Genomic DNA, 55,816 nt, shown 5'->3' on the forward strand with positions numbered 1-55,816 from the left:
GCGCCGATGGTAGTTGGGGGCTCTCCCCCTGCAAGAGTAGGACGTCGCTAGGCAAATGAGAAGTCAGAGCATTGAGCTCTGGCTTTTTTGTATGGTTTTGGTTTGTATCGTTGGACCGTAAGGTGAGTACCTTCATTGAGAAGACAAACAAGAACATCTTCGAAAGCTTCGTAGGGGTGGGAGAAGCAAGAAATTCGAGGAAGCAAGTGAGGCTGGACCGGAGTAGATATTCGGAGATCTATGAGGATCCAGCATCGCGCAGCTGACGAAGAAGTTCGCCGCTTATCGCGCCCCGTATGAGAACACGGAAGTTAAGCTCGCGCGCCGATGGTAGTTGGGGGCTCTCCCCCTGCAAGAGTAGGACGTCGCTAGGCAAGTGAGAAGTCAGAGCATAGAGCTCTGGCTTTTTTTGTTTTGTCTAAATGTGGAGTTGAGTCATCAGGGGTTCCTGAAAAGGGGTTTCGCGGATATATTCTCAGAATCGCGGATAAATGGCTAGATTTCGCGGATATGAATTGAAAAGCGCGGATATATCAGGATTATCGCGGATAAAATGAAAATTTCGCGAATATCCCCCGGATTCCCGCCCTAAGAAGGTCTTATCTGAATGTGCTTTTACCAAATCAATCGTTACAAACAACGCTTCGCTAATAAAACCAAACGACAGAGAAAAAATGAATTTTCCGCTGATATCCTTCCCAAAAGCGCAAATAATCCACTCCAGCATTCTACCCTAAAACAAACCCATTGCATCCTTTCTAATCTCTCCCAGTTCGAAGCAACAATCAATACATTCCACGTTAAACTTCATTAATAGAAGGGTAAAATACATCAAAAGAAAACAGAGAAAGGGATCTATCATGGAAGTATTCGACATTACACTAGCAGACAATTTCGATACGATATCGATACGGATTTTGATCGCAGCAGTATTAAGTGGAGTTATAGGTATCGAGAGAGAGTTTAAAAGGCACCCAGCAGGTTTTCGGACTCACATTCTTGTTGGGGTTGGAGCGTGTTTGATGATGCTATTATCTCTATATGGTTTTGAAGAATATAATGAGACTCACGCTAATATTAACTTTGACCCTTCTCGTATACCCTCATATGTCATAAGTGGTATAGGGTTTTTAGGTGCTGGAACTATATTAGCAAACGGTTGGACGGTGAGAGGGCTAACAACTGCAGCATCGATTTGGGTAGTTGCTGGGATAGGGTTAGTCGTCGGAGTAGGAATGATCTATGAGGCGATATTGACTACATCAATCGTTGTTTTGAGCCTTGTTTTCTTAAGCAAGATTGAGAAGCTCTACCTTTCTAAGTCACAGCATTGGGTGAATCTCTTTGTTGAGGAGGGGTTTTCGCTAAAATCTGTTATAGAAAAGATAGAGGAAATGGATATAAGTGTTCTAGAAATGAAAACGGATGATCCAAAAAAAGCGCAGTATGAGGGAGATAAGAAAATCTATACGTATTCAATCCTAGTGAATACAAATAATGCAACGAAACTCTCAACACTAGTCGATCACCTTAAAGAAATCGAGGAGATAAAAAGGATAAATTGCAAGGAATGAATGCCATATATTTGGGAATGATGGTAAGGTTCAAGCAAAGAATTGAAGAGACATGTTACTTTCCAATCCATTTGAAAAGCGTTATAATATACTTAACGTCAAATATAGTCAAAGTCAGTTTGGGGACGGAAGGGAGGCAGCGATGTGCGGAATGTTTCCGATGTAATTGAAGCATACATTAAGAAAATCTTAATGGTAGAAGGTAGAGATGCTGTTGAGATAAAAAGAAGTGAAATTGCTGATAAGTTTCAATGTGTTCCTTCTCAAATTAATTATGTAATCAACACCCGCTTTACGATTGAAAAAGGATATATTGTGGAAAGTAAAAGGGGTGGAGGCGGTTATATAAGAATATTAAAAGTGAAGCCTGAGACGCATGCAGATTTAATAGATGACATGCTGAATATGATTAAGACCCAAGTGCCACAGGCGGTATCTGAAAATATTATTCTAAGGCTGTTAGAAGAAGAGGTTATTTCAGCACGAGAAGCGAAGTTAATGCTAAGTGTTCTCGATCGAACAGTCATTACGATAGAGTTGCCGCTGAGAGATCACCTTAGAGCTAATATGCTGCGTGCAATGCTTACATCACTAAAATATAAGCAATAGCATTTGTGTACAAATAGGAGGGTTGCCCTATGACGTGCCAGGAATGTGGTGAGCGTCCTGCTACGCTCCACTTCACTAAGATAGTCAATGGACAAAAAACAGAGTTCCATATTTGTGAAGTGTGTGCCAAAGAAAAAGGTGAGGTTGAGCCAGGCACTAACCATTTTTCTATCCATAACTTATTATCGGGGTTATTAAATTTTGAAACACCGTTAAGCGAAAGTTCTTCACACCCTATTTACAATAGAGAACGGCAAAGTTGCCCGAAATGTGGATTAACGTATCAGCAATTCACACAAATCGGTCGATTTGGTTGTTCAGAATGCTACACTACGTTCTCAGAGAATCTTGATCCAATACTTAGAAAGGTACATGGTGGTAATACCGTTCATTCTGGCAAATTACCAAAACGTGCTGGAGCAGCGATTGAGATTGAACGTAAGGTACAAAATCTTCGCAGTAAAATGCAAGAATACATTCAGCAGGAGGAATTTGAAAAAGCTGCTGAAACGAGAGATTTAATTCGATCCCTCGAACATAAAGCGTCGGAAGGGGGAGAATGATGTCACTTCAGCGTTTTATCAGTGAAGCTGTTAGTCCATGGATGCAAGATGAAGGACCAGATTCAGATATTGTCATGAGTAGTAGAATAAGATTTGCACGAAATTTGAAGAATTATGTTTTTCCGGTTCTTTCTAACGGGCAGCAAAATTTAGAGGTTCTAGAAAGCATTAAGGAGAAATTTAATGAAGCTCCGAACGAAGAAATTGGGAAGCTTGAACTGATCGAGATTGAATCGCTTAGGCCTACACAGAAAAGAGTTCTTGTAGAAAAACATTTGGTTAGCCCAAATCTTGTAGAACAATCAAAAAATGGAGCAGTCTTACTTAGCGAGAATGAAACGATCAGCATAATGATAAATGAAGAAGATCATTTTCGTATTCAGTGCCTTGAAGCAGGGTTTAGATTGAAAGAAGCCTTAAACCTCGCGAATGCTTTGGATGACTGGATTGAGAGTAAGGTAGATTATGCGTTTGATAAGCGAAAAGGATATTTAACGAGCTGTCCAACGAATGTTGGCACTGGAATGAGGGCATCTGTTATGATGCATCTACCTGCTTTAGTGTTAACACAGCAGCTAAATCACATCATACCTGCAATCAACCAGCTAGGTCTTGTTGTTAGAGGGAGCTACGGTGAAGGAAGTGAAGCTCAAGGGAACATTTTTCAAATATCAAACCAGATTACATTAGGTAAGACCGAGAATGATATTATTGAGGACCTCCAGGGCGTAGTGATGCAAGTCATTGAAAAAGAACGATCAGCAAGAAGGATGTTGCTAGATAATTCAAGAATTGAATTGGAAGACAGAATCTATCGTTCTCTTGGAACTCTTGAGAATAGCAGAATCATTCAATCGAAGGAAGCTGCGAAGTGTCTTTCAAATGTTCGGTTAGGAATCGATATCGGTCTTGTAGCTGGTATCTCTAAATCAATTCTTAACGAGCTAGTAATTCTAACTCAACCAGGTTTTCTTCAGCAATATGCAGGTGCAAGCCTTAATCCTGCAGAACGTGATATTAAACGAGCCACATTAATTAGAGAGAGACTTGAACTAGAAAAACAAACGAAGAAATCGGAGGGTGATGAACGATGATGTTTGGACGATTTACAGAGCGTGCTCAAAAAGTGCTCGCATTAGCACAGGAAGAAGCGATTCGTCTTGGTCATAACAATGTCGGGACTGAACATATCCTATTAGGCTTGATTCGTGAAGGCGAAGGAATTGCTGCTAAGGCATTGACTGCTCTTGGTCTTGGCTCAGAAAAGATTCAGAAAGAAGTAGAAAAGCTGATTGGTAGAGGGCAAGATTCTGTCCAGTCTATTCACTACACACCTCGTGCTAAGAAAGTAATCGAACTATCGATGGATGAAGCACGTAAGCTAAGCCATTCTTATGTTGGCACAGAGCATATCCTATTAGGTTTAATTCGCGAAGGTGAGGGCGTAGCAGCAAGAGTGCTCAACAACCTTGGTGTTAGCTTGAATAAAGCTCGTCAGCAAGTTCTTCAACTTTTAGGAAGCAATGAAAGTTCTTCATCTAGTCATCAGGGGGCAGGAGCTAGTGCTAATACCCCAACTCTAGATGGTCTTGCTAGAGATCTAACAGTCATTGCACGTGACGGTGGACTGGATCCCGTAATCGGTCGTAGTAAAGAAATCGAACGTGTTATTGAGGTATTGAGCCGTAGAACGAAGAATAACCCAGTTCTTATCGGTGAACCAGGTGTTGGTAAAACGGCCATTGCAGAAGGTCTAGCACAGCAGATCATCAATAACGAAGTTCCTGAGACACTTCGTGATAAGCGCGTCATGACACTCGATATGGGTACAGTAGTAGCTGGTACAAAATATCGTGGTGAATTTGAAGATCGTCTTAAGAAAGTGATGGATGAAATTCGTCAGGCAGGAAACATCATCCTATTCATCGATGAACTTCACACCCTTATCGGTGCCGGTGGAGCAGAAGGTGCGATCGATGCATCTAACATCTTGAAGCCAGCGCTAGCACGTGGAGAGCTTCAATGTATCGGAGCAACTACGCTAGATGAATATAGAAAATATATCGAAAAAGATGCAGCATTAGAGCGTCGTTTCCAACCGATTCAGGTAAACGAACCGACAAGCGACGAGTCAGCTCTTATTCTAAAAGGTCTACGCGACCGTTATGAAGCACATCATCGCGTAACGATTACAGATGAAGCAATCGACGCTGCGGTAAAACTTTCAGATCGCTATATTTCAGATCGTTTCCTTCCAGACAAAGCGATCGATTTGATCGATGAAGCTGCTTCAAAAGTGCGCCTACGCTCTTATACAGCTCCTCCGAATCTAAAAGAGCTAGATAAGAAGCTTGAGGAAGTTCGGAAAGAGAAGGATGCAGCTGTACAGAGTCAAGAGTTTGAGAAGGCAGCATCTTTAAGAGATTCTGAACAACGCTTGAGAGAAGAACTTGAGCAGACTAAGAAAGAATGGAAAGAAAAACAGGGTAAAGAGAATCAAGAAGTTTCCCCTGATGATATTGCAATCGTCGTAGCAAACTGGACGGGGATTCCAGTATCAAAACTTGAAGAACAAGAAACAGAGCGGCTGTTGAAAATGGAAGAGATCCTTCATAATCGCTTGATCGGGCAAGAAGAAGCTGTCAAATCTATTTCCAAAGCGGTTCGAAGAGCTCGTGCCGGGCTAAAAGATCCTAAGCGTCCGATCGGATCATTCATCTTCTTAGGACCTACGGGTGTTGGTAAAACTGAACTCGCTAGAGCCGTTGCTGAAACGCTGTTTGGCGAAGAAGATTCAGTGATCAGAATCGACATGTCAGAGTATATGGAAAAACACGCTACTTCAAGACTAGTAGGTTCGCCTCCAGGCTATGTGGGCTATGAGGAAGGTGGTCAACTTACAGAAAAAGTTAGACGTAAGCCATACTCTGTTATTCTGCTAGATGAAATTGAAAAAGCTCACCCAGACGTCTTTAACATCTTACTTCAAGTACTAGAAGATGGCCGTTTGACAGATTCTAAAGGGCGCGTAGTCGACTTCCGAAATACGGTCGTTATTATGACTTCAAACGTAGGAGCAAGTACGCTGAAGCGTAATAAATACGTTGGCTTCACAACAGGATCTGAAGGCGAAGAGTACAATGATATGAAGAGTAAAGTGATGGATGAGCTGAAGAAAACGTTCCGTCCAGAATTCTTAAACCGTATCGATGAAATCATTGTGTTCCATTCTCTTGAGAAGAAACACTTAAAAGAAATCATCGTACTGATGGCGAACCAGTTAAAAACTCGCCTCTCAGACCATGGTATTGAATTCGAACTTTCTGATCCTGCTCTCGACAAGATTGCAGAGGAAGGATACGATCCAGACTATGGAGCTCGTCCGTTGAGAAGAGCACTTCAACGTCACATTGAAGATCGTCTTTCTGAAGAACTGCTAAAAGGCAGCATCGAAAAAGGTCAGCGCGTGAAAATCGACTACAAGAACGAAGATTTCGTAGTTGAAACGCTGTCTGAAGCAACGTCTAAGTAAAATGTTTCTACCGGAAGGCTGCTGTCTTCCGGTTTTCTTATTTTTATAGGCATGTTTCGTCTCAATAAAGGGAAAAGAACAGCGAGTATTTCCATACATAGGCAAGTGCTGTAAGGTCATAGGACCTTGAAAGTTGTGATATGATGATATAAGAAAAAGTGTTCGGTACATTGAAGGTGGGGAAGAAGATGGCTAAGAAAAAAACGAAGTTTATGTGTCAAGACTGTGGTTATGAATCTGCGAAATGGATGGGGAAATGCCCAGGCTGTCATCAGTGGAATACGATGGTAGAAGAGTTTGTTCCATCTGACACTGATCGCAGACGCTTTGTAACCTCTAATGATACGACAACAAGCAAACCTGAATCGATCCGAAATGTGAAAAAGGAGAAAGAGGATCGCATTTTAACAGGAATTGTAGAACTTGATCGCGTATTAGGGGGAGGAATCGTTCCAGGCTCTCTTGCTCTTGTAGGAGGAGACCCAGGGATCGGAAAGTCTACGTTATTATTACAAACTTCATCAAAACTTGCAGAAAGAGACCACCCAGTTCTTTATATTTCTGGTGAAGAGTCTGTGAAGCAAACGAAGCTCCGAGCAGACCGATTAGGGGTAGATGCAGAAAAACTATTTGTATTAGCTGAGACTGATTTAGAGTATATTAGTAAAGCGATAGATGAAATTGAACCACAACTCGTCATTATCGATTCAATTCAAACCATATTTCGATCGGAAGTTACATCTGCGCCAGGAAGCGTTTCCCAAGTAAGAGAATGTACTTCACAATTGATGAGAATAGCGAAAACACGTGGAATCGCGATCTTTATCGTTGGCCATGTAACAAAAGAAGGATCGATTGCAGGACCTCGTCTACTTGAGCATATGGTTGATGCAGTTTTATATTTTGAAGGAGAACGCCACCATACGTTCAGAATTCTAAGAGGTGTCAAAAATCGATTCGGATCAACGAATGAAATAGGTGTTTTCGAGATGAAAGAAGAGGGTCTCGAAGAAGTTCTAAATCCTTCAGAAATCTTCCTTGAAGAGCGGTCATCAGGTGCAGCAGGTTCCACTGTTGTCGCTTCGATGGAAGGGACGAGGACTGTTTTAGTAGAGATTCAAGCGCTAATATCACCAACAAGTTTTGGAAATCCTAGAAGAACAGCAACGGGTATTGATCATAATCGAGTCTCACTACTGATGGCGGTTCTAGAAAAACGGGTCGGACTACTTCTTCAAAATCAGGATGCATACCTAAATGTTGCGGGTGGTGTAAGGCTAGATGAACCGGCGATCGATTTAGCCATTGCTATTTCAGTAGCTTCCAGTTTCCGTGATAAACCGACGAGAGCTACTGACATCGTTGTTGGAGAAATTGGCCTTACCGGGGAAATCAGACGAGTATCGAGAATCGAACAACGTGTGCAAGAGGCAGCAAAGCTTGGCTTTGAGAGAGCGATTATTCCTAAGAAGAATATCGGCGGATGGTCATTTCCAGAAGGAATTCAGGTAATAGGTGTTCAAACCGTAGATGAAGCATTAAACGAAGCATTGGGAGGTTAACTGATGGAAACAGAAAAAAAGCAGGAGGTAATCAATGACATCTTAAAGATAGTGGCGCCCGGTACGATGTTACGACAGGGCATCGATAACATATTACGAGCGAAAACGGGTGGATTGATCGTTGTCGGCTATAACGGAAAAGTGCAAGATTTAGTTGATGGTGGGTTTTCAATCGACTGTCGTTTCACACCAGCCTATCTATATGAACTCGCTAAAATGGATGGCGCAATCATCATCAATAAAGAGGCAAACAAAATTCTTTATGCAAACACGCAGTTAATACCAGATACCACGATTCCCTCAACAGAAACCGGAATTCGCCATCGAACCGCAGAGCGTGTCGCCAAGCAAACAGGCAATCTAGTGATTTCGATCTCTCAAAGACGAAACGTTATCACGCTATACCAGGGCAACATTCGCTATTCATTGAAAGAGATCGGCGTTATTTTGACAAAAGCAAATCAAGCGATGCAGACGCTTGAAAAGTATAAATCAGTACTAGATCAAGGGATAACCGATCTTGGAGCTCTTGAATTCGAAGAGCTTGCCACCTTGCAAGAGGTAGCGCAAGTTATTCATAGAATAGAAATGGTGCTTAGAATTAAGCAGGAGATATTAAATTATATAAACGAGCTCGGTACTGAGGGACGATTGATCAGCATGCAGATGGAAGAGCTCGTAACAAACCTAGAAGCAGAGGCAAGATGGCTGATCGGAGACTATGTTAAGGATGTCGACGAAACACCAGCAGATGTTATGAAGAGGTTGAAAAAACTAACGAGCGATGATTTGCTTGAAGATCATTCGATCATGAAAATATTAGGGTATGAAGAACAAAACGAAGCTGTGAAACCAAGGGGATATCGGATCTTACATAAGATTCCTCGCTTACCTTCAAATATCATAGAGAACCTTGTTAGTAGTTTTGGGAACCTAAATGATATTGCTACCGCTTCTATAGAAGAGTTAGATAAAGTTGAAGGAATTGGAGAAATTCGGGCGAAAAAAATAAAAGCGGGCTTGAAACGCATTCAGGAACAGTTGTTTGTAGATCGGCATATATAGGGCGAACAAATAGACATTCAATAGGGGCTGTGCTACTCTATAATTAATTTATATGCATAAAAGCTAACCTATTATCATACTATAAAATTCGCAAACTTCAAGAATAACGTTTCAATTTTAGTAAATTGTATATAATGATAGAAGGAGGTGAAAACGTCGATGATAAAGTGGATCATTCAGTTATTTTTTATCATTTTAGGCGGCGCGCTGGGCTTAATTTACTTACCAGAACTCATTCAATTACTCAATATAGGTGACATCCCATCCGTTTTCAGTAATTCTTATGCAGGTGCTGTGATCGGAGCGGTTCTATTTTTCCTAGCAACTTTTTGGATAACAGATTATATCGTTGATTTTATTCGCATCATTGAAGAGAAGGTTGTTAAGGCTCCAGTAGGTGATGTTTTATTTGGGACAATTGGGCTGATTATTGGACTTATAGTTGCATTTTTAATTAATATGCCTCTGGCTGAAATTAAGCTGCCAGTCGTAAGCAATGTTCTGCCTATATTCATGACTGTACTTTGTGGTTATTTTGGGTTTCAAGTTGGGTTCAAGAAACGTGATGAACTTATCAACCTATTCAATAACAACAAAGGTAGAGAGAAGAAGCGAGAGTCTGAGGAACCAGAGATCGATTCTGGCTCATCAAAGCTAAAGATCCTCGATACAAGTGTCATCATCGATGGACGAATCGCTGACATATGTCAAACTGGCTTCCTCGAAGGGACGCTTGTCATTCCGCAGTTTGTCCTTGAAGAACTCCAGCATATTGCTGATTCTTCAGATGTTTTAAAGAGAAACAGAGGCCGACGAGGTCTAGATATTTTAAACAAAGTACAAAAAGAGCTCGCAATAAACGTTGAGATCTATGAAGGAGATTTTGATGACATTCAAGAGGTGGACAGTAAGCTAGTGAAGCTTGCTAAGCTTGTGAATGGAATGGTGGTTACGAACGACTTCAATCTTAACAAAGTGTGCGAACTGCAAAAGGTTCAAGTGCTTAATATCAATGATCTTGCAAATGCAGTTAAGCCCGTTGTCCTTCCTGGAGAAGAGCTTAATGTACAGGTGATCAAGGACGGGAAAGAATACAACCAGGGAGTTGCATACCTGGATGATGGTACAATGATCGTAGTAGAAGACGGTAGAGACTACATTGGTAAAACAATCGATGTTCTTGTGACGAGCGTACTGCAAACATCTGCTGGACGTATGATTTTTGCCAAGCCTAAATTGCTTGAAAAGGCGCTCTAGGGGATAGCTAACGGGGGTTCTAGGTTTGAAGTATTCTGTTGTTATACCTGCAGCAGGCCAGGGGAAGCGTATGAATGCAGGTAAAAATAAACAATTTATCATGCTTGATGAAAAGCCGATTATCGTGCATACGATATCGGTTTTTCAGAGTGATAAGAACTGTGAAGAAATTGTATTAGCAGTAAATGAACGAGAACATGAGGACTTTCATTTATTGATCAGGGAGTATAACCTTACGAAGGTTACTAGGGTCGTCACAGGTGGCAGAGAACGGCAGCAAAGTGTATACGAAGGCCTGAAGGCGCTAGATGGCGAAAAGGTCGTTCTTATTCACGATGGCGCTCGTCCTTTCTTTACACTCGATATGGCTTCTAGTTTAGCGGAGGCTGCCTCTACATATGACGGCGCAGTAGTGGCTGTGCCGGTAAAAGATACCGTAAAGCAGGTAAGTGATTTAAAGGTTGATAAAACCATTGATCGATCAAGCTTGTGGGCAGTTCAAACTCCGCAGGCTTTTCGTCTTTCTATCATAAAGGACATTCATCGTTGGGCCGAAGAGAACAATATCGTTGGGACAGATGATGCAAGTCTTGTAGAAATGAACGGAAGGACCGTTAAGATTATTCCAGGCGACTATTGGAATGTTAAATTAACGACTCCTGAAGATTTAATTTTCGCTAGGGCTATATTAAGAGAGAAGAAGGAGAGTGGATCTTAATGCGAATCGGGCATGGATTTGATGTACATCAGCTTGTCGAGGGACGCCCTTGTATCATTGGTGGCGTTACAATTCCCTTTGAGAAAGGGTTACTAGGTCATTCAGATGCAGATGTATTGCTTCATTCTGTGGCAGATGCCTGTCTTGGAGCTATTGGGGAAGGAGATATCGGGAAGCATTTTCCTGATACGGATGAGGCATTTAAAGATGCAGATTCGAAAGAACTTCTGCGCCATGTTTTTCACATTGTGAAAGAAAAGGGCTACGTTCTTGGAAACGTAGACTGTACGATTATTGCGCAGATGCCGAAGATGGCTCCTCATATCTCTGCGATGCGTGAAGTCATTGCAGAACTCCTTGAAGCAGAGCTTGAACAAGTGAATGTCAAAGCGACAACTTCAGAGAAGTTAGGGTTTACAGGTAGAGGAGAGGGCATCGCGGCAGAAGTAGTCGTCTTACTACAAACCAGTTGACCGATAATTTGACTCTAATGGTAAAATAATAAGACAGTTAAAGATAAAATTAATGGTGGTGTATAAAATGGGAAACGAAGTTAGGGTGCGATATGCGCCAAGTCCAACGGGGTATCTACATATAGGGAATGCTCGTACTGCATTATTTAACTATCTGTTTGCAAGAAGTCAGAACGGTAAATTCATTATTCGAATCGAGGATACTGATCAAACTCGTAACGTTGAGGGTGGCGAACAGAATCAACTCGATTACTTAAAATGGCTAGGTATGGACTGGGATGAAAGCATTGACAAAGAAGGCGAGTTTGGCCCTTATCGTCAGATGGAACGCCTTGATATTTATACAAAGCACACGACTGAACTTCTTGAAAAAGACCTTGCTTACAAGTGTTACTGTACGGAAGACGAGTTAGAAGCTGAGCGGGAAGCGCAGCGTGCACGAGGAGAAATGCCTCGCTACTCTGGTAAATGTCGTCATCTAACTGAAGAAAAGCGTGAAGCGCTAGAAGCGGAAGGCCGCGAGCCAAGTATTCGCTTTGCAGTCCCTCGCGACAGAGAATTTTCATTCGACGATATTGTAAAAGAACGCGTTTCGTTCGATTCCAATGGCATCGGTGACTTTGTTATTGTGAAAAAGAATGGAATTCCAACTTACAACTATGCGGTAGCGCTAGATGATCATTATATGAAGATCTCTCACGTGCTGCGCGGAGATGATCATATCTCAAACACACCGAAACAGCTCATGATTTACGATGCGTTCGGGTTTGAACCACCTAAATTCGGTCACATGACACTGATCGTAAATGATCAGAAGAAGAAGTTAAGTAAACGCGATAAGTCGATCGTTCAATACATTGAGCAATACCACGACCTTGGTTTCCTACCAGAGGCGCTGTTTAACTTTATTACGTTGCTCGGTTGGTCACCGAAGGGCGAAGAAGAAGTATTTACGAAGGAAGAGTTGATTGAAATCTTTGATGCGGAGCGCTTATCAACGTCTCCAGCAGTATTTGATTCACAAAAACTGTACTGGATGAATAACCAGTATATTAAAGCTGCTAGCCTTGATCGAGTAGTGGACCTTACTCTTCCACATCTTATTGAAGCGGGTCGTTTGTCAGAAGAGATGACAGATGAGCAGCACCAGTGGGCGAAAGAGCTTATTTCTCTTTATCAAGAGCAGCTTCATTATGGAAAAGAAATTGTCGAGCTTACAGAGTTGTTCTTTAAGCAAGAAATTAATTATAATGAAGAAGCAATGGCTGTACTGAACGAAGAGCAAGTGTCTGAAGTGATGGAAGGTTTTCTTCATCAGCTTGAAGAAGTGGCTAATTTTGAGCCAGCTGAAATCAAAGCTGCAATTAAAGCAACGCAAAAAGCTACGGGTCATAAAGGTAAGAAACTGTTTATGCCGATTCGAGTTGCTACTACTGGCGAAACACACGGACCTGAGCTACCGAATGCGATTTCCCTGTTAGGTAGAGAAACAGTGAAAGCACGTTTGAATCAGGTTATCGGATTAAGCCAATCCTAAGCATAAAATATAAAAACGATGATGAGGAGAAGTAAGTGAATGGCATCTTATTAGAGAGAGCCGTCTCGGCTGAAAGCGGCTTAAGTATGTCTTCACTGAAATGCACCTCTGAGTCTTCTACAGAACTTCTGTAAGAAAAGTATGTAGGAGCGGTAACCGCCGTTAATGGTGAAAGGTATTTCCTTATGGGAGATATAAAACAGAGTGGAACCACGCGAAAGCGTCTCTGTGTGATTAATGTAATCACACAGAGACGCTTTTTTTAATAAGCTGTTTTAATCAAAAAAGGGGAGGGATGAATTCAGTGTGGAAGACAATGAAACAGGATATAGATGTCGTCTTTGATCAAGATCCGGCTGCAAGAAGTTACTTTGAGGTGATTTTGACCTATGCAGGACTTCATGCGATCTGGTCACATAGGTTCGCTCATTGGTTTTGGAAGAAAAAGTTCTTCTTCTTAGCACGATTCGTTTCTCAAATCAGTCGCTTTTTCACTGGGATTGAAATTCACCCCGGAGCAACGATTGGGCAACGCTGTTTTATCGACCATGGAATGGGCGTGGTTATTGGGGAAACCTGTGAGATCGGGAATAACGTAACACTGTTCCAAGGAGTCACTCTTGGAGGAACAGGTAAAGAAAAAGGGAAACGGCACCCTACGTTAGAGGATAATACGCTTGTCGCTACAGGAGCGAAAGTTCTAGGTTCGATTACGATTGGAGAGAATTCGAAGGTAGGAGCGGGGTCAGTGGTGTTGCAGAATGTTCCTGCAAATTCAACGGTCGTCGGTATTCCAGGAAAAGTTGTGATTCAAAATGGCGTCAAAGTGCCCCATGATCTTGAGCATCATAATATGCCAGACCCAGTAGCAGATAAATTTAAGCAGATGGAAAAAGAAATGCGTTCGTTACAAGAACAATTAGAGAAGCTAAGGAGTGAAAAAGATGGCGATTAGACTATATAACACTGTGACACAAAAGAAGGAAGACTTTCAGCCAATAGAAGAAGGTAAGGTAATGATGTATGTGTGTGGTCCTACCGTATACAACTATATCCATATCGGAAATGCGCGCCCAGCGATCGTATTCGATGTTGTTCGTCGCTATCTAGAATATCGAGGATACGATGTGCGATATGTTTCTAATTTTACAGATGTAGACGATAAGTTGATCCGTGCTGCAAATGAGCTGGGAGTAGAAGTTCCGGAAGTCGCTGAACGTTTCATCGATGCCTATCATGAGGACGTTGGCGCACTAGGAGTACTCAAAGCAGATGAGCATCCTAGAGTAACGGAAAACATGGAGGAAATCATCACTTTTATCTCCGCTTTGATTGAGAAAGGGTTCGCATATGAATCTGAAGGAGATGTCTATTTTAGAACGAGAGAATTTGAGGGATATGGTAAGCTTTCTCATCAATCGATCGACGAACTGAAACTTGGCTCACGAATTGTCGTAGGTGAGAAGAAAGAAGATCCGTTAGACTTTACCCTATGGAAGCAGGCTAAAGAAGAAGAGATTTCGTGGGAGAGCCCATGGGGAGCAGGTCGACCAGGCTGGCACATCGAGTGCTCTGCGATGGCAAAGAAATACCTTGGTGACACGATCGATATTCATGCAGGTGGTAAAGACCTCGCTTTTCCACACCATGAGAACGAAGTTGCACAAACAGAAGCCCTAACAGGAAAGTCTTTTGCGAATTATTGGCTGCATAACGGGTATATCAATATTAATAACGAAAAAATGTCTAAGTCACTCGGTAACTTTGTGCTCGTGCATGATCTGATCAAACAACATGATCCAGAGGCTATCCGATTCTTTATGTTATCTGTTCATTATCGCAATCCAATCAACTTCAATCACGAGCTTCTGCAGAGTGCGAAGACTGGTTTGGTGCGTATCAAGGATACTGTAGAGAATTTAACACATCGACTTGAAAATAGTGCGGACCTTGCAAAAGATGCAGACGAATGGAAGCGAAAAATCAAAACGTATCATGACCGTTTCGTTACAGAGATGGATGATGATTTTAACACAGCAAACGCAATCTCCATTTTATTTGAACTATCGAAGGAAGCAAATCTTTATTTGCAAGAATCAAATTCATCAAAAGATGTGCTAGAGATGTTCTTAGAGCGATTTAAGGACATTGGATCTGTACTTGGTCTTTCGTTTGAACAAGAACAGGGCCTCCTTGATGAGGACATCGATCAATTGATCGAAGAACGAAATCAAGCTAGAAAGCAACGCAACTTTGCAAGAGCGGATGAGATTCGCGATGAATTGAAGGAGCAGGGAATTCTTTTAGAAGATACACCACAGGGCGTTCGTTGGAAGAGGAGCGAGTAATGAAAGAATTAGACGTAAAACAGCTAAATTCATTAGCTTTGGCTTATATGGGAGACTCAGTGATTGAGATCCACGTTAGAGAGCGGCTTTTATCACTGGGTCATATAAGACCGAACCAGCTTCATAAAACAGCAACGAAATATGTATCAGCTAAAGCACAGGCTGCGTATCTTCACGATCTTTTGGACAAGGATGCTCTCACAGAAGAAGAAATAGGGGTCGTGCGCAGAGGAAGAAATGCGAAGTCAGGAACCGTTCCTAAAAACACGTCAGTGAGCACGTACAAATATTCCACAGCTCTAGAAGCGTTGTTTGGATACTTGTACTTAGAGGGGAATGCAGAACGACAGCATGAGTTGCTTGAGAAATTTTATAAATTTGTGGAAGAACCGAAGAAAGAAGTGAAATCTGATGGGTAAAGAGTTTATCGTAGGCCGAAATGCAGTGTTAGAAGCACTAAAGTCAGGTCATGAAATTAATAAAATCTGGATTAATGAAGGATCGCAAAAAGGGCCGCTTCAACCTATTGTACAAAAGGCAAAGGCGCAAAATGTTCTTGTTCAATTTGTGCCAAAGAAGAAGTTAGAGCAACTCTCAGGAGAATCAAATCATCAAGGCGTAGTGGCTTCGATTGCTGCATACGAATATGCAGATCTTGAAGATCTCTTTCAGAAGGCGGAGGAATCTGGTGAGCAGCCTTTGTTTCTAATTCTTGATGAAATCGAAGATCCTCACAACCTTGGATCCATTTTGAGAACGGCTGATTCAGTTGGGGCTCATGGTGTGATTATACCTAAGCGGAGAGCTGTTGGACTCACATCGACAGTTGCAAAGTCATCAACCGGGGCGCTCGAATATGTGCCAGTAGCGAGAGTGACGAATCTTGCTCGTACGATGGATGAACTGAAGGATAGAGGAATCTGGTTCGTAGGAACAGATGCTAAAGGTGGACAAGATTACCGAGAAGCGTCATACGACATGGGGATTGGACTTGTTATTGGTAGTGAAGGCAAAGGGATTGGTCGCTTAATTAAAGATAAATGTGACTTCCTCGTTAGCCTTCCGATGGCTGGTAAAGTTACGTCGCTAAACGCTTCAGTAGCGGCTGGTCTAATGATGTATGAAGTCTACCGACAACGTCATCCCCTAGGAGAATAATCATGGATGTGCTGCTTGTTGATGGCTATAATATTATCGGCGCCTGGCCTGAACTTAGGACATTAAAAGATAATGATTTTAGTAAAGCCCGCGAGCTATTAATCGAATATATGGCTGAATATCAAGCATACACAGGGTATAGGGTGATCGTCGTATTTGACGCTCACCTCGCCCGTGGTGTGGAGAAGAAAAATAGTTTGTATGGCGTAGAGATCATTTACACAAGAGAGAACGAAACAGCGGATGAACGGATTGAAAAGCTTGCGAGGGAACTTAAAGATATCCGCACTCAAGTTCATGTGGCTACCTCTGATTATACGGAGCAGTGGGCAATCTTTGGCCAAGGCGCATTAAGAAAGTCAGCTCGGGAGTTATACAATGAAATGCAGCGAATCGAAAAGGGTATCGAAAAAAGAGTTGATAAGGTTAATAGAGAAAATCGCTCAACAGGCTTGTTTTTGTCTGAAGAAGTTAGCGAAATATTTGAAAAATGGAGAAGAGGCGGTAAATAGTAGGTTGACGATTTTTCGACATGTCCTGTATAATATTTCTATATAGCGTACTGGTCGGGGGGAACGCATATTGAGCACAGTAGACCTCAAGGAAAGCACGGTAGATAATGAGCAGCTGACAGCAGGCCAAAGACACCTGGAAGAAGTAGCGTTCGATCAACTTGATGATGAATTGCTAGTAGTGATGGTTCATGAAGGTCATAGTCGAGCGTTGGAACATCTGATTACGAAGTATAAAAATTTCGTACGCGCTAAAGCGAGGTCATATTTTCTTATTGGAGCAGACCGCGAAGACATCATTCAAGAAGGGATGATCGGTCTCTACAAAGCTATTCGTGATTTTAGAGGAGACAAGTTCTCATCTTTTAAAGCGTTTGCCGAACTGTGCATCACCCGGCAGATGATTACAGCGATCAAAACTGCAACGAGACAAAAGCACATTCCGCTAAATTCTTATGTATCGTTAGACAAACCAATCTACGATGAAGAATCTGATCGGACGTTGCTAGATGTCATTTGCGGCACGAAGGTCACAGATCCTGAAGAACTCATCATTAATCAAGAAGAATTTGATGACATAGAACTTAAAATGTCAGAAATTTTGAGCGATTTAGAAAGAAAAGTGTTGATGCTTTATCTTGATGGACGTTCTTATCAGGAGATTTCTGTGGATTTAAATCGTCATGTCAAGTCCATTGATAACGCGCTTCAACGTGTGAAACGTAAGCTCGAACGCTATTTGGAACTGCGTGAAGTAAGCCTTTAATATGGACAAGCCTCAAGCAGGGGAATTCTTTCCCCTGTTTTTTCTTTGCTAGTGTCCTTCCAGCCTTTATTGACACTCCGAATCGTGCTGTGATAAATTGATAGATGTACTAATATGTACTTTTTGCTAGATTTTTCAACGAACGTCACAGCGTCACTGAACGTTTTTTTATTTTTGTCTTTTTTATGCTGTATAAATGTATGGATTTATATAAAATAAAAGGTGAAGCTAATGTCATACCATCAATATCGGTATGATTTGCTCAACAAACTTCAAACTGCGTGGCTTAGGAAGGTGTCATTATGCGTAAAAAAGTAGCACTAGCATGTGTCCAATGCAATAGCCGTAACTACACAACTATGAAAAACTCTCAAGCAAACCCAGCCCGCATCGAAGTGAACAAGTATTGTAAATACTGTGATGCGCACTCAGTGCATCGTGAAACAAAGTAAAGGGCGTTCGAATATCGGACGAACAATTATAATGATTCTCGGGGGAGTTTATTTCCACCAGACAATTGGGGGTAGCAGGTAATGGCAAGTATTGTACAACGTTCTGGTAAGTTCTTACGTGAAGTGACAAGAGAAATGAAGCGAGTGAGTTGGCCTACGCGCAAGGATCTAACACGCTATACGATCGTAACGGTTTCAACAGTTATTTTCGTAGCGGTATTTTTTGCTTTGGTTGACCAGGGTATTTCTTCACTTATCCGCCTCATTTTAGGTTAATTCGTTATAAATCTTTCACTATCAGGTTAGAATGATAGAGTAAATGAGTTGGGGAGGGAAGGACGACTAGTCCTGTATATATGGAAAAAAGATGGTATGTTGTTCATACGTATTCTGGGTATGAAAACAAAGTAAAGACAAACCTTGAAAAAAGAGTTGAATCAATGGGCATGACAGATAAAATCTTTCGTGTTCTTGTACCAGTAGAGGAAGAAACAGAAATTAAGAACGGTAAGAAGAAAACCGTCTTAAAGAAAGTATTCCCTGGTTATGTTATAGCTGAAATGGTTATGACAGACGACTCATGGTATGTAGTTCGTAACACCCCTGGGGTAACTGGCTTCGTAGGATCAGCAGGTGCAGGTTCAAAACCAACAGCACTTCTTCCTGAAGAAGTTGAAAATCTTCTGAAGCAGATGGGGATGGAACAGCCGAAAGCGGATGTTGATTTCGAACTACAGGAAAAAGTTAAGGTTAAAGAAGGTCCTTTCGCTGACTTTGTTGGTTCGATCGAAGGCATCGACACAGACAAAGGAAAGGTGAAAGTACACGTTAACATGTTTGGCCGTGAGACTCCTGTAGAGCTTGATTTTGGACAAGTTGAGAAGATCTAAAAGAAAAGCTCTTGAAAAACATTTTTATTAATGATAGAATTTTAATGTTTCATGAGTCTCATACCAATCGAGACATTATTTGATATAAAGGTGGGAGGGTGAAAACACCCAAATACCACATCACGGACTTAAGGAGGTGTGTCGCGTGGCTAAAAAGGTAATTAAAGTTGTTAAGTTGCAAATCCCGGCTGGGAAGGCGAATCCCGCACCGCCAGTTGGACCTGCACTAGGTCAGGCTGGAGTTAACATCATGGGATTCTGTAAAGAGTTCAATGCTCGTACTTCTGACCAGGCTGGCATGATTATTCCAGTTGAAATCACGGTTTTTGAAGACCGTTCATTTACATTTATCACAAAAACTCCACCAGCTGCAGTTCTTCTTAAGAAGGCAGCAGGAATCGAGTCAGGTTCTGGTGAACCTAACCGCAACAAAGTTGCGACTGTAAAGCGTGATAAAGTGCGTGAGATCGCTGAAACAAAGATGCCAGATCTTAACGCAGCAAATGTTGATTCCGCAATGCGTATGGTTGAAGGAACTGCACGCAGCATGGGAATTACGATCGAAGACTAATGTGTCACAAGCTGTTGCGATTAAAAGGGATTCCTGCCTGTAACTTTACAGGTTCGCAACTTTTATTATGATATCGGGTAATCCTGGTGTCATAAATAGTGGGAGGTTAATCCGCTAAACCACATTCAAGGAGGAACACAAAATGGCAAAAAGAGGTAAAAGATACCAAGAGGCTGCGAAGCTAGTTGATCGTACAACTTTCTACGAGCCTCAAGAAGCAGTAGAACTCGTTCAAAAGACTTCTATTGGAAACTTTGATGGAACAGTTGAAGCAGCAGTACGTCTAGGAGTAGACCCTAAGAAAAACGACCAACAGGTTCGTGGCGCGGTAGTACTTCCTAACGGAACTGGTAAAACTCAACGCGTTCTTGTATTCGCGAAAGGCGAAAAAGCTAAAGAAGCTGAAGCAGCAGGCGCTGACTATGTTGGAGATGCTGAGTTCATCAACAAAATCAACCAAGGTTGGTTCGAGTTTGATGTAATCGTTGCGACTCCAGACATGATGGGCGAAGTTGGTAAGCTTGGTCGTGTACTAGGACCAAAAGGCTTAATGCCAAACCCGAAAACTGGAACAGTAACATTCGACGTTGAGAAAGCTGTTAACGAAATCAAAGCTGGTAAAGTAGAGTACCGCGTAGATCGTGCTGGAAATGTTCACGCACCAATCGGTAAAGTATCTTTCGAAGCTGATAAGCTTGTTGAAAACTTGAACACTCTAGTTGAAACGCTTATCAAGGTTAAACCTGCAGCTGCAAAAGGAACTTACATCAAGAACGTTTCTGTAACATCTACAATGGGACCTGGTGTAAAAGTTAACGCTTCTAGCTACCGCTAATAAAATTAGCTATTGACTTTAGCGTTTATATTTTATATACTTTAAAATGTTGTTTGATAAGTTAATACTTTCTGTACCGTAGACAGCAGGGGTGCTAGGCACTTAATATCCTGCCGAGGTGTGAAGTGTTTCGATACAAGTGATCGTTAATGCCTTCATGTCTTCGGATGTGAAGGCTTTTTATATGACCTCATACTCCGGAACGGTATAGACACATTTCTATAGGAGGTGGAACAATGAGCAGTGCAGTTGAACAAAAAAAGAAGCTAGTTACGGAAATTGCAGACAAACTTCGCGATAGCCAATCAACAATTTTTGTTGACTACCGTGGACTTGATGTAAGTGAAGTAACTGAACTTCGTAAACAATTGCGTGATGCAGATGTTGAATTCCGTGTTTACAAAAACACAATGACTCGTCGCGCTGCAGAAGAGCTTGAACTTACTGATTTAAATGAACACCTTGTCGGACCTACGGCAGTCGCGTTCAGTAATCAAGATGTTGTTGCTCCTGCTAAAATCTTGAACAACTTTGCTAAAGATCATCAAGCTCTTGAAATCAAGACTGGTGTCATCGAAGGTAGCGTTGTTTCATACGAAAAGATCAAGGAACTTGCGGATCTACCGAACCGCGACGGACTACTTTCTATGTTGCTATCTGTGCTACAAGCACCTATGCGCAACATGGCATTGGCTACAAAAGCTGTTGCCGATCAAAAAGAAGATCAAGGCGCGTAAGTTTACGGCCTATCAATTCGGTTAATAAAAAACAACTATTAAGGAGGATTTACTCATGAGTAACGAGCAAATCATTGAAGCAATCAAAGAAATGACAGTTCTTGAGCTTAACGACCTAGTTAAAGCTATCGAAGAAGAATTTGGTGTAACTGCAGCGGCTCCAGTAGCAGCAGCAGGTGGCGCAGCTGAAGGTGCTGCAGAAGAGAAGACTGAATTTGACGTAGTTCTTGAATCTGCTGGAAGCAGCAAGATCAAAGTCATCAAAGTCGTTCGCGAAATCACTGGTCTTGGCTTGAAAGAAGCTAAAGAACTAGTTGACGGTGCTCCAAGCCCAATTAAAGAAGGCGTATCAAAAGAAGAAGCTGACGAAATGAAATCTAAGCTTGAAGAAGTTGGCGCTGCAATCGAAGTTAAGTAATTGGTTTGAAACAAAAAGCTCGCTTTTAAAAGCGAGCTTTTTGTAGTTTAAAAGTAATTGTAGGTTATGAATGGTTTAAAGCTGGATATGCTTGTAGATGATGGCAATGAAAAGAGGGATTGCGATGGGAGAGCATTACTATACGAGGAAGCCTGAAGTGAAAAGTCAACCCAACCAAATCACGGAAGTTTTGCGAGGGTCTAAGTTTCAATTCACGACAGATTCCGGAGTTTTCTCAAAGAAAGAAGTTGATTTTGGCAGTAAACTTCTTATCGAATCATTTGTAGAACCGGAAGTAGAAGGAAACGTTGCTGATGTTGGGTGCGGATATGGACCTATTGGGATATCGCTCGCTTCTCAGTTTCCTGAACGCCGATTTTACATGTTGGACATTAATGAGCGCGCAGTAGATCTAGCGATGTCGAATGCAGCTCGTAACAACGTGTCGAATGTATCCGTGATGACAAGTGATCAGCTTAGTTCTGTAAAAGACCGAACATTTGCGTGCGTTATTACAAACCCGCCTATTCGAGCAGGCAAACAAGTCGTGCATGGTATTTTTGAAGAAGCCCACGGTGTATTGAAGGAAAACGGAGCCCTTTGGGTCGTGATCCAGAAAAAACAGGGTGCTCCATCCGCTATTGCAAAGCTTGAAGAAATGTTCCAAACGGTCGAAACGGTTGTCAAAAAGAAAGGATACTATATTCTTAAAGCAGTCAAGTAAAATATTAGATTATCCTTTGACTTCGTAGACAGGCTGTGCTAATATATTATAATGCCAATGATGGATTTTCCAGGCCTTTTTTGTGTCGAAAAGACGCGAAGTATATTATACTTGAGACTGGGAAAACTAATATAATCGCTTATAGATAAGGGGAAAAACTAATTTATGCCCTTTTTCTTTTTTGTCCAACGATAGTTTTCTTTTTATAGAGAAAATCGAGGGGCAAAAAAAATAAATACGCTGGATTTGAGGGGTGAATCATTTGACAGGCCAACTAGTTCAGTATGGACGCCACCGCCAAAGAAGAAGCTACGCGCGAATCAAAGAAGTATTAGATTTACCAAATCTAATTGAGATTCAAACGGCTTCTTATCAATGGTTTCTTGATGAGGGTTTACGAGAAATGTTCCAGGATATTTCTCCGATTGAAGATTTCACTGGTAATCTTGTGCTAGAGTTTGTTGACTATAGCCTAGGTGAACCAAAGTATCCCGTGGAAGAAACCAAAGAGCGAGATGTGACATACTCTGCACCTTTACGAGTAAAAGTGCGCCTAATCAATAAAGAAACGGGTGAAGTTAAGGAACAAGAAGTATTCATGGGTGACTTCCCGTTGATGACTGAAACAGGTACTTTTATTATTAATGGGGCAGAACGAGTCATCGTATCTCAGCTTGTGCGTTCTCCAAGTGTCTACTATAGCAAGAAGATTGATAAGAACGGCAAAAAGGGATATACAGCTACTGTCATTCCAAACCGAGGAGCATGGCTGGAATTTGAAACTGATGCCAAAGATATTGTCTACGTACGGATCGACCGTACTAGAAAGCTACCGATTACGGTATTGCTCAGAGCGTTAGGGTTTGGGTCTGATCAAGAAATCATAGATCTCCTAGGTGAAGATGAATATCTTCGCAATACCCTGGAAAAGGACAACACGGACGGAACAGAAAAAGCGCTTCTAGAAATCTATGAACGCTTACGTCCTGGTGAGCCGCCGACTGTCGATAACGCAAAAAGCTTACTTGATTCCCGCTTTTTTGATCCGAAGCGTTATGACCTAGCAAATGTAGGGCGCTACAAGATTAATAAAAAGCTTCATATCAAGAACCGTCTATTCAATCAACGTTTAGCAGAGACGCTCGTTGACCCTGAGACAGGCGAAGTGATTGCGGAAGAAGGCGCGATTCTTGATCGCCGCCTGCTAGATAAGATTCTACCTGCTATTGAAACAAACGTTGGATTTAAAAACGTTGAACCTCATGGCGGGGTAATTGAAGATGATTCTATAGGATTACAATCTATTAAGATATATGCACCTGACGATCCTGAAGGTGAACGTGTGATTAATGTTATGGGTAATGGTGGAATTGACTCCGGAGTGAAAAACATCACGCCTGGAGATATCATTTCTTCTATCAATTACTTCTTTAACCTTCTTCACCAGGTTGGTAACACAGATGATATCGATCATCTTGGTAACCGCCGCCTTCGTTCAGTAGGTGAATTGCTACAAAACCAATTCCGTATTGGTTTGTCCAGAATGGAACGTGTAGTAAGAGAGCGTATGTCGATTCAGGACACAAATGTGATCACGCCACAGGCGCTAATCAACATTCGTCCGGTAATTGCATCGATCAAAGAATTCTTTGGTAGCTCACAGCTATCTCAGTTCATGGACCAGACAAACCCGCTAGCTGAGCTTACTCACAAGCGTCGTTTATCTGCTCTTGGACCGGGTGGACTAACTCGTGAGCGTGCAGGATTCGAAGTTCGTGACGTTCACTATTCTCACTACGGAAGAATGTGTCCGATCGAAACACCAGAGGGTCCAAACATCGGACTGATTAACTCCCTATCTTCATACGCGCGAGTTAACAAGTTTGGGTTTATCGAGACGCCATACCGCAGAGTAGATCCTGAAACAGGAAAGGTAACAGAGTTTATCGATTACCTTACTGCTGATGAACAGGATAATTACGTTGTGGCACAGGCAAACGCTAAGCTAAACGATGATGGATCATTTAAAGAAGAAGATATTGTTGCACGTTTCCGTGATGAAAACATCATCATCAACCGTGACAAGATCGATTACATGGACGTATCCCCGAAGCAGGTTGTTTCGGCTGCAACGGCTTGTATCCCGTTCCTTGAGAACGATGACTCCAACCGTGCACTAATGGGTGCGAACATGCAGCGTCAGGCTGTACCTTTGATGGTTCCTGAATCACCAATCGTAGGAACGGGGATGGAGCACGTTAACGGAAAAGATTCCGGTGCTGCTGTCATCTGTAAACACGACGGTATCGTCGAGTATGCGTCTGCTGCAGAAATTCACGTTCGTCGTATCTCCGTTGTAGATGGTCAGGAAGTGAAAGGCGACCTCGATCGCTATCGATTACTGAAGTTTATCCGTTCCAACCAAGGAACTTGCTATAACCAGAAGCCGATCGTAGACGAAGGTGACCGCGTCGTTAAAGGAGAAATTCTTGGTGACGGTCCTTCAATGGAAAAAGGCGAAATGGCACTCGGTCGTAACGTCCTTGTCGGATTTATGACATGGGAAGGTTATAACTACGAGGATGCTATTATTATGAGCGAACGTCTCGTAAAAGATGACGTTTATACGTCAATTCATATTGAAGAGTATGAGTCAGAAGCTCGTGACACGAAGCTTGGACCTGAAGAAATCACTCGTGATATTCCTAACGTTGGGGAAGACGCTCTGCGTAACCTTGATGAGCGAGGAATTATTCGCATGGGTGCTGAAGTAAAAGACGGCGATATTCTCGTTGGTAAAGTAACGCCTAAGGGTGTTACGGAACTTACGGCTGAAGAACGTCTCCTTCACGCAATCTTCGGAGAAAAAGCTCGTGAAGTACGTGATACTTCATTACGTGTCCCTCATGGCGGCGACGGAATCGTGCTCGACGTGAAGATCTTTAACCGAGAAGATGGCGATGAGCTTCCTCCGGGAGTAAATCAGCTAGTTCGCGTATATATCGTACAGAAGCGTAAGATTCATGAAGGAGATAAAATGGCGGGACGCCACGGTAACAAGGGTGTTATCTCAAGGATACTTCCTGAAGAAGACATGCCGTACTTACCTGATGGTACGCCGATCGATATCATGTTGAACCCGCTTGGTGTTCCGTCTCGTATGAACATCGGACAGGTGTTAGAGATGCACATCGGAATGGCAGCGCGTGCGCTTGGCATCCATGTTGCAACTCCAGTATTTGATGGAGCCCGCGAGGAAGATGTGTGGGAAACGCTTGAAGAAGCAGGTATGCCACGTGATGGTAAAACTGTTCTTTACGATGGTCGTACAGGTGAACCATTCGACAACCGCATCTCTGTCGGTGTCATGTATATGATCAAACTTGCTCACATGGTTGATGACAAACTTCACGCACGTTCTACGGGACCATACTCACTCGTTACACAGCAGCCGCTTGGTGGTAAAGCACAATTCGGTGGACAGCGTTTCGGTGAGATGGAGGTATGGGCACTTGAAGCATACGGTGCCGCATATACACTACAAGAGATTCTGACTGTTAAGTCGGATGATGTTGTTGGACGTGTTAAGACTTACGAAGCAATCGTAAAAGGTGAAAATGTTCCTGAGCCTGGTATTCCTGAATCGTTTAAAGTTCTGATCAAAGAATTGCAATCTCTAGGTATGGACGTAAAAATGCTAGCTAGTGATGAGCAAGAGATCGAAATGAAAGAGTTAGACGATGAAGAAGACCAATCCAGTGAGAAATTAAACTTGAATGTTGGGTCAAATCAGGCGAGTGAGTAAGGGTTAAACCTGAATTCTAAAGGGAGGTAGGCCCCTTGATAGATGTCAATAAATTTGAGTATATGAAAATCGGTCTGGCGTCACCGGATAAAATTCGCTCCTGGTCAAGAGGAGAAGTGAAGAAGCCAGAAACCATTAACTACCGTACCTTAAAGCCAGAGAAAGATGGACTTTTCTGTGAGCGTATCTTCGGCCCTACTAAGGACTGGGAATGTCACTGTGGTAAATACAAGCGTATCCGATATAAAGGAGTCGTTTGTGACCGCTGTGGAGTTGAAGTAACACGTGCAAAAGTACGTCGTGAGAGAATGGGGCACATTGAGCTTGCTGCCCCTGTCTCCCACATCTGGTACTTTAAAGGGATTCCAAGTCGTATGGGACTTGTTCTTGACATGTCTCCACGCGCACTTGAAGAGGTCATTTACTTTGCTTCTTACGTTGTAACAGAAGCAGGTGACACACCTCTAGAGAAAAAACAACTTCTTTCAGAGAAAGAATACCGTGCATATCGCGAGAAGTACGGGAAAACTTTCTCAGCTGAAATGGGTGCTGAGGCAATCCGTAGATTACTGTTTGACATCGACCTCGATAAAGAAGTAGATGTTTTGAAAGAAGAATTGAAGACGGCTCAAGGACAACGTAGAACAAGAGCGATCAAACGTTTAGAAGTACTTGAAGCGTTCCGTGGATCTGGTAACAATCCAGCATGGATGATCCTAGATGTTCTACCGGTAATCCCGCCAGAACTTCGTCCGATGGTTCAGCTTGATGGTGGTCGTTTTGCGACGTCTGACCTTAACGATCTTTACCGTCGTGTGATCAACCGTAACAATCGTTTGAAACGACTTTTAGATCTTGGGGCACCAAGTATCATCGTTCAGAACGAAAAACGTATGTTGCAAGAAGCAGTAGATGCTCTAATCGACAATGGTCGTCGTGGCCGACCTGTTACAGGTCCTGGTAACCGTCCATTGAAGTCTCTTTCTCACATGTTGAAAGGTAAGCAGGGACGCTTCCGTCAAAACCTTCTTGGTAAGCGTGTTGACTACTCAGGCCGTTCCGTTATCGTCGTAGGTCCACACCTTAAGATGTACCAGTGTGGTCTACCAAAAGAAATGGCACTTGAACTATTCAAGCCATTCGTGATGAAGGAGCTTGTATCGAAAGGTCTTGCTCACAACATTAAGAGTGCTAAGCGTAAAGTTGAAAAGGTTCACCCTGAAGTTTGGGACGTACTCGAGAACGTTATTAAAGAACACCCTGTTCTTCTTAACCGAGCGCCAACGCTTCACCGTCTTGGTATCCAGGCGTTTGAACCGATTCTTGTAGAAGGACGTGCTATTCGTCTTCACCCGCTCGTTTGTACAGCATACAACGCTGACTTTGATGGTGACCAAATGGCAGTTCACGTTCCACTATCTGCAGAAGCTCAAGCTGAAGCACGAATCTTGATGCTTGCAGCACAGAACATTCTAAACCCTAAGGATGGTAAGCCAGTTGTAACACCATCACAGGATATGGTACTAGGTAACTACTACCTAACTATGGAACGTGAAGGAGCAATTGGAGAAGGTTCTGTATTTAAAGATACAAACGAAGCGCTGATCGCATACCAGAATGGATATGTACACCTTCATTCTCGTGTTGCAATCCCAGCTTCTTCTCTTAATAAATCTGCATTTACTGAAGAGCAGAATAAGCAGTTGCTAGTTACAACGGTCGGTAAGCTGATCTTCAATGAGATCTTACCGGAGTCGTTCCCGTATATTAACGAGCCAACGACGACTAACCTTGAAGTAGCAACTCCTGAAAGGTACTTCCTTCCACATGGTGTAAATGTGAAAGAAGAGATCGCAAAGCGTGAGATCATCACTCCGTTCAAGAAAGGCATACTCGGTAAGATCATCGCTGAAGTATTCAAGCGTTTCAAAGTAACGGAAACTTCTCGCATGCTAGATCGAATGAAGGACCTTGGATTCAAATATTCAACAAAAGCTGGTATTACAGTTGGTGTATCTGACGTCGTAGTACTTGCTGAGAAGCAAGAAATCATTTCTGAAGCTGAAGAAAAAGTAGAAAAAGTTCTCAAGCAGTTCCGTCGTGGTCTAATCACTGACGATGAGCGTTATGACCGAGTTATCTCGATCTGGAGTGGTGCAAAAGACCGCATCCAAGAGAAACTGATGAAGACTCTTGAAACGGATAACCCAATCTTTATGATGAGTGATTCAGGAGCTCGTGGTAACGCATCTAACTTCACACAGTTAGCTGGTATGCGTGGTTTGATGGCTAACCCATCTGGACAAATCATCGAACTACCGATCAAATCAAGCTTCCGTGAAGGTCTAACGGTACTAGAATACTTTATTTCTACTCACGGTGCGCGTAAAGGTCTTGCCGATACAGCACTTAAGACAGCTGACTCAGGTTATCTGACTCGTCGACTTGTAGATGTTGCGCAGGACGTTATCGTTCGCGAAGACGACTGTGGAACAGATCGTGGACTTGAAGTTAGTGCGATCAAGAACGGTAACGAATTGATCGAAGGGTTATACGATCGCCTTGTTGGACGTGTAGCGTTCAAGAAAGTGAAACACCCAGAAACAAACGAAGTCCTTGTGGAGAAAAACTCTCTTATCACTGAAGACATTGCTGGGGCAATCGTCGAAGCTGGAATCGAGGATGTTCATATCCGCTCTGCCTTCACATGTAGCACACGCCACGGCGTATGTAAAAAGTGTTATGGACGCAACCTTGCGACTGGTACACGCGTAGAAGTTGGAGAAGCAGTTGGAATCATCGCTGCACAATCTATCGGAGAACCTGGTACACAGTTGACGATGCGTACATTCCACACAGGTGGGGTTGCCGGAGATGACATCACTCAAGGTCTTCCGCGTATCCAGGAACTATTTGAAGCACGTAATCCAAAAGGTCAGGCGGTTATTTCTGAACTTGATGGAACAGTCATCGATATGGCTGAAGTCAAAGAAAAGAAAGAAATCGTTGTACAGGGTGAAACCGAAACTCGTAATTACCCAGTACCTTATGGTGCACGCCTTAAAGTAGGAGTAGGAGATGTTGTTCAGGCTGGTCAAGCCTTAACAGAAGGTTCGATCGATCCTAAGCAGCTCCTAACGATCAGCGGTATCGACGGCGTACAAGAATACCTCCTAGCAGAAGTGCAGAAGGTATACCGTATGCAGGGTGTTGAAATCGGTGATAAGCACGTTGAAGTAATGGTTCGTCAGATGATGCGTAAGATCCGCGTTATCGATGCAGGTGATACGGAAGTACTTCCTGGATCACTTGTTGACATCCATCAGTTCAAAGATGTGAATAGAAAAGTTCTTGTTAAGGGCGGATTGCCAGCTACTGGACGTCCGGTACTTCTCGGAATTACAAAAGCATCTCTTGAAACTGAATCCTTCTTGTCTGCTGCATCATTCCAGGAAACAACTCGTGTCCTAACTGATGCTGCGATTAAAGGTAAACGTGACGAACTTCTTGGTCTAAAGGAAAATGTTATTATCGGTAAGCTTGTTCCGGCAGGTACTGGTATGCAACGTTACCGCAGGATCAATGTTGCTGGAGAAGCGCAAGAAGCAACAGAACATCTTGAGCAGGACGAAAGTGCTTTAGTGAATCAAGAATAAACAGGGGAAGTGTTGACATCGGGAGTACAGGGTGATATTATATCCAAGGTGCTCCCGATAATCCTGTTGCTTTGGAGGATATATCTGTGTCTTATGAAAAAGTATCACAGGCAGATGAATTAATAATCGGGACAAAACAAACTCTTAAGGCCCTCCAGATTGGGGAAGCGAAGGAAGTATTTGTTGCTGACGACGCTGATCGCAGGGTTACTTCTAAGGTTGTTGCTCTCGCTAAAGAGAAGAGCATTCCTATACACCGGGTTGATTCAATGAAAAAACTTGGCAAGGCGTGCGGCATCGAAGTAGGGGCGGCAACAGTAACGATAAAAGCATAACCGTTTTTGTCTGGTTCAGTATGAACTGACGGGCAAAAACTTTCCTTTTATCTATACATGAACCACCTGGATGTGTGGGCTTGCTAATCACTTAAGAAGGGAGGAAAACAAAATGCCAACTATTAACCAACTTGTTCGCAAGGGACGTGTTTCTAAGACTAAGAAATCTGACTCTCCTGCATTGAACAAAGGATATAATAGCTTCAAAAAGACTCATACAGATCTTTCATCTCCACAAAAACGTGGTGTATGTACTCGTGTGGGTACAATGACTCCAAAGAAGCCGAACTCTGCATTGCGTAAATACGCTCGTGTTCGTCTTACTAACGGAATCGAAGTTACTGCTTATATCCCTGGTATCGGTCACAACCTTCAGGAGCACAGTGTAGTGCTTATCCGTGGAGGACGTGTTAAAGACTTACCGGGTGTACGTTATCACATCGTACGTGGTGCACTTGACACTGCAGGTGTTAACGATCGTATGCAAGGTCGTTCTAAATACGGTACTAAGAGACCGAAAGCAGCTAAGAAGTAATGATTTTAAACAACAATTGAGAAAGGGGGTCTTCCCATGCCACGTAAAGGTCCAGTAGAACGTCGTGACGTATTACCAGATCCAATTTACAAATCCAAGCTTGTAACTCGCCTAATCAACCGTCTTATGGTAGACGGCCAAAAAGGTAAGGCACAACAAGTTCTTTACAAAGCATTCGATCTTATCCAGGAGCGTACTAACACAGAAGCTATGGAAGTATTCGATCAAGCTTTGAAAAACGTTATGCCAGTACTTGAAGTACGCGCTCGTCGTGTTGGTGGTGCTAACTACCAGGTACCGGTTGAGGTACGTCCAGATCGTCGTACAACTCTAGGACTTCGTTACCTTGTTAACTATTCTCGTCTTCGCGGTGAGAAAACAATGGTAGAAAGACTAGCATACGAAATCATGGATGCAGCTAATAACACTGGTGCTTCTGTTAAGAAGCGTGAAGAAATGCACAAAATGGCAGAAGCAAACAAAGCGTTTGCTCACTACCGCTGGTAATCGCCAGTTAAATAAAACTACTATCTTTATAAAAGGAAGGAGAAATACTAATGGCAAGAGAATTCTCCTTAAAAGATACACGTAATATCGGTATCATGGCACACATCGATGCTGGTAAAACAACAACAACCGAGCGTATTCTTTTCTATTCAGGGCGTATCCACAAAATCGGTGAGACTCACGAAGGTGGCTCTCAGATGGACTGGATGGAGCAGGAGCAGGAGCGTGGAATCACGATCACTTCTGCTGCTACCACTGCCCAGTGGAAAGACCACCGTGTTAACATCATTGACACGCCTGGTCACGTAGACTTCACGGTAGAAGTTGAACGTTCTTTACGTGTATTAGATGGAGCAGTTGCGGTACTTGATGCGCAATCAGGTGTTGAACCGCAAACAGAAACTGTTTGGCGTCAAGCTACAAACTACGGGGTTCCACGTATCGTATTCATCAACAAGATGGATAAACTAGGTGCGGACTTCCTATATTCCACAGGCACACTTAATGAACGTCTGCAAGCTAACGCTCACCCTGTTCAGCTACCAATTGGTGCTGAGGATGAGTTTGAAGGTATCATCGATCTTATTTCGATGCAGGCTTTCTACTATCTTGATGAACTAGGTTCTCGTACAGAAGCTCGCGAAATTCCTGCTGAATACAAGGAACAAGCTGAAGAGTACCGTACGAAGTTGATCGAAGCTGTAGCAGAGCTTGAAGAAGATCTAATGATGAAATACCTTGAAGGTGAAGAGCTTACAGAGGAAGAAATCAAGGCTGCAATCCGTAAAGGAACTTGTAACGTTGAATTCTACCCTGTACTATGCGGATCTGCATTTAAGAACAAAGGTGTTCAACTAGTTCTTGATGCTGTTCTAGACTATCTTCCTTCTCCATTAGATGTACCTGCAATCAAAGGTCATCTAAAAGATTCTGAAGAAGAAGTACTTCGTTCTGCTGACGATAATGGTCCTTTCTCTGCACTTGCATTTAAAGTAATGACAGACCCTTACGTTGGTAAACTTACATTCTTCCGTGTTTACTCAGGAACGCTATCTTCAGGTTCTTACGTTAAGAACTCTACAAAAGACAAGCGTGAACGTGTAGGACGTATTCTTCAGATGCACGCTAACTCTCGTGAAGAGATCTCTACTGTATACGCAGGAGATATCGCAGCGGCAGTTGGTCTGAAAGACACTTCTACTGGTGATACTCTATGTGACGAAAAGGATACAGTTATCCTTGAGTCTATGGACTTCCCAGATCCAGTTATCTCGGTTGCGATCGAACCAAAAACGAAGAGTGACCAAGATAAGATGGCAGTAGCACTTGCTAAGCTAGCTGAAGAAGATCCAACTTTCAAAACTGAAACAAACGAAGAGACTGGCCAAACGATCATCTCTGGTATGGGTGAGCTTCACCTTGATATCATCGTTGACCGTCTACGTCGTGAGTTCAAAGTTGATGCAACAGTTGGTGCTCCTCAGGTTGCATACCGTGAGTCTATTAAGAAGGGTGCTAAGGTTGAAGGTAAATTCGTACGTCAGTCTGGTGGTCGTGGACAATACGGACACGTATGGGTTGAATTCGAACCTAACGAAGAAGGCGCTGGCTTTGAGTTTGAAAACAAAATTGTTGGTGGTGTAGTTCCACGTGAATACGTACCTGCAGTTGAAGCTGGTCTTCGCGATGCAATGGATAACGGGCTACTAGCTGGTTACCCACTAATCGACGTTAAAGCTCGTCTTGTCGATGGTTCATACCACGACGTTGACTCAAACGAAATGGCATTTAAAGTAGCTGCTTCAATGGCTCTTAAGAAAGCTAAAGACCATTGTGACCCTGCACTACTTGAGCCAATGATGAAGGTTGAAGTTGTAGTTCCAGAAGAATACATGGGCGATATCATGGGCGACGTAACAAGCCGTCGTGGACGCGTAGAAGGTATGGCTGCTCGCGGAAACGCACAGGTTATCAACGCGTTCGTACCACTATCTGAAATGTTTGGTTATGCGACTACACTTCGTTCTCGTACTCAAGGACGCGGTACTTACACAATGTCCTTCGATCACTACGAAGAAGTGCCTAAATCAATCTCTGCAGAAATCATCAAAAAAGCTACAGGCGAATAATTGTAGCAAAGCAAGTTTTGTTGTAATCTAAGATAGGCGAGAATTATATTCATACGCCTATCTTGGCATAGATAATTCTTTGGTAATTAAAGGAGGAAACACTAATGTCAAAAGAAAAATTCGACCGTTCGAAACCCCACGTTAACATTGGTACAATTGGACACGTTGACCATGGTAAAACTACTCTAACAGCTGCGATCACTTCTGTGCTTCACAAGCGTTCAGGTAGCGGTACTGCTATGGCTTACGACCAAATCGATGGTGCTCCAGAAGAGCGTGAGCGTGGAATCACAATCTCAACTGCACACGTTGAGTACGAAACAGAAAACCGTCACTATGCACACGTTGACTGCCCAGGTCACGCTGACTATGTTAAAAACATGATCACTGGTGCTGCACAAATGGACGGAGGAATCCTTGTAGTATCTGCAGCTGACGGCCCAATGCCTCAGACTCGTGAGCACATCCTTCTTTCTCGTCAGGTTGGTGTACCTATGCTTGTTGTATTCCTTAACAAGTGTGACATGGTTGACGACGAAGAGCTACTTGAACTAGTTGAAATGGAAGTTCGTGACCTTCTTTCTGAGTACGACTTCGATGGCGACGAAGTTCCAGTAATCAAAGGTTCTGCACTTAAAGCTCTAGAAGGCGACGATGAGTACGAAGCGAAAATCTTCGAACTTATGGACGCTGTTGATGAGTACATCCCAACTCCAGAGCGTGACACTGACAAGCCATTCATGATGCCAGTTGAGGACGTATTCTCAATCACTGGTCGTGGTACAGTTGCTACTGGACGTGTTGAGCGTGGACAAGTTAAAGTCGGTGACGAAATTGAAATTCTTGGTCTTCAAGAAGAGAGCAAGAAAACAACAGTTACTGGTGTAGAAATGTTCCGTAAGCTTCTTGACTATGCAGAAGCTGGCGACAACATCGGCGCACTACTTCGTGGTGTAGCTCGTGAAGACATTCAGCGTGGACAAGTACTAGTTAAGCCTGGTACTGTTAAGGCTCACACTAAGTTCAAAGCTGAAGTTTACGTTCTTTCTAAAGAAGAAGGTGGACGTCATACTCCATTCTTCGCTAACTACCGTCCTCAGTTCTACTTCCGTACAACTGACGTAACTGGTACAATTCAACTTCCAGAAGGCGTTGAAATGGTTATGCCTGGAGACAACATCGAAATGACAGTTGAACTTATCGCTCCGATCGCAATCGAAGACGGAACTAAGTTCTCTATCCGTGAAGGTGGACGTACTGTAGGCGCAGGCGTTGTTGCAACAATCATCGAGTAGTATCGATATTTTAAAAGCACCCGGATATTAACCGGGTGCTTTTTTATATGAAATATTGCGAAAATAGTAATGCATCTTGCAATTTTTAAAGCAGCCCGTTATAATATTAAAAGTGTGCGATCGACATATTCATTATCTAGACAAAAGCCTTGCGTAAATGCTGATGTTATAGTATAATAAGAATGTTGGTCATAAACAGCGATGAAGTGGAAGGTTGCTGACACACCCGGCCCCTTTGCCATGGCGAGTGTGTTGGGGTTATTTTCACGGAGAACTGTCTATTAAAATATGGGCGAAAAAGGAGGGGAAATAATGGCAAAGCAAAAGATTCGTATTCGTTTAAAGGCATATGATCACCGTATTCTTGATCAATCTGCTGAGAAAATTGTAGAAACAGCAAAACGTTCAGGTGCAAAAGTATCCGGACCAATCCCGTTGCCGACGGAAAGAGCTGTTTATACAGTTCTACGTGCGGTTCACAAGTACAAAGATGCTCGTGAGCAATTCGAAATGCGTACGCACAAGCGTCTAATCGACATCATTGAGCCAACACCACAAACTGTTGATTCTCTAATGCGTTTAGATCTACCGTCTGGCGTTGACATTGAAATTAAACTTTAATAGAACGCTATATAAAACTATTTAAAAACATTTAGGAGGTGTGACTAATGACCAAAGGAATCTTAGGAAGAAAAGTAGGCATGACTCAAATCTTTGCTGACAACGGTGATATCATCCCGGTAACTGTGGTTGAAGCAGAACCTAACGTTGTTCTTCAAAAGAAAGCTGTTGATACTGATGGCTACGAAGCAATCCAGCTTGGATTCGCTGACAAGAAAAAGTCTCGTTACAACAAGCCTGAGGAAGGCCATGCTACAAAAGCAAGCACTACACCTAAGCGCTTCGTGAAGGAAATTCGTAACGCTGAAGGTAGTTACGAAATTGGTCAGGAAGTCAAAGTTGATATCTTTAACGAAGGTGACGTAGTTGATGTAACTGGTACGTCTAAAGGGAAAGGTTTCCAAGGTGCTATCAAGCGTCATAACCAATCTCGCGGACCAATGACTCACGGTTCTCGTTACCACCGTCGTCCTGGTGCTATGGGTCCTATCGATCCGATGCGCGTAATGAAAGGTAAACTTCTACCTGGACGTATGGGCGGAGAGCGTGTAACAGTTCAAAACCTTGAAATTGTTAAAGTTGATACAGAACGTAATCTACTTCTAGTAAAAGGGAACGTGCCTGGAGCTAAGAAGAGCTATGTGACTATCCAAAGTGCAACTAAAGCACAAGAAGCTAAGTAAGAAAGGAGGATATCCAAGTGCCTAAAGTAACTATGTTCAACCAATCCGGAGCACAGGTCGGCGATGTAGAACTCGCTGAAGCGATCTTCGGAATCGAACCAAACGAAAGTGTTATGTATGATGCGGTAATCATGCAGCAAGCATCTTTGCGTCAAGGTAACCATGACGTGAAAAATCGTTCAGAAGTACGCGGTGGTGGAGCTAAGCCATGGCGTCAAAAAGGAACAGGTCGTGCTCGTCAGGGCTCAATCCGTTCACCACAATGGGTTGGCGGTGGAGTAGTATTCGGTCCAACACCAAGAAGCTATTCTTACAAGCTACCTAAAAAAGTTCGTCGTTTGGCGATTAAATCTGCATTGTCTTCTAAAGTACAAGAAGAAAACTTTGTAGCTGTAGAAAGCCTTTCTTTTGATGCTCCAAAAACAAAGGAAATGGTAACAGTTCTTTCAAATCTTTCAGCAGACAGCAAAACGCTAATCGTTACGGGTGACTATAACGAAGCAGTTGCATTATCTGCGCGCAATATTCCTGGTGTTACTGTTGTAACTTCAGCTGGTATCAACATTCTTGATGTCCTTAAAGCTGATAAACTAGTTATGACAAAAGACGCTTTGGAAAAAGTAGAGGAGGTGCTAGCGTAATGAACGCTCGTGACATCATCAAGCGCCCCGTTATTACTGAAGCTACTACAGACGTAATGGCAGACAAAAAATATACGTTCGAAGTTGATACTCGTGCTAACAAAACTCAAATCAAGAGTGCTCTTGAAGAGATCTTCGGAGTTAAAGTTGCTGGAGTGAACACTCAGAACTATATGGGTAAAAAGAAACGTGTTGGCCGCCACAGCGGATTTACACCACGTCGTAAAAAAGCTATCGTGACGCTTACACCGGATAGCAAAGAATTGGACTTCTTTGAAGGCTAAGAACAATTGTGAAGGAGGGAAATGAGAATGGCGATTAAAAAGTATAAACCGACCACTAACGGTCGTCGTGGAATGTCAGTATCTGACTTTGCTGAAATCACGACAGACAAGCCGGAAAAATCGTTGCTTACGCCGCTTCACAAGAAAGGCGGACGTAACAGCCAAGGTCGCTTAACTGTTCGTCACCAAGGTGGCGGTCACAAACGTAAATACCGTGTTATTGACTTTAAACGAGATAAAGATGGAATACCAGGACGCGTTGCTACAATCGAATACGATCCAAACCGTTCTGCTAACATCGCTCTTATCAACTATGCTGATGGAGAAAAGCGTTACATTCTTGCTCCAAAAGGATTAAAAGTAGGAACTGAAATTATGTCTGGCCCAGAAGCTGACATTAAAGTAGGTAACGCTCTTCCACTAATCAACATTCCAGTTGGTACAACAATTCATAACATCGAACTTAAACCAGGTCGCGGTGGACAACTAGTACGTTCTGCTGGTGCAGAAGCTCAGCTACTAGGTAAAGAAGGAAAGTACGTACTTGTACGTCTTCGTTCTGGAGAGACTCGCATGATTCTTTCTACTTGCCGTGCTACTATTGGTCAAGTTGGTAACCTTGAACATGAACTTATCAACGTTGGTAAAGCTGGACGCTCTCGTTGGATGGGTATCCGTCCTACAGTTCGTGGTTCTGTAATGAACCCAGTCGATCACCCACACGGTGGTGGTGAAGGTCGTGCGCCGATCGGACGTAAATCACCAATGTCACCATGGGGCAAACCAACTCTTGGTTTCAAAACGCGTAAGAAGAACAAAGACTCCGACAAGTACATCGTACGTCGTCGTAAGAAGAAAAAATAATGCGATTAACCTACGGTTCGCAGGGGCCGTAGCTTAATCACAAAAGGGAGGTTCACAAATGGGTCGTAGTTTGAAAAAAGGACCTTTTGTCGACGATCATTTAATGAAAAAGGTCGAAGACTTGAATGAAAAGAACGACAAAAAAGTTATTAAAACTTGGTCTCGTCGTTCAACAGTATTCCCAGAGTTTATTGGACACACTTTCGCAGTATACGATGGACGCAAGCACGTACCGGTTTATGTTACAGAAGACATGGTCGGACACAAGCTTGGTGAATTTGCTCCGTCTCGCACATATCGCGGGCATGCTGCAGATGATAAAAAAACTAGACGTTAATTTGAGGGGAGGTACAACGAATGCAAGCTAAAGCTGTTGCAAAACACGTGCGTATTGCTCCTCGTAAAGCACGCTTAGTCGTAGATCTCATTCGGGGAAAGCAAGTTGGTGAAGCTATTGCCATTCTTCGCAACACAAACAAAGCTGCTTCTCCATTAGTTGAGAAAGTGCTTAATTCTGCTATTGCTAACGCAGAACACAATCTTGAACTAGAGCCGAACGATCTTACGGTTTCTCAAGTGTTTGTAGACGAAGGAGTAACAATGAAACGTTTCCGCCCACGTGCTATGGGTCGTGCTAGCCGTATTAACAAGCGCACTAGCCATATCACAGTAGTGGTATCAGAAAAGAAGGAGGGATAACGAGTGGGTCAAAAAGTTAATCCAGTAGGACTTCGAATTGGCGTTATCCGTGATTGGGAGTCTAAATGGTACGCAGACAAAGATTACGCTGACCTTTTACACGAAGATATCAAGATTCGTGAATATATTGAAAAACGCTTGAAAGACGCATCTGTTTCAGCCGTTGAAATCGAGCGTGCAGCAAACCGAGTAAACGTAACAGTGAAAACTGCTAAGCCTGGTATGGTAATCGGTAAAGGTGGTTCTGAAGTTGAGTCTCTTCGTAAGTCTCTTACAGAACTAACAGGCAAGCGAGTTCACGTTAACATTTTCGAAATCAAGCAAGCTGACATCGATGCAACTCTAGTTGCTGAAAACATCGCTCGTCAACTTGAAAACCGCATCTCATTCCGTCGTGCTATGAAACAAACGATTCAACGTGCGATGAGAGCTGGTGCAAAAGGTATTAAAACTGAAGTATCTGGACGCCTAAACGGTGCAGATATTGCTCGTTCTGAATCATACAGTGAAGGTACTGTGCCTCTTCACACACTTCGTGCTGACATCGACTATGGTACTGCAGAAGCAGATACTACGTACGGTAAGCTTGGTGTGAAGATTTGGATCTACCGTGGTGAAGTCCTTCCAACGAAAGGAACGCAAAAAGAGGAAGGGGGAAAATAAATCATGTTGTTACCTAAACGTGTTAAATACCGCAGAGAACATCGCGGAAAAATGCGCGGACGTGCTAAAGGTGGCACTGAAGTAGCTTTCGGCGAATACGGTCTACAAGCACTTGATGCTAGCTGGATCACAAACCGTCAAATCGAATCTGCTCGTATCGCTATGACTCGTTACATGAAACGTGGCGGTAAAGTATGGATCAAAATTTTCCCATCTAAGCCTTATACTGCTAAACCTCTAGAAGTTCGAATGGGTTCCGGTAAAGGTGCTCCTGAAGGATGGGTAGCTGTAGTAAAGCCAGGGAAAATCATGTTTGAAATCGCAGGTGTTTCTGAAGAAGTAGCGCGTGAAGCTCTTCGTCTTGCTTCTCACAAACTACCTGTTAAAACTAAGTTCGTAAAACGCGAAGAAGTGGGTGGTGACACAAATGAAAGCTGAGGAAATTCGTAACTTGACCACTGCTGAAATCGAACAGAAAGCGAAGTCTTTCAAAGAAGAGCTTTTCAATCTTCGCTTTCAACTCGCTACAGGTCAACTGGAAAACCCAGCCCGCATTCGTGAAGTCCGTAAATCAATCGCTCGCGCTAACACAGTGTTGCGTGAGAGAGAGTTAGGAATCACAAACGGTTAATATGAGGGGAGGTTTGCGAAATGAGCGAACGCAATAATCGCAAAGTATATGTAGGTCGTGTTGTCTCAGACAAAATGGATAAAACAATCACAGTTATGGTTGAGACTTATAAAATGCACCCACTATACGGTAAACGCGTGAAATACTCTAAGAAGTTTAAAGCGCATGATGAAAACAACTCTGCAAAGATCAACGACGTAGTACGTATTATGGAAACTCGTCCGCTATCTAAAGATAAGCGTTTCCGTCTTGTTGAAGTTGTTGAAGAAGCTGTAATTATCTAAATGAACTCGGATCATTTACTCATGTCCGAAGGGAGGTCTATCTAAATGATTCAACAGGAATCTCGTTTGAAATCTGCAGACAACTCTGGTGCTCGTGAATTGCAATGCATTAAGGTTCTCGGTGGTACTGGTCGTAAAACAGCTAACATCGGTGACGTAATTGTTTGTTCGGTGAAACAGGCAACACCTGGTGACGTTGTTAAGAAGGGTGAAGTTGTCAGAGCTGTTATCGTACGCAGTAAAAGCGGAGTTCGTCGTCCAGATGGTTCTTACATCAAGTTCGACGAAAACGCAGCGGTAGTAATCCGTGATGACAAAGGACCACGCGGAACTCGTATTTTCGGACCGGTTGCTCGTGAACTTCGTGACAACCAGTACATGAAAATCGTATCTCTTGCTCCAGAAGTTCTTTAATCGTTTGAAAATAGATGCCTTGTAAGGAGGTGCGCAGGACGTTATGCACGTTAAAAAAGGTGATAAAGTAAAAGTTATCTCTGGTAAGGACAAAGGAAAGCAAGGTGTGATCCTTGAAGCTTACCCGAAAAAAGATAGAGTAATCGTGGAAGGTGTTAACCTTGTTAAGAAACATTCCAAGCCTTCTCAAGCTAACCCACAGGGTGGAATTGTTGAACAAGAAGCAGCTGTCCATGTTTCTAACGTAATGGCACTAGATCCGAAATCTGGTGAACCTACTCGCGTTGGTTATAAAGAGGAAAACGGCAAAAAAGTTCGTATCGCAAAAAAATCCGGTGAAGTACTCGATAAGTAGTTTTTAGCGAAAGGAGGTCTATCCGATGAACCGTCTTCAAGAAAAGTATCAAAACGAAACAAAACCTTCTCTTATGGAGAAATTTAATTACTCTTCCGTTATGGAAGTGCCAAAAGTTGAGAAAATTGTAATCAACATGGGTGTTGGTGACGCTGTGCAGAACCCGAAAGCTCTAGATACGGCTGTAGAAGAGCTTCAGTTACTCTCAGGTCAAAAGCCTGTCATCACGAAAGCTAAAAAATCCATCGCTGGTTTTAAACTTCGTGAAGGTATGCCAATCGGTGCGAAGGTTACACTTCGTGGCACTCGTATGTATGATTTCTTAGATAAGCTAGTATCTGTATCACTACCTCGTGTACGTGACTTCAGAGGTGTTTCTAAGAAAGCATTCGATGGCCGTGGTAACTACACACTAGGCATCAAAGAACAGTTGATTTTCCCTGAAATTGATTACGATAATGTAAACAAAGTGCGCGGAATGGACATCGTTATCGTAACAACAGCTAAAACGGACGAAGAGAGCCGTGAAATGTTGACACAACTAGGTATGCCATTTCAAAAGTAAGTAAGGAGGGAAAATTGTGGCGAAAAAATCAATGATCGCGAAACAAAAGCGCCAAGCTAAGTTTAACGTTCAGGAATACACACGTTGTGAGCGTTGTGGACGTCCTCATTCAGTTATTCGCAAATTTAAGCTTTGCCGTATTTGTTTCCGTGAACTTGCATACAAAGGTCAAATCCCAGGCGTTAAAAAGGCTAGCTGGTAAACCCGAGATAGGGAAGGAGGTAATTACTAATGGTCATGACTGATCCAATTGCAGATATGCTTACACGTATTCGTAACGCAAACACAGTGCGTCACGAAAAACTAGAATTACCTGCATCTAATTCAAAGAGAAACATTGCTGAAATCCTCAAGCGTGAAGGTTTTGTACGCGATGTTGAAATCGTTGAAGACAACAAGCAGGGCATCATCCGTATCTTTCTTAAGTACGGTTCTAACAACGAGCGCGTTATCACTGGCTTAAAGCGAATCAGTAAACCTGGTCTTCGCGTTTACGCTAAAGCTGACGAAGTACCACGCGTACTTGGCGGCCTAGGAATCGCTCTTGTTTCTACTTCTAAAGGAATTATGACGGACAAAGAAGCTCGTCAACAGCAAGTAGGCGGCGAAGTACTCGCTTACGTTTGGTAATTCTTAAAAGCGGAATGGAGGTGTAATTATGTCACGTGTCGGACTTAAACCGATTGAAATCCCAAGTGGTGTAACAATTGATATTAAAGACGACGTTGTAACAGTAAAGGGACCGAAAGGTGAACTTTCTCGTACGTTCAACTCCGATATTAAAGTAACTATCGAAGATAACGTGCTAACTGTTGCTCGTCCTTCAGAAAATAAAGAGCACCGTGCTCTACACGGAACAACTCGCAGCCTGATCGCAAACATGGTTGAAGGTGTGACTAAAGGTTTTGAAAAAGGCCTTGAAATCATCGGGGTTGGTTGGCGTGCTAACAAATCCGGTCAGAAACTAGTGCTTAACGTTGGATACTCTCACCCAGTTGAGATCGTACCAGAAGAAGGCATCGAAGTTGAAGTTCCTTCAAACACGAAGGTTGTAGTAAAAGGTATCGATAAAGAGCGTGTTGGAGCTGTTGCAGCTAACATCCGTTCAGTACGTCTTCCAGAGCCTTACAAAGGCAAAGGTATCCGTTATGAAGGCGAATATGTTCGTCGTAAAGAAGGTAAAACTGGTAAATAGGTAAAAACCTAGCGGAAAGGAGTGACATTTCATGATCACTAAAGCCGATAAAAACAAAGCGCGTCAAAAAAGACACGCTCGCGTTCGTCGTAACGTATCCGGCACAGCTGAACGTCCTCGTCTAAACGTTTTCCGTTCAAACAAGAACATTTATGCTCAGCTTATTGATGATGTTAAAGGCGTAACTTTGGTATCAGCATCTAGCATGGAGCAAGGAATGGACGTTAACAACGGCGGTAACACTGAGGCTGCTACTAAAGTCGGAGAAGCAATTGCAAAGCGTGCTGTTGAAGCAGGTCATACTGAAGTGGTTTTTGACCGCGGTGGGTATCTATACCACGGACGTGTTAAAGCTCTTGCAGACGCAGCTCGTGAAGCTGGACTGAAATTTTAATAAAAAGGAGGTTAACCCATGCGTAGCATTGATGCTAACAAACTAGAACTTGAAGAACGCGTAGTTACCGTTAACCGTGTAGCGAAAGTTGTAAAAGGTGGACGTCGTTTCCGCTTTGCAGCAATCGTAGTAGTCGGAGATAAAAACGGTCACGTTGGCTTCGGAACTGGTAAAGCGCAGGAAGTTCCTGAAGCAATTCGCAAAGCTATTGAAGATGCGAAGAAGAACTTGATCACTGTTCCTGTTGTTGGAACTACAATCCCTCACCAAATCACAGGTCACTTCGGAGCAGGTAATGTACTATTGAAGCCAGCTTCTGAAGGTACTGGAGTTATCGCTGGTGGACCTGTACGTGCGGTATTAGAACTTGCTGGTGTAGGCGACATTCTATCGAAGTCTCTTGGATCTAACAATCCGATTAACATGGTGCGTGCAACACTTAACGGCCTTGAAAACCTCAAGCGTGCGGAAGACGTTGCTAAGCTTCGTGGAAAATCTGTAGAAGAGCTATTAGGTTAAGGGAGGGATAACAGATGGCTAAGAAATTAGAAATCACCCTCTCACGTAGTGTGATTGGTCGCCCTCAAGACCAACGCGTGACGGTAAAAACTCTTGGACTGAACAAGATGCATCAAACGGTTGTTCATAACGACAACCCTGCTATTCGCGGTATGGTTAACAAGGTATCTCACCTTGTAACTGTTAACGAAATCGATGCATAAAAAATCTATACATTGAGGAGGTGCCCACATTGAAACTACACGAACTAAAACCATCTGAAGGTTCTCGTAAAGAACGCAACAGACTTGGTCGCGGTATTGCAACAGGTAACGGTAAAACATCTGGTCGCGGTCAAAAAGGTCAAAAGTCTCGTTCTGGCGGCGGAGTACGCCCAGGTTTCGAGGGAGGACAGCTTCCGATTTTCAAACGTCTACCGAAACGTGGATTTACAAACATGAACCGTAAAGAGTTCGCGATTGTTAATCTTGATTCGCTAAACCGTTTTGAAGATGGAACTGAAGTATCCCCAGAGCTATTGCTAGAAACTGGCGTTGTCAGCAAAGAAAAAGCTGGAATTAAGATTCTAGGTAATGGTAAGCTAGAGAAAAAGCTTACCGTGAAAGCCCACAAGTTCTCAGCTTCTGCTAAGGAAGCTATTGAAGCGGCAGGCGGAAATACTGAGGTGATCTAATGTTCCAAGCAATCTCCAACATTATGCGCGTAGGTGATATTAGAAACAAAGTCATTTTTACGCTACTCATGCTTGTCGTGTTCCGTATCGGAACATTCATACCGGTTCCTGGTGTGAACAGAGAAGTATTACAATTTCAAGATCAAATGAGTCTCTTCGGAGTACTCAACACCTTTGGCGGTGGAGCGTTGCAAAACTTCTCCATCTTTGCCATGGGAATCATGCCTTATATCACTGCTTCAATCATTGTGCAGCTTCTACAGATGGATGTCGTCCCTAAGTTTACCGAATGGTCAAAACAGGGGGAAGCCGGACGTAAAAAGCTCACTCAAGTTACTCGATATGGAACGATCGGTCTTGGATTTATCCAGGGTATCGCGCTATCTATCGGTTTCAACAACATGGTTGGAGGCCAGTTGATTTCAGATGCAGGTTTCTTGACATACCTTAATATTGCTCTAGTTCTTACAGCCGGAACGGCTTTTTTGATGTGGTTAGGCGAGCAGATTACTGCTAAAGGCGTTGGTAATGGAATTTCCATCATCATCTTTGCCGGAATTGTAGCTGCAATTCCTCCTGGTCTTAACCAGTTGTATGCACAGATGTTTGAAGGAGCGCAGGATGAGCTGTTCATTAACATTGTTACACTTGCTATTATTGCTCTAGCAGCATTAGCGATCGTCGTAGCTGTTATCTTTGTACAGCAAGGTCTACGTAAGATTCCTATCCAATACGCTAAGCGTACTGTTAACCGCAGACAAGTTGGCGGTCAATCAACACACTTACCGATCAAGGTAAATGCAGCAGGTGTTATTCCAGTTATCTTTGCAATTTCACTTATCATTACTCCTCCAACAGTTGCAAGACTGTTCGGAAGTAATTCGGTAACAGATTGGATCGTCAGAATCTTTGATTACACACAGCCTATCGGCATGGTCGTGTATGCGTTACTCATCATTGGCTTTACGTATTTCTATACGTTTGTCCAGGTGAATCCGGAGAAGATGGCAGAGAATCTGAAAAAGCAGGGTGGATATATTCCTGGTATCCGTCCAGGTAATGCTACTGAAACGTACATTACACGCATTCTCTATCGTTTAACATTTGTAGGAGCTCTATTCCTTGCAGTTGTATCGATTATTCCGGTGTTTTTCACAACCGTAGCAGGACTGCCGCAAACGCTGCAAATCGGCGGAACAAGCTTGCTGATCGTTGTTGGGGTAGCGCTTGATACGATGAAGCAAATTGAAAGTCAATTAATTAAACGTCATTATAAAGGCTTTATTAAATCTTGAGGATAAACTGGGAAGAACTTTCTTCCCCTCCTTCATCCTCGATTGGGTGACGTATGGAGGGATTAGATGAATCTAGTATTAATGGGGCTCCCGGGTGTCGGAAAAGGAACCCAGGCAGAAAAGATTGTCGAAAAGTATGGCATCCCTCATATCTCAACAGGAGATATGTTCCGAGCAGCGATTAAAGAAGGAACACCTCTTGGTATAAAAGCAAAAGAGTACATGGATTCCGGAAATCTCGTACCCGATGAAGTAACGATTGGTATAGTACGAGACCGTTTAGGAAAAGATGATTGCGAAAAAGGTTTTCTCCTTGATGGTTTCCCAAGAACAGTAGCTCAGGCAGAAGCTCTTGAGAAGATCCTCTCCGATATGGATAAACAACTAGATTATGTTGTTAACATCGCTGTTGAAGAAGATCAACTTATGAAGAGGTTGACTGGGCGTCGTGTTTGTAAGAACTGTGGAGCAACTTATCATGCGATCTTCAATCCTCCAACGGAAGAAGGAGTCTGTGATAAGTGCGGAGGAGAACTTTATCAGCGAGATGATGATAAAGAAGAAACTGTACGCACACGCCTCGATGTCAACAAGCAGCAACAGCAACCGTTGTTGACCTTTTATGAAGGCAAAGGCTATCTAAAAACCATTGACGGCAACAAAGACATCAATGTGGTGTTTGAAGACATCGATCAACTCCTCGGAGGGTTGTCGTAATGATTATTTGCAAGACTCCTCGCGAACTTGATATCATGCGAGAGGCGGGCAAAATTGTCGCATTAACGCATCAAGAACTGCAGAAGCACATTAAGCCTGGAGTTACGACAAAAGAGCTGGATACGATTGCCGATCGGTTTATTCGTCAGCTTGATGCAATTCCTTCCTTTAAGGGTTACAATGGATTTACTGGAAGTATCTGCGCTTCTGTAAACGAAGAGCTGGTACATGGTATTCCAGGAGATCGCGTGTTGGCGGAGGGAGATATTATTAGCATCGATATCGGTGCTAAATATAAAGGTTATCATGGCGATTCAGCCTGGACCTATCCTGTTGGCACTATCTCAGAAGAAGACGAACGGTTGTTAAAAGTTACCGAGGAATCGTTATATAAAGGATTGGCTGAGGCGAAAATCGGGAAAAGACTTTCCGACATTTCTCATGCAATTCAAACGTATGCGGAAGCTGAAGGTTTTTCGATCGTACGAGAATATGTTGGTCATGGTGTAGGACAGGACCTTCATGAAGATCCTCAAATTCCTCATTATGGTCCTCCAGGAAAAGGACCTAGGCTCAAACAAGGCATGGTCCTTGCGGTTGAGCCGATGGTGAATATGGGCTCTCGGTATGTTCGGACGCTTTCAGATAACTGGACTGTAGTAACAACTGACGGTAAAAAATGTGCTCACTTTGAGCATACTTTTACTGTTACAGAAGAAGGATATGAAATTTTAACAAAGGCCTAAGTGAAGGTGATGGTTCTTGAAAGAGTCGGAAACCGTGCCCGAGATCGGTCGGATCGTGCGGAACAAACGGGGAAGAGACGCTGAACAATATAGCGTGATTGTTGAATTGATAGATGATCGTTATGTTTTCATCGCAGATGGCGACAAACGAAAATTTGATCGTCCAAAGCGAAAGAACCTCGCACACCTGGTGCTAACGAATTATGTATCCCCTGAGGTAAAGCGAAGTCTTGAGGAAACTAGCCGTGTCACAAATGGCAAGCTGCGTTTCGCGATCTCAAAGTATATGAATGAATATGTCATTGATTTAAAGGAGGGAGAGCAAGTAGATGGCTAAGGAAGATGTTATTGAAATGGAAGGCACAGTTATCGAACCTCTACCGAATGCAATGTTTCGAGTAGAACTCGAAAACGGTCATAAGATCCTTGCTCACGTATCCGGGAAGATACGCATGCATTATATTCGTATTTTGCCAGGCGACAAAGTAACTGTTGAGCTTTCTCCATATGACTTATCACGTGGTCGAATCACGTATCGATATAAATAAAAAGTTAATCTCCGAATACAAGGAGGGTAAAAAACAATGAAGGTAAGACCATCAGTAAAACCAATTTGTGAAAAATGTAAAGTTATTCGCCGTAAAGGTAAAGTAATGGTTATCTGTGATAACCCTAAACACAAGCAAAAACAAGGTTAATATATAAGGAGGTGCAACGTAATGGCACGTATTGCTGGTATTGATGTTCCACGCGAAAAGCGCATCGTAATCGCGTTGACTTACGTATATGGAATCGGTAAAACTACTGCTAAACAAGTCCTAGTTGATGCTGGTGTATCTGAAGATACACGCGTTCGCGACTTGACTGAAGAAGAACTCGGAAAAATCCGTGAAGAGGTAGACAAGATTAAAGTTGAAGGTGACCTTCGTCGTGAAGTTTCCCTTAACATTAAGCGTCTAATCGAGATCGGTTCATATCGTGGTATTCGCCACCGTCGCGGTCTTCCTGTCCGAGGCCAACATACGAAGAACAACTCTCGTACTCGTAAAGGCCCTCGCCGTACAGTAGCAAACAAGAAGAAGTAAGGGAGGTAAACTAACAAATGGCTAAACAACGTAAAGCTAATACACGTAAAAAGCGTGTCAAAAAGAATATTGAGAGTGGAGTAGCTCACATTCGTTCTACTTTCAATAACACAATCGTAACTATTACTGACACTCACGGAAATGCTGTATCATGGGCTACTTCTGGGAACATGGGCTTCAAAGGTTCTCGTAAGTCTACTCCATTCGCAGCTCAAATGGCTGCTGAAACAGCTGGTAAGACAGCTCAAGAGCATGGCATGAAGACGATCGAAGTTTCCGTTAAAGGCCCTGGTGCTGGTCGTGAAGCTGCTATTCGTGCGCTTCAAGCTGTAGGTCTAGAGGTTACTTCCATCCGTGACGTAACTCCAGTACCTCACAACGGTTGCCGTCCGCCAAAACGTCGTAGAGTATAATTAATAGAGAATTCAAACGTAGATGTTCCCTTAGGGTGAATGCCTGGTTTTGAAAAATCTCTTATAGAAAGATTCAATCTATCGGTATACAATTATTGAACATGTCAATAATGATAATGTATAAATTGTTGACGGTTGACGAATCATAATTAGGTTGTTGGTAATGGAACCGCCTAAAGGGATTATTCGGTTAGACACAATGTCTAACCGAAGTTCGACGTTTTGAAGGAGGGTTTGTTGGATGATCGAAATCGAAAAGCCAAAAATTGAAGCGGTAGCTATCAACGAGGATGCTAAATACGGAAAGTTTGTTGTAGAACCATTAGAACGTGGTTATGGAACTACACTAGGGAACTCCCTACGTCGTATCTTGTTATCATCACTTCCTGGTGCCGCTGTGACATCCGTGCAAATTGAAGGAGTACTCCATGAGTTCTCTACAATTGAAGGTGTACACGAAGATGTAACTACTATTATTCTCAATCTTAAGAAGCTAGCAATGAAAATCTACTCTGAAGAAGAGAAAACATTAGTAGTTGATGTGCAGGGCCCTGGAACGGTAACAGCTGGTGATATTACTCATGACAGCGACGTGGAGATCTTAAACCCTGACCTTCATATTGCTACCCTTTCTGCAAGTGCTCGCTTCCATATGAGAATTACTGCAATTCGTGGAAGAGGTTATGTACAAGCGGAAGGAAACAAGAATGATGAACAGCCAATTGGTGTAATTCCAGTTGACTCGATCTTCACTCCTGTTTCTCGTGTGAACTACCAGGTTGAAAACACTCGTGTCGGCCAGGTAACAAACTATGACAAACTAACCCTCGACGTTTGGACAGATGGAAGCATTCGACCTGAAGAAGCGGTATCGTTAGGTGCAAAGATTTTAAATGAACATTTAAACATTTTTGTTGGCTTAACCGATCAGGCTCAAAATGCTGAAATCATGGTCGAAAAAGAAGAGGACCAAAAAGAGAAAGTGCTTGAGATGACAATCGAAGAGCTCGATCTCTCAGTTCGCTCATATAACTGCCTGAAACGTGCTGGCATTAATACTGTCCAGGAGCTTACTCATAAGTCTGAAGAAGACATGATGAAAGTTCGTAACCTAGGACGTAAATCTTTAGAAGAGGTTCAAGAGAAGCTTGAAGAGCTTGGACTTGGACTACGCAACGAAGAATAGATATACAAAGTTGTTGATCTAAGAAACAACAAAGGAGGGAATACTTCATGGCATACCAAAAGTTAGGTCGTACAAGTGATACGCGTAAAGCGTTATTCCGTGACCTTGTTACAGATTTGATCATTAATGAACGTATTGAAACTACAGAATCGAAAGCAAAAGAGCTTCGTTCTTTCATCGACAAAATGATTACACTTGGTAAGCGCGGTGATCTTCACGCTCGCCGTCAAGCAGCTTCTTTCGTACGTAACGAAATCGCGGACAAAGAAACTGGCCAAGACGCACTACAAAAACTATTCAGCGATATCGCTACTCGTTATGCAGAGCGCCAAGGTGGTTACACTCGTATCCGCAAACTTGGACCTCGCCGCGGTGACGGTGCTGAAATGGTCATCATTGAGCTAGTCTAAATCGCACTTTATTAAAAAGGGCGGGACAGGATCTCGACTATGGATACTGATTCTATGCCCTTTTTTAGTGCGTTTTTTTTAATTCGCACGATAATGTTTTAAAAGAGTGGTAGCATGCTGGTTGCCATTATGAAAGCCTGGCAGACGCCAGGCTTTTTTTACTAACACCTTAGAAGGTATTGCTTCTAGTGAAGGGTATCTTATGCTGATAGGAAAAAGTGGCGGTGTAAAAAACCCGCCATTTTTTCGCACCAGCATACGTATAGAGTTGGTTATACTAGCAGAGACATAGAGTCAGGAGGAACGAATATGAGCGATTTAATATCCGTTCAAAACGTATCATTTCGTTATCAAGAAGAGCAGCCATACGTGCTTAATAACGTTTCATTAACTGTTCAGAAAGGTGAGTGGCTTGCGATCGTAGGTCATAACGGCTCAGGAAAATCTACGTTAGCCAGACACCTGAATGGCTTGTTACAGCCTGAGAAGGGTGACGTTCTTGTCGAAGGATACAATAGTAGAGATGAGGAAAGTATTTGGGAAGTAAGAAGAAGAGTTGGTATCGTTTTTCAGAACCCAGATAATCAATTCGTTGGTACTTCAGTAAGGGATGACGTAGCATTTGGTCTTGAGAACAATGGTGTTCCACGAGGTGAGATGATTGAACGCATCACCGAGAGTATCAAGAGAGTGAAGATGGAAGAATACATGGACCAGGAGCCTCATCGTTTATCAGGTGGGCAAAAGCAAAGGGTAGCGATAGCTGGTATTGTGGCTTTACGGCCATCGATCGTTATTCTCGATGAAGCTACTTCGATGCTTGACCCTGCAGGAAGAAAAGAAGTGCTAGAAACGATGAGAGAGTTGAAAGAGGAAGAAGGAATGACTGTAATCTCGATCACACACGATCTTGAAGAGGCTGCAAAAGCAGATCGAATGATTGTGATGAATAAGGGTGAGGTCATTGATGAAGGACTTCCGAAAGACATCTTTCAAAAAGGGGATATGCTAGAGGAAATCGGTCTTGATTTGCCATTTCCTTTGCAGGTGCACCGTGCATTGAAGGAGAGAGGGTTTCCTCTTGAATCGCTCACACTATCACAGGAGGAACTGGTAGACGAGATATGGACATTACAATCAAAGATTTAGAACATTTATATAGTAAAGGCACACCGTTTGAAAGGATCGCATTAAAAGATGTAGACCTTTCTATAAAGCAAGGGACGTTTCTCTCCATTATTGGACATACAGGTTCAGGAAAGTCCACTCTCATTCAACATTTAAATGGACTATTGAAACCCACTGCAGGAAGTATCCAAATCGGAGAGTTCCATATTAAATCGGGAGAAAAGGAAAAGCGTCTCAAAGACTTGAGAAAACATGTGGGTGTTGTTTTTCAGTACCCAGAACATCAATTATTTGAGGAAACAATTGAAAAAGACATTATTTTTGGTCCAATGAATTTTGGAGTAGCAGAAGATGAAGCAAAGAAGCGCGCTGCACATCTGATTGACCTTGTTGGACTAGATCAGTCCTTTTTGCAGCGTTCACCCTTTGACTTAAGTGGAGGTCAGATGAGGAGAGTAGCGATCGCAGGTGTGCTTGCGATGAAACCTTCTATCCTTATTCTCGATGAGCCAACTGCAGGTCTCGACCCACGTGGTAGAAAAGAGATCATGGAGTTGTTTTATCGACTGCATAATGAAGAGAACCTTACTACGATTCTCGTGACTCACAGCATGGAAGATGCAGCACGTTATTCTGACCAAATCGTCATCATGGAAAAAGGCACGGTTGCTCTTCAAGGTACGCCTGTAGAGGTCTTCAGTGATGCAGATGCTCTTACAGCTCTAAGCCTAGATGTTCCTGAGACGATGCAGTTTATTCACCGTCTTGAAACGCGGTTTGGTACGAGTCTTCCAAAGAGTGTTTTCACGGTAGAAGAAACGGTTGAAGCGGCTGTCTCCCTTCTTAGAAAGGAGGAGCGCTCATGATGCAAAACATTATTATTGGTCAATATGTACCTGGAAAATCATATGTTCATAACCTTGATCCCAGAGCGAAACTATTAACAACGTTTTTGTTCGTCATTATTGTCTTTCTTGCAAATAACTGGGTTTCATATGCACTACTCGGCGCGTTCACGTTGAGTGCGATTGCGGTATCGCGCATTCCAATCCGGTTTATCTATAATGGATTAAAGCCAATTCTATTGATCATCATACTAACCTTTCTTCTTCATGTGTTTTTAACAAAAGAGGGCCCACTGCTTTTCAGTCTAGGATTTATCGAGGTGTACCAGGGAGGCGTTGAGCAGGGGGTATTCATTTCCATGAGACTCTTGTTTCTCATTATGATCACCTCCCTCCTCACATTAACGACAACACCTATCGATATAACGGTAGGACTTGAAACCCTTCTTGGACCATTTAAACGATTTGGTCTTCCAGTCCATGAATTTGCGCTCATGATGTCGATTGCGCTTCGTTTCATTCCGACACTTCTTGAAGAGACGGAGAAAATCATGAAGGCGCAGGCTGCACGAGGTGCGCAGTTCTCTACAGGTCCGATCAAGGAGAGGCTTAAAAGTATCGTACCTTTACTCGTTCCTTTGTTTGTTAGTGCGTTTAAGCGTGCAGAGGACCTTGCGATGGCGATGGAAGCACGAGGATATCGAGGCGGTGAAGGAAGAACGAGTATCCGCTTGTTAAAATGGGATGCAAAGGATAGTCTATTGTTCGTATTCCTTCTGTTGCTCACAACTGCTTTGATTTTGTTAAGGAGCTAGGAGGATAGGATGACTAGGATAAAACTAAAGGTTTCATATGACGGAACAGCTTTTAACGGTTATCAGATTCAGCCTAACGGACGTACAGTTCAAGAAGAACTGCAACGAGCACTGCAGAAGGTTCATAAAGGTAAGACCGTGCACGTAACGGGTTCAGGGAGAACGGATGCTGGTGTCCATGCAGCGGGGCAAGTCGTGCACTTCGATACAGACCTCGCTATTCCGCTAGACCGGTGGCCGAAAGCATTGAACACACTCCTTCCAAGCGATGTGAGAGTTCTCGAAGCTGATGAGGTCTCCTCTACGTTCCATGCCAGGTACGATGTTGTACGGAAGTCTTATGTTTATCGTGTTGATAATCACGCAACACCCAACGTTTTCCGGAGGAACTTTGTTCTGCACGAGCCACGTACTCTTAATGTGTCGGCAATGAAAGAGGCTGCAGCACTGCTTATCGGTGAACATGACTTTACTTCGTTCTGTTCAGCACGATCCGAAGTCAAAGATAAAGTTCGTGAACTATACAAGATTGAGATCGAATTAGTGAACAACGAAATCACGTTCCTATTTGAAGGAAACGGCTTTTTATACAATATGGTACGTATCTTAACAGGTACCCTCTTAGAGGTAGGAAGAGGCGAAAGAGGCACAGAAGAAGTGGTTGAGATCTTAAAGGCAAAGAACCGCGACGCAGCTGGAAAAACCGCTTCTCCACAAGGACTTTATTTATGGGAAGTGTATCATCGTAATTAAGAAGTTATTGATTTAAATAACCTTGACATTTGCCCTTGTTTGTTATAAGATATTCTTTGGTATTTCTACATCCACTAGCCCCGGATTTAGAAATCTAACTGACAACCGACAAATAATTTTAGGCAGTTTTTAAAATACATGGAATGATTTTAGGAGGGAAACTCATGCGTACGACATTTATGGCAAAAGGCCACGAAGTAGAACGCAAATGGTATGTCGTTGATGCTGAAGGTCAAACACTTGGCCGTCTTGCAAGTGAAGTAGCAGCGATCCTACGCGGAAAGAATAAACCAACATTTACACCTCACGTTGACACTGGTGATCACGTGATCATCCTTAACGCTGAGAAAATCGAACTTACTGGTAAGAAGCTTACTGACAAGATGTACTACCGTCACAGCGGACACCCAGGTGGTTTGAAATCTAGAACTGCTCTTGAAATGCGTACTAAGCGTTCTGAGCAAATGCTTGAAATTGCGATCAAAGGTATGCTTCCAAAGAATAGCCTTGGACGCCAGATGGCTAAAAAGCTTCACGTATATGCTGGAAGCGAGCACAACCATCAAGCACAAAAGCCTGAAAAATACGAACTAAGAGGATAATAGAAGGAGGGACCCATTTTGGCACAAGTACAATACAACGGCACTGGCCGACGTAAAAACTCTGTAGCTCGCGTACGTCTACTTCCTGGTAACGGACGCATGGTAGTTAACGGTCGTGAACTAGACAACTATTTTGACCTTGAAACACTTAAACTTATCTCTAAGCAGCCACTAGTTGAAACTGGCACTGAAGGCACTTACGATATCTTCGTAAACGTTAAAGGTGGCGGCTTCACAGGACAAGCTGGCGCAATCCGTCACGGAATTGCTCGTGCACTTCTTGAAGCTGATCCAGAATACCGCGGAACTCTTAAGCGCGCTGGATTCCTAACTCGTGATGCTCGTATGAAAGAACGTAAGAAATACGGTCTTAAAGCAGCACGTCGTGCACCTCAGTTCTCAAAGCGTTAATATCTTTACTCAAAAACCTCTGGCATTCGTTTGCCGGAGGTTTTTTGCGTTCACCCAATTCACATACGAAGGTAGTTATTCCAAATTGCCTGAATGAATTACCAGTAGCATTTCCGAATACTCTCTCTCGCTCGTTGGACACTAAATGGTAAAGAACAGAGAGAGGGTGAATGACTTGGATAATGTAATTACAGTATTTAAAGAAAGACAGAGACACAAACGGATCGAATTTGAGCGGCGTATTTTGACAGAGGTGTCCCTTACTGAACTAACTGAGGATATAAAAGAAATGTTTTCCCCGTTCTTTTCTGATGCGGTTATTTATAAAGGTGATGTAGAAAACGTGTGTATCGATATTGCGATCGAGGCATACTTACTCGGAGCAGAATACAGTAAGTTTTCAAGTCATGGAGAGCCGATGAGAAAGGTTCAGGAGAGGTGTTTCTTGCTAGAGAAGGCTTTAATCGAAGCGCTTTTTGAGTATTGGACCTTCTGGCGTTCAAGCAGTGGATATGAAGACTCCCTTCAGATCGCATGTGACGTATTCGTTTCAAATTGGTGGAAGAAGGGCTATGAAAAAGGGGTTATGAGACGGCGTCTTCGCCTTCACTAACTTCTTAAAGCAATTCAATACTATTTCCTTCACTCGTCCCATATAAATAAAAATAGGACAGGGAGAAGGGCGGTGTTGGAACAGTATGAAGAAATGGTGGAAGCGGCTAGGTGTTGCAGCGGGTGTTCTCGTTTTACTTTTTATCATCAATTATAAGTTTGCCATCGACCATTCATGGGATGCCTGGCACTTGCCGTTATCTGGTCAAGTCATCGTGATCGATCCAGGACACGGCGGTCCTGATGGTGGAGCGGTAGGGAACAACGTTGTTGAAAAAGATATTTCATTAGACATCTCATTAAAGCTACGAGATTATTTGCAAGAAGCAGGTGCACTCGTCATCATGACGCGTGAGACAGATACAGATTTAGCGTCTGAAGGAACAAGGGGACTTAGCAACAGGAAGGCTGAAGATCTTAGAAAGCGCGTTGAAATAATCAATGATTCAAGCAATGATATGTTCATAAGCATACATCTTAATGCGATCCCTTCTTCAAAGTGGAGCGGTGCACAAACGTTTTATAATCCTGCGAATGAAGATAGTAAAGCCCTCTCTCGCTTTATTCAGTCCGAAATAAAGCGAAACCTTGAGAACACAAACCGACTTGCTAAGAACTTAGATAGTGTTTATTTATTAAGAGAGGCAGACATAACGGGATCACTCGTAGAAGTGGGCTTTTTATCGAATCCAACCGAGCGAGAATTACTAAAAACGGAGACGTACCAAAACAAAGTCGCTGCTTCGATTT

Annotated in this window: 71 protein-coding genes and 2 other annotated features (1 of these 73 cut by a window edge); all 71 genes read left to right on the forward strand. The window is 42.9% G+C overall.

The window, feature by feature from the left end:
* The first annotated feature begins 860 nt into the window (after positions 1-860).
* Complete coding sequence (locus tag ACXAHI_RS19505) at positions 861-1,574, forward strand: MgtC/SapB family protein (RefSeq protein ID WP_474850711.1); 714 nt, start codon at positions 861-863, stop codon at positions 1,572-1,574.
* A gap of 144 nt (positions 1,575-1,718) precedes the next feature.
* Positions 1,719-2,183 carry a CtsR family transcriptional regulator gene (locus ACXAHI_RS19510; protein ID WP_270182761.1) on the forward strand — a complete coding sequence of 155 codons (465 nt, stop codon included), beginning with the start codon at positions 1,719-1,721 and terminating at the stop codon, positions 2,181-2,183.
* A gap of 29 nt (positions 2,184-2,212) precedes the next feature.
* Positions 2,213-2,746, forward strand: coding sequence for a UvrB/UvrC motif-containing protein (locus ACXAHI_RS19515; RefSeq protein WP_270182762.1), 534 nt, complete (start codon positions 2,213-2,215; stop codon positions 2,744-2,746).
* On the forward strand, positions 2,746-3,840 hold the full coding sequence (locus tag ACXAHI_RS19520) for a protein arginine kinase (RefSeq protein ID WP_474850713.1): 1,095 nt from the start codon (positions 2,746-2,748) through the stop codon (positions 3,838-3,840). The genes ACXAHI_RS19515 and ACXAHI_RS19520 overlap by 1 nt, the downstream gene beginning before the upstream one ends.
* Positions 3,837-6,278 (forward strand): ATP-dependent protease ATP-binding subunit ClpC, encoded by a 2,442-nt coding sequence (clpC, locus tag ACXAHI_RS19525; protein ID WP_474850715.1) that lies wholly within the window; start codon positions 3,837-3,839, stop codon positions 6,276-6,278. The genes ACXAHI_RS19520 and clpC overlap by 4 nt, the downstream gene beginning before the upstream one ends.
* Positions 6,279-6,466: 188 nt before the next feature.
* Positions 6,467-7,840, forward strand: coding sequence for a DNA repair protein RadA (gene radA, locus ACXAHI_RS19530; RefSeq protein WP_474850717.1), 1,374 nt, complete (start codon positions 6,467-6,469; stop codon positions 7,838-7,840).
* Between the two features lie 3 nt (positions 7,841-7,843).
* A complete protein-coding gene (gene disA / locus ACXAHI_RS19535; protein WP_474850719.1) occupies positions 7,844-8,905 on the forward strand; it encodes a DNA integrity scanning diadenylate cyclase DisA in 1,062 nt (353 codons plus the stop codon).
* A 159-nt stretch (positions 8,906-9,064) separates the two neighbouring features.
* Positions 9,065-10,162 carry a PIN/TRAM domain-containing protein gene (locus ACXAHI_RS19540; RefSeq protein ID WP_474850721.1) on the forward strand — a complete coding sequence of 366 codons (1,098 nt, stop codon included), beginning with the start codon at positions 9,065-9,067 and terminating at the stop codon, positions 10,160-10,162.
* Between the two features lie 25 nt (positions 10,163-10,187).
* The gene (gene ispD, locus ACXAHI_RS19545; RefSeq protein WP_270182767.1) at positions 10,188-10,880 is read left to right on the forward strand and encodes a 2-C-methyl-D-erythritol 4-phosphate cytidylyltransferase; all 693 of its coding nucleotides are present in this window, start codon (positions 10,188-10,190) and stop codon (positions 10,878-10,880) included.
* On the forward strand, positions 10,880-11,353 hold the full coding sequence (gene ispF, locus ACXAHI_RS19550; RefSeq protein ID WP_270182768.1) for a 2-C-methyl-D-erythritol 2,4-cyclodiphosphate synthase: 474 nt from the start codon (positions 10,880-10,882) through the stop codon (positions 11,351-11,353). Before ispD ends, ispF begins: the two co-directional genes overlap by 1 nt.
* A 67-nt stretch (positions 11,354-11,420) precedes the next feature.
* Positions 11,421-12,890 carry a glutamate--tRNA ligase gene (gene gltX / locus ACXAHI_RS19555; protein WP_474850724.1) on the forward strand — a complete coding sequence of 490 codons (1,470 nt, stop codon included), beginning with the start codon at positions 11,421-11,423 and terminating at the stop codon, positions 12,888-12,890.
* Between the two features lie 9 nt (positions 12,891-12,899).
* Positions 12,900-13,121 (forward strand) — a binding site (T-box leader).
* Between the two features lie 73 nt (positions 13,122-13,194).
* The gene (gene cysE / locus ACXAHI_RS19560) at positions 13,195-13,845 is read left to right on the forward strand and encodes a serine O-acetyltransferase (RefSeq protein ID WP_270182770.1); all 651 of its coding nucleotides are present in this window, start codon (positions 13,195-13,197) and stop codon (positions 13,843-13,845) included.
* Positions 13,835-15,238: a cysteine--tRNA ligase gene (cysS, locus tag ACXAHI_RS19565; protein WP_474850726.1), complete on the forward strand. Its 1,404-nt coding sequence runs from the start codon at positions 13,835-13,837 to the stop codon at positions 15,236-15,238. Before cysE ends, cysS begins: the two co-directional genes overlap by 11 nt.
* A complete protein-coding gene (locus ACXAHI_RS19570) occupies positions 15,238-15,657 on the forward strand; it encodes a Mini-ribonuclease 3 (protein WP_474850728.1) in 420 nt (139 codons plus the stop codon). Before cysS ends, ACXAHI_RS19570 begins: the two co-directional genes overlap by 1 nt.
* Positions 15,650-16,396, forward strand: a complete 747-nt coding sequence (rlmB, locus tag ACXAHI_RS19575) for a 23S rRNA (guanosine(2251)-2'-O)-methyltransferase RlmB (protein WP_270182773.1) — start codon at positions 15,650-15,652, stop codon at positions 16,394-16,396. Before ACXAHI_RS19570 ends, rlmB begins: the two co-directional genes overlap by 8 nt.
* 2 nt (positions 16,397-16,398) lie before the next feature.
* The gene (locus tag ACXAHI_RS19580) at positions 16,399-16,908 is read left to right on the forward strand and encodes an NYN domain-containing protein (RefSeq protein WP_224885265.1); all 510 of its coding nucleotides are present in this window, start codon (positions 16,399-16,401) and stop codon (positions 16,906-16,908) included.
* Positions 16,909-17,023: 115 nt separating this feature from the next.
* Positions 17,024-17,674 carry an RNA polymerase sporulation sigma factor SigH gene (gene sigH, locus ACXAHI_RS19585; RefSeq protein WP_263623095.1) on the forward strand — a complete coding sequence of 217 codons (651 nt, stop codon included), beginning with the start codon at positions 17,024-17,026 and terminating at the stop codon, positions 17,672-17,674.
* A 302-nt stretch (positions 17,675-17,976) separates the two neighbouring features.
* Positions 17,977-18,126 carry a 50S ribosomal protein L33 gene (rpmG, locus tag ACXAHI_RS19590; protein ID WP_270182775.1) on the forward strand — a complete coding sequence of 50 codons (150 nt, stop codon included), beginning with the start codon at positions 17,977-17,979 and terminating at the stop codon, positions 18,124-18,126.
* A gap of 81 nt (positions 18,127-18,207) precedes the next feature.
* Positions 18,208-18,402: a preprotein translocase subunit SecE gene (gene secE, locus ACXAHI_RS19595; protein ID WP_270182776.1), complete on the forward strand. Its 195-nt coding sequence runs from the start codon at positions 18,208-18,210 to the stop codon at positions 18,400-18,402.
* Between the two features lie 80 nt (positions 18,403-18,482).
* Complete coding sequence (gene nusG / locus ACXAHI_RS19600) at positions 18,483-19,016, forward strand: transcription termination/antitermination protein NusG (RefSeq protein ID WP_474850730.1); 534 nt, start codon at positions 18,483-18,485, stop codon at positions 19,014-19,016.
* Positions 19,017-19,161: 145 nt separating this feature from the next.
* Positions 19,162-19,587, forward strand: coding sequence for a 50S ribosomal protein L11 (gene rplK / locus ACXAHI_RS19605; protein WP_048313309.1), 426 nt, complete (start codon positions 19,162-19,164; stop codon positions 19,585-19,587).
* Between the two features lie 142 nt (positions 19,588-19,729).
* Positions 19,730-20,422, forward strand: a complete 693-nt coding sequence (gene rplA / locus ACXAHI_RS19610) for a 50S ribosomal protein L1 (RefSeq protein ID WP_270182778.1) — start codon at positions 19,730-19,732, stop codon at positions 20,420-20,422.
* 58 nt (positions 20,423-20,480) lie between these two features.
* Positions 20,481-20,614: a sequence feature (ribosomal protein L10 leader region), on the forward strand.
* A gap of 44 nt (positions 20,615-20,658) precedes the next feature.
* Positions 20,659-21,159 (forward strand): 50S ribosomal protein L10, encoded by a 501-nt coding sequence (gene rplJ, locus ACXAHI_RS19615; RefSeq protein WP_270182779.1) that lies wholly within the window; start codon positions 20,659-20,661, stop codon positions 21,157-21,159.
* 55 nt (positions 21,160-21,214) lie between these two features.
* A complete protein-coding gene (gene rplL, locus ACXAHI_RS19620; RefSeq protein WP_270182780.1) occupies positions 21,215-21,577 on the forward strand; it encodes a 50S ribosomal protein L7/L12 in 363 nt (120 codons plus the stop codon).
* A 124-nt stretch (positions 21,578-21,701) separates the two neighbouring features.
* On the forward strand, positions 21,702-22,301 hold the full coding sequence (locus ACXAHI_RS19625) for a class I SAM-dependent methyltransferase (protein WP_474850759.1): 600 nt from the start codon (positions 21,702-21,704) through the stop codon (positions 22,299-22,301).
* A 262-nt stretch (positions 22,302-22,563) separates the two neighbouring features.
* Positions 22,564-26,106 (forward strand): DNA-directed RNA polymerase subunit beta, encoded by a 3,543-nt coding sequence (gene rpoB, locus ACXAHI_RS19630; protein WP_270182781.1) that lies wholly within the window; start codon positions 22,564-22,566, stop codon positions 26,104-26,106.
* Between the two features lie 35 nt (positions 26,107-26,141).
* On the forward strand, positions 26,142-29,762 hold the full coding sequence (gene rpoC / locus ACXAHI_RS19635; protein WP_474850732.1) for a DNA-directed RNA polymerase subunit beta': 3,621 nt from the start codon (positions 26,142-26,144) through the stop codon (positions 29,760-29,762).
* A gap of 86 nt (positions 29,763-29,848) precedes the next feature.
* A complete protein-coding gene (locus tag ACXAHI_RS19640; protein WP_270182783.1) occupies positions 29,849-30,097 on the forward strand; it encodes a 50S ribosomal protein L7ae-like protein in 249 nt (82 codons plus the stop codon).
* 112 nt (positions 30,098-30,209) lie between these two features.
* Positions 30,210-30,632 (forward strand): 30S ribosomal protein S12, encoded by a 423-nt coding sequence (gene rpsL, locus ACXAHI_RS19645; protein WP_270182784.1) that lies wholly within the window; start codon positions 30,210-30,212, stop codon positions 30,630-30,632.
* Positions 30,633-30,668: 36 nt separating this feature from the next.
* The gene (rpsG, locus tag ACXAHI_RS19650) at positions 30,669-31,139 is read left to right on the forward strand and encodes a 30S ribosomal protein S7 (protein ID WP_270182785.1); all 471 of its coding nucleotides are present in this window, start codon (positions 30,669-30,671) and stop codon (positions 31,137-31,139) included.
* Positions 31,140-31,189: 50 nt separating this feature from the next.
* Entirely contained in the window at positions 31,190-33,268 is a 2,079-nt protein-coding gene (gene fusA / locus ACXAHI_RS19655; RefSeq protein WP_270182786.1) for an elongation factor G, read from the forward strand.
* A 104-nt stretch (positions 33,269-33,372) separates the two neighbouring features.
* Complete coding sequence (tuf, locus tag ACXAHI_RS19660) at positions 33,373-34,563, forward strand: elongation factor Tu (RefSeq protein WP_270182787.1); 1,191 nt, start codon at positions 33,373-33,375, stop codon at positions 34,561-34,563.
* A gap of 312 nt (positions 34,564-34,875) precedes the next feature.
* Positions 34,876-35,184, forward strand: a complete 309-nt coding sequence (rpsJ, locus tag ACXAHI_RS19665) for a 30S ribosomal protein S10 (protein WP_224885234.1) — start codon at positions 34,876-34,878, stop codon at positions 35,182-35,184.
* A gap of 47 nt (positions 35,185-35,231) precedes the next feature.
* Positions 35,232-35,867 carry a 50S ribosomal protein L3 gene (gene rplC / locus ACXAHI_RS19670; RefSeq protein ID WP_270182788.1) on the forward strand — a complete coding sequence of 212 codons (636 nt, stop codon included), beginning with the start codon at positions 35,232-35,234 and terminating at the stop codon, positions 35,865-35,867.
* A 17-nt stretch (positions 35,868-35,884) separates the two neighbouring features.
* Positions 35,885-36,508, forward strand: a complete 624-nt coding sequence (rplD, locus tag ACXAHI_RS19675) for a 50S ribosomal protein L4 (RefSeq protein WP_474833191.1) — start codon at positions 35,885-35,887, stop codon at positions 36,506-36,508.
* Positions 36,508-36,792: a 50S ribosomal protein L23 gene (gene rplW / locus ACXAHI_RS19680; RefSeq protein ID WP_224885228.1), complete on the forward strand. Its 285-nt coding sequence runs from the start codon at positions 36,508-36,510 to the stop codon at positions 36,790-36,792. Before rplD ends, rplW begins: the two co-directional genes overlap by 1 nt.
* 27 nt (positions 36,793-36,819) lie before the next feature.
* The gene (rplB, locus tag ACXAHI_RS19685; RefSeq protein WP_270182790.1) at positions 36,820-37,656 is read left to right on the forward strand and encodes a 50S ribosomal protein L2; all 837 of its coding nucleotides are present in this window, start codon (positions 36,820-36,822) and stop codon (positions 37,654-37,656) included.
* 58 nt (positions 37,657-37,714) lie between these two features.
* Positions 37,715-37,993 carry a 30S ribosomal protein S19 gene (gene rpsS / locus ACXAHI_RS19690; protein ID WP_224885224.1) on the forward strand — a complete coding sequence of 93 codons (279 nt, stop codon included), beginning with the start codon at positions 37,715-37,717 and terminating at the stop codon, positions 37,991-37,993.
* Between the two features lie 20 nt (positions 37,994-38,013).
* The gene (gene rplV / locus ACXAHI_RS19695) at positions 38,014-38,355 is read left to right on the forward strand and encodes a 50S ribosomal protein L22 (RefSeq protein WP_270182791.1); all 342 of its coding nucleotides are present in this window, start codon (positions 38,014-38,016) and stop codon (positions 38,353-38,355) included.
* A gap of 3 nt (positions 38,356-38,358) precedes the next feature.
* Positions 38,359-39,018: a 30S ribosomal protein S3 gene (rpsC, locus tag ACXAHI_RS19700; protein ID WP_270182792.1), complete on the forward strand. Its 660-nt coding sequence runs from the start codon at positions 38,359-38,361 to the stop codon at positions 39,016-39,018.
* Positions 39,019-39,021: 3 nt separating this feature from the next.
* On the forward strand, positions 39,022-39,456 hold the full coding sequence (gene rplP / locus ACXAHI_RS19705) for a 50S ribosomal protein L16 (RefSeq protein ID WP_270182793.1): 435 nt from the start codon (positions 39,022-39,024) through the stop codon (positions 39,454-39,456).
* Positions 39,446-39,649 carry a 50S ribosomal protein L29 gene (rpmC, locus tag ACXAHI_RS19710; protein WP_048313330.1) on the forward strand — a complete coding sequence of 68 codons (204 nt, stop codon included), beginning with the start codon at positions 39,446-39,448 and terminating at the stop codon, positions 39,647-39,649. The genes rplP and rpmC overlap by 11 nt, the downstream gene beginning before the upstream one ends.
* 20 nt (positions 39,650-39,669) lie before the next feature.
* The gene (rpsQ, locus tag ACXAHI_RS19715; protein WP_224885215.1) at positions 39,670-39,933 is read left to right on the forward strand and encodes a 30S ribosomal protein S17; all 264 of its coding nucleotides are present in this window, start codon (positions 39,670-39,672) and stop codon (positions 39,931-39,933) included.
* 45 nt (positions 39,934-39,978) lie between these two features.
* Entirely contained in the window at positions 39,979-40,347 is a 369-nt protein-coding gene (rplN, locus tag ACXAHI_RS19720) for a 50S ribosomal protein L14 (protein WP_474850734.1), read from the forward strand.
* Positions 40,348-40,390: 43 nt separating this feature from the next.
* Positions 40,391-40,702, forward strand: a complete 312-nt coding sequence (rplX, locus tag ACXAHI_RS19725; protein ID WP_224885211.1) for a 50S ribosomal protein L24 — start codon at positions 40,391-40,393, stop codon at positions 40,700-40,702.
* Between the two features lie 25 nt (positions 40,703-40,727).
* Positions 40,728-41,267 (forward strand): 50S ribosomal protein L5, encoded by a 540-nt coding sequence (gene rplE / locus ACXAHI_RS19730; protein ID WP_270182795.1) that lies wholly within the window; start codon positions 40,728-40,730, stop codon positions 41,265-41,267.
* Between the two features lie 16 nt (positions 41,268-41,283).
* Positions 41,284-41,469, forward strand: coding sequence for a type Z 30S ribosomal protein S14 (locus tag ACXAHI_RS19735; RefSeq protein ID WP_224885207.1), 186 nt, complete (start codon positions 41,284-41,286; stop codon positions 41,467-41,469).
* Positions 41,470-41,498: 29 nt separating this feature from the next.
* Positions 41,499-41,897, forward strand: a complete 399-nt coding sequence (gene rpsH / locus ACXAHI_RS19740; protein WP_224885205.1) for a 30S ribosomal protein S8 — start codon at positions 41,499-41,501, stop codon at positions 41,895-41,897.
* 28 nt (positions 41,898-41,925) lie between these two features.
* On the forward strand, positions 41,926-42,462 hold the full coding sequence (rplF, locus tag ACXAHI_RS19745; RefSeq protein WP_270182796.1) for a 50S ribosomal protein L6: 537 nt from the start codon (positions 41,926-41,928) through the stop codon (positions 42,460-42,462).
* A 31-nt stretch (positions 42,463-42,493) separates the two neighbouring features.
* On the forward strand, positions 42,494-42,856 hold the full coding sequence (gene rplR, locus ACXAHI_RS19750) for a 50S ribosomal protein L18 (RefSeq protein ID WP_270182797.1): 363 nt from the start codon (positions 42,494-42,496) through the stop codon (positions 42,854-42,856).
* 18 nt (positions 42,857-42,874) lie between these two features.
* Positions 42,875-43,375 (forward strand): 30S ribosomal protein S5, encoded by a 501-nt coding sequence (gene rpsE / locus ACXAHI_RS19755; protein WP_048313339.1) that lies wholly within the window; start codon positions 42,875-42,877, stop codon positions 43,373-43,375.
* A 14-nt stretch (positions 43,376-43,389) separates the two neighbouring features.
* The gene (gene rpmD / locus ACXAHI_RS19760; protein WP_270182798.1) at positions 43,390-43,578 is read left to right on the forward strand and encodes a 50S ribosomal protein L30; all 189 of its coding nucleotides are present in this window, start codon (positions 43,390-43,392) and stop codon (positions 43,576-43,578) included.
* A 29-nt stretch (positions 43,579-43,607) separates the two neighbouring features.
* Positions 43,608-44,048, forward strand: coding sequence for a 50S ribosomal protein L15 (rplO, locus tag ACXAHI_RS19765; RefSeq protein WP_270182799.1), 441 nt, complete (start codon positions 43,608-43,610; stop codon positions 44,046-44,048).
* Positions 44,048-45,343, forward strand: a complete 1,296-nt coding sequence (secY, locus tag ACXAHI_RS19770; RefSeq protein WP_474850736.1) for a preprotein translocase subunit SecY — start codon at positions 44,048-44,050, stop codon at positions 45,341-45,343. The genes rplO and secY overlap by 1 nt, the downstream gene beginning before the upstream one ends.
* Positions 45,344-45,409: 66 nt before the next feature.
* Positions 45,410-46,060 (forward strand): adenylate kinase, encoded by a 651-nt coding sequence (locus ACXAHI_RS19775; RefSeq protein ID WP_270182801.1) that lies wholly within the window; start codon positions 45,410-45,412, stop codon positions 46,058-46,060.
* A complete protein-coding gene (gene map / locus ACXAHI_RS19780) occupies positions 46,060-46,806 on the forward strand; it encodes a type I methionyl aminopeptidase (RefSeq protein WP_270182802.1) in 747 nt (248 codons plus the stop codon). The genes ACXAHI_RS19775 and map overlap by 1 nt, the downstream gene beginning before the upstream one ends.
* 16 nt (positions 46,807-46,822) lie before the next feature.
* A complete protein-coding gene (locus tag ACXAHI_RS19785) occupies positions 46,823-47,143 on the forward strand; it encodes a KOW domain-containing RNA-binding protein (RefSeq protein ID WP_474850738.1) in 321 nt (106 codons plus the stop codon).
* On the forward strand, positions 47,136-47,354 hold the full coding sequence (gene infA / locus ACXAHI_RS19790; protein WP_113808059.1) for a translation initiation factor IF-1: 219 nt from the start codon (positions 47,136-47,138) through the stop codon (positions 47,352-47,354). Before ACXAHI_RS19785 ends, infA begins: the two co-directional genes overlap by 8 nt.
* Positions 47,355-47,390: 36 nt before the next feature.
* A complete protein-coding gene (gene rpmJ, locus ACXAHI_RS19795; protein ID WP_036787716.1) occupies positions 47,391-47,504 on the forward strand; it encodes a 50S ribosomal protein L36 in 114 nt (37 codons plus the stop codon).
* A 21-nt stretch (positions 47,505-47,525) separates the two neighbouring features.
* On the forward strand, positions 47,526-47,891 hold the full coding sequence (gene rpsM / locus ACXAHI_RS19800; RefSeq protein ID WP_270182804.1) for a 30S ribosomal protein S13: 366 nt from the start codon (positions 47,526-47,528) through the stop codon (positions 47,889-47,891).
* A 17-nt stretch (positions 47,892-47,908) separates the two neighbouring features.
* Positions 47,909-48,304, forward strand: coding sequence for a 30S ribosomal protein S11 (gene rpsK, locus ACXAHI_RS19805; RefSeq protein WP_270182805.1), 396 nt, complete (start codon positions 47,909-47,911; stop codon positions 48,302-48,304).
* Positions 48,305-48,545: 241 nt separating this feature from the next.
* On the forward strand, positions 48,546-49,490 hold the full coding sequence (locus ACXAHI_RS19810; protein ID WP_224885182.1) for a DNA-directed RNA polymerase subunit alpha: 945 nt from the start codon (positions 48,546-48,548) through the stop codon (positions 49,488-49,490).
* A 47-nt stretch (positions 49,491-49,537) separates the two neighbouring features.
* Positions 49,538-49,900, forward strand: a complete 363-nt coding sequence (rplQ, locus tag ACXAHI_RS19815) for a 50S ribosomal protein L17 (RefSeq protein ID WP_270182806.1) — start codon at positions 49,538-49,540, stop codon at positions 49,898-49,900.
* A gap of 309 nt (positions 49,901-50,209) precedes the next feature.
* Complete coding sequence (locus ACXAHI_RS19820) at positions 50,210-51,049, forward strand: energy-coupling factor ABC transporter ATP-binding protein (protein ID WP_474850740.1); 840 nt, start codon at positions 50,210-50,212, stop codon at positions 51,047-51,049.
* Entirely contained in the window at positions 51,025-51,894 is an 870-nt protein-coding gene (locus ACXAHI_RS19825; protein WP_474850742.1) for an energy-coupling factor ABC transporter ATP-binding protein, read from the forward strand. Before ACXAHI_RS19820 ends, ACXAHI_RS19825 begins: the two co-directional genes overlap by 25 nt.
* Entirely contained in the window at positions 51,891-52,688 is a 798-nt protein-coding gene (locus tag ACXAHI_RS19830) for an energy-coupling factor transporter transmembrane component T family protein (protein ID WP_474850744.1), read from the forward strand. Before ACXAHI_RS19825 ends, ACXAHI_RS19830 begins: the two co-directional genes overlap by 4 nt.
* A gap of 9 nt (positions 52,689-52,697) precedes the next feature.
* A complete protein-coding gene (truA, locus tag ACXAHI_RS19835; protein ID WP_474850745.1) occupies positions 52,698-53,441 on the forward strand; it encodes a tRNA pseudouridine(38-40) synthase TruA in 744 nt (247 codons plus the stop codon).
* 164 nt (positions 53,442-53,605) lie between these two features.
* Complete coding sequence (gene rplM / locus ACXAHI_RS19840; protein WP_270182811.1) at positions 53,606-54,043, forward strand: 50S ribosomal protein L13; 438 nt, start codon at positions 53,606-53,608, stop codon at positions 54,041-54,043.
* A gap of 18 nt (positions 54,044-54,061) precedes the next feature.
* On the forward strand, positions 54,062-54,454 hold the full coding sequence (gene rpsI, locus ACXAHI_RS19845; protein WP_270182812.1) for a 30S ribosomal protein S9: 393 nt from the start codon (positions 54,062-54,064) through the stop codon (positions 54,452-54,454).
* A 175-nt stretch (positions 54,455-54,629) separates the two neighbouring features.
* Positions 54,630-55,067 (forward strand): DUF2521 family protein, encoded by a 438-nt coding sequence (locus ACXAHI_RS19850; protein WP_474850747.1) that lies wholly within the window; start codon positions 54,630-54,632, stop codon positions 55,065-55,067.
* A gap of 85 nt (positions 55,068-55,152) precedes the next feature.
* A protein-coding gene (gene cwlD / locus ACXAHI_RS19855) for an N-acetylmuramoyl-L-alanine amidase CwlD (RefSeq protein ID WP_474850749.1) crosses the window boundary here: on the forward strand, positions 55,153-55,816 show its 5' portion. It continues 50 nt past the right edge of the window; the window shows 664 of its 714 coding nt (coding positions 1-664); its start codon is at positions 55,153-55,155; its stop codon lies off the right edge, out of view.

This window comes from Anaerobacillus sp. ABD4_527, assembly GCF_056160805.1.

What these genes read in the sequence shown, in the direction of transcription:
- ACXAHI_RS19810 (WP_224885182.1), top strand. Translation starts at nt 48,546, where the DNA reads ATGATCGAAATCGAAAAGCCAAAAATTGAAGCGGTAGCTATCAACGAG.
- rpsG (WP_270182785.1), top strand. Translation starts at nt 30,669, where the DNA reads ATGCCACGTAAAGGTCCAGTAGAACGTCGTGACGTATTACCAGATCCA.
- ACXAHI_RS19825 (WP_474850742.1), top strand. Translation starts at nt 51,025, where the DNA reads ATGGACATTACAATCAAAGATTTAGAACATTTATATAGTAAAGGCACA.
- rpmJ (WP_036787716.1), top strand. Translation starts at nt 47,391, where the DNA reads ATGAAGGTAAGACCATCAGTAAAACCAATTTGTGAAAAATGTAAAGTT.
- rpmC (WP_048313330.1), top strand. Translation starts at nt 39,446, where the DNA reads ATGAAAGCTGAGGAAATTCGTAACTTGACCACTGCTGAAATCGAACAG.
- rplW (WP_224885228.1), top strand. Translation starts at nt 36,508, where the DNA reads ATGAACGCTCGTGACATCATCAAGCGCCCCGTTATTACTGAAGCTACT.
- rplA (WP_270182778.1), top strand. Translation starts at nt 19,730, where the DNA reads ATGGCAAAAAGAGGTAAAAGATACCAAGAGGCTGCGAAGCTAGTTGAT.
- ACXAHI_RS19505 (WP_474850711.1), top strand. Translation starts at nt 861, where the DNA reads ATGGAAGTATTCGACATTACACTAGCAGACAATTTCGATACGATATCG.
- secY (WP_474850736.1), top strand. Translation starts at nt 44,048, where the DNA reads ATGTTCCAAGCAATCTCCAACATTATGCGCGTAGGTGATATTAGAAAC.
- ACXAHI_RS19515 (WP_270182762.1), top strand. Translation starts at nt 2,213, where the DNA reads ATGACGTGCCAGGAATGTGGTGAGCGTCCTGCTACGCTCCACTTCACT.
- disA (WP_474850719.1), top strand. Translation starts at nt 7,844, where the DNA reads ATGGAAACAGAAAAAAAGCAGGAGGTAATCAATGACATCTTAAAGATA.
- ACXAHI_RS19775 (WP_270182801.1), top strand. Translation starts at nt 45,410, where the DNA reads ATGAATCTAGTATTAATGGGGCTCCCGGGTGTCGGAAAAGGAACCCAG.
- rplX (WP_224885211.1), top strand. Translation starts at nt 40,391, where the DNA reads ATGCACGTTAAAAAAGGTGATAAAGTAAAAGTTATCTCTGGTAAGGAC.
- rplV (WP_270182791.1), top strand. Translation starts at nt 38,014, where the DNA reads ATGCAAGCTAAAGCTGTTGCAAAACACGTGCGTATTGCTCCTCGTAAA.
- ACXAHI_RS19625 (WP_474850759.1), top strand. Translation starts at nt 21,702, where the DNA reads ATGGGAGAGCATTACTATACGAGGAAGCCTGAAGTGAAAAGTCAACCC.
- rplL (WP_270182780.1), top strand. Translation starts at nt 21,215, where the DNA reads ATGAGTAACGAGCAAATCATTGAAGCAATCAAAGAAATGACAGTTCTT.
- gltX (WP_474850724.1), top strand. Translation starts at nt 11,421, where the DNA reads ATGGGAAACGAAGTTAGGGTGCGATATGCGCCAAGTCCAACGGGGTAT.
- rplB (WP_270182790.1), top strand. Translation starts at nt 36,820, where the DNA reads ATGGCGATTAAAAAGTATAAACCGACCACTAACGGTCGTCGTGGAATG.
- rplJ (WP_270182779.1), top strand. Translation starts at nt 20,659, where the DNA reads ATGAGCAGTGCAGTTGAACAAAAAAAGAAGCTAGTTACGGAAATTGCA.
- rplC (WP_270182788.1), top strand. Translation starts at nt 35,232, where the DNA reads ATGACCAAAGGAATCTTAGGAAGAAAAGTAGGCATGACTCAAATCTTT.
- rpsJ (WP_224885234.1), top strand. Translation starts at nt 34,876, where the DNA reads ATGGCAAAGCAAAAGATTCGTATTCGTTTAAAGGCATATGATCACCGT.
- cysS (WP_474850726.1), top strand. Translation starts at nt 13,835, where the DNA reads ATGGCGATTAGACTATATAACACTGTGACACAAAAGAAGGAAGACTTT.
- rplM (WP_270182811.1), top strand. Translation starts at nt 53,606, where the DNA reads ATGCGTACGACATTTATGGCAAAAGGCCACGAAGTAGAACGCAAATGG.
- infA (WP_113808059.1), top strand. Translation starts at nt 47,136, where the DNA reads ATGGCTAAGGAAGATGTTATTGAAATGGAAGGCACAGTTATCGAACCT.
- ACXAHI_RS19520 (WP_474850713.1), top strand. Translation starts at nt 2,746, where the DNA reads ATGTCACTTCAGCGTTTTATCAGTGAAGCTGTTAGTCCATGGATGCAA.
- rplE (WP_270182795.1), top strand. Translation starts at nt 40,728, where the DNA reads ATGAACCGTCTTCAAGAAAAGTATCAAAACGAAACAAAACCTTCTCTT.
- rpsM (WP_270182804.1), top strand. Translation starts at nt 47,526, where the DNA reads ATGGCACGTATTGCTGGTATTGATGTTCCACGCGAAAAGCGCATCGTA.
- ACXAHI_RS19580 (WP_224885265.1), top strand. Translation starts at nt 16,399, where the DNA reads ATGGATGTGCTGCTTGTTGATGGCTATAATATTATCGGCGCCTGGCCT.
- ACXAHI_RS19540 (WP_474850721.1), top strand. Translation starts at nt 9,065, where the DNA reads ATGATAAAGTGGATCATTCAGTTATTTTTTATCATTTTAGGCGGCGCG.
- rplR (WP_270182797.1), top strand. Translation starts at nt 42,494, where the DNA reads ATGATCACTAAAGCCGATAAAAACAAAGCGCGTCAAAAAAGACACGCT.
- rplN (WP_474850734.1), top strand. Translation starts at nt 39,979, where the DNA reads ATGATTCAACAGGAATCTCGTTTGAAATCTGCAGACAACTCTGGTGCT.
- ispF (WP_270182768.1), top strand. Translation starts at nt 10,880, where the DNA reads ATGCGAATCGGGCATGGATTTGATGTACATCAGCTTGTCGAGGGACGC.
- clpC (WP_474850715.1), top strand. Translation starts at nt 3,837, where the DNA reads ATGATGTTTGGACGATTTACAGAGCGTGCTCAAAAAGTGCTCGCATTA.
- rpsE (WP_048313339.1), top strand. Translation starts at nt 42,875, where the DNA reads ATGCGTAGCATTGATGCTAACAAACTAGAACTTGAAGAACGCGTAGTT.
- rlmB (WP_270182773.1), top strand. Translation starts at nt 15,650, where the DNA reads ATGGGTAAAGAGTTTATCGTAGGCCGAAATGCAGTGTTAGAAGCACTA.
- rpsS (WP_224885224.1), top strand. Translation starts at nt 37,715, where the DNA reads ATGGGTCGTAGTTTGAAAAAAGGACCTTTTGTCGACGATCATTTAATG.
- rpsH (WP_224885205.1), top strand. Translation starts at nt 41,499, where the DNA reads ATGGTCATGACTGATCCAATTGCAGATATGCTTACACGTATTCGTAAC.
- rplP (WP_270182793.1), top strand. Translation starts at nt 39,022, where the DNA reads ATGTTGTTACCTAAACGTGTTAAATACCGCAGAGAACATCGCGGAAAA.
- ACXAHI_RS19830 (WP_474850744.1), top strand. Translation starts at nt 51,891, where the DNA reads ATGATGCAAAACATTATTATTGGTCAATATGTACCTGGAAAATCATAT.
- fusA (WP_270182786.1), top strand. Translation starts at nt 31,190, where the DNA reads ATGGCAAGAGAATTCTCCTTAAAAGATACACGTAATATCGGTATCATG.
- nusG (WP_474850730.1), top strand. Translation starts at nt 18,483, where the DNA reads ATGGAAAAAAGATGGTATGTTGTTCATACGTATTCTGGGTATGAAAAC.
- tuf (WP_270182787.1), top strand. Translation starts at nt 33,373, where the DNA reads ATGTCAAAAGAAAAATTCGACCGTTCGAAACCCCACGTTAACATTGGT.
- rplQ (WP_270182806.1), top strand. Translation starts at nt 49,538, where the DNA reads ATGGCATACCAAAAGTTAGGTCGTACAAGTGATACGCGTAAAGCGTTA.
- ACXAHI_RS19570 (WP_474850728.1), top strand. Translation starts at nt 15,238, where the DNA reads ATGAAAGAATTAGACGTAAAACAGCTAAATTCATTAGCTTTGGCTTAT.
- ACXAHI_RS19820 (WP_474850740.1), top strand. Translation starts at nt 50,210, where the DNA reads ATGAGCGATTTAATATCCGTTCAAAACGTATCATTTCGTTATCAAGAA.
- rpmG (WP_270182775.1), top strand. Translation starts at nt 17,977, where the DNA reads ATGCGTAAAAAAGTAGCACTAGCATGTGTCCAATGCAATAGCCGTAAC.
- rplF (WP_270182796.1), top strand. Translation starts at nt 41,926, where the DNA reads ATGTCACGTGTCGGACTTAAACCGATTGAAATCCCAAGTGGTGTAACA.
- radA (WP_474850717.1), top strand. Translation starts at nt 6,467, where the DNA reads ATGGCTAAGAAAAAAACGAAGTTTATGTGTCAAGACTGTGGTTATGAA.
- truA (WP_474850745.1), top strand. Translation starts at nt 52,698, where the DNA reads ATGACTAGGATAAAACTAAAGGTTTCATATGACGGAACAGCTTTTAAC.
- rpmD (WP_270182798.1), top strand. Translation starts at nt 43,390, where the DNA reads ATGGCTAAGAAATTAGAAATCACCCTCTCACGTAGTGTGATTGGTCGC.
- rpsK (WP_270182805.1), top strand. Translation starts at nt 47,909, where the DNA reads ATGGCTAAACAACGTAAAGCTAATACACGTAAAAAGCGTGTCAAAAAG.
- map (WP_270182802.1), top strand. Translation starts at nt 46,060, where the DNA reads ATGATTATTTGCAAGACTCCTCGCGAACTTGATATCATGCGAGAGGCG.
- rpsL (WP_270182784.1), top strand. Translation starts at nt 30,210, where the DNA reads ATGCCAACTATTAACCAACTTGTTCGCAAGGGACGTGTTTCTAAGACT.
- secE (WP_270182776.1), top strand. Translation starts at nt 18,208, where the DNA reads ATGGCAAGTATTGTACAACGTTCTGGTAAGTTCTTACGTGAAGTGACA.
- rpsQ (WP_224885215.1), top strand. Translation starts at nt 39,670, where the DNA reads ATGAGCGAACGCAATAATCGCAAAGTATATGTAGGTCGTGTTGTCTCA.